This is a genomic window from Acidovorax sp. JHL-9, from assembly GCF_000426205.1.
In the GTDB taxonomy this organism is placed as follows: Bacteria; Pseudomonadota; Gammaproteobacteria; order Burkholderiales; family Burkholderiaceae_C; genus Acidovorax; species Acidovorax soli.
Genome location: NZ_AUEX01000003.1, coordinates 224,744 through 266,232, shown reverse-complemented (window position 1 = coordinate 266,232; position 41,489 = coordinate 224,744). Strand labels below are relative to the sequence as shown.

Sequence of the window (41,489 nt, the reverse complement as noted above, 5' to 3'; positions counted from 1 at the left end):
ACGTGTCCATCCGCTACTCCGAGCGGCTCGCCGAGGCTGGCATCGAGCCGTCGGTGGGCAGCGCCGGCGATGCCTATGACAACGCCTTGGCCGAGACGATCAATGGCTTGTACAAGGCCGAATTGATCCACCGTCGGGCGCCCTGGAGAACCAGGGAATCGGTGGAACTGGCGACGCTCGAATGGGTGTCCTGGTTCAACCATCATCGGTTGCTCGAACCCCTGGGCTACATACCTCCTGCAGAGGCTGAGGCAAACTACTACCGGCAACTCGCCAATCAGGACGCCATCGCGGCCTGACTTAAACCAACCAGCCTCCACGAAACCCGGGGCGGTTCACGAAGTCGAATCCGTTGATGCGCATCCCCAGTCCACCCAGCTTCACGTAGACGTTGGGTAGCTGGGCGAGCCGTCGCATGGAATGCAGCCAGGTCTCGAAGACTTGCTGGCGACGTGCTTCGTAGGCACCGACTCGGACGATGCCGCCGCAGTGATTGACGACAACCGGGGTATCGGGAACCGACTTGGCCAATTCGAAGAGTTCCGGCAACTGATGAAAGAACAGCCACGCGTCGTAGGAGAGCCGCAGCGAAGCCAACTGGGCAACGCCGCGGCCGTAGGCCTTGTCCAGGAGCAGGCCGCGAGGAACTGCAGACAGGGGATTGACCAGCGACGAATCCGCGTCCCAAGTCGTGAGGTGCCTCACGCCCTTGAAACGACCCGCGCCGGCTTGCACGTGCGCCTCCAGCACTTCAAGCACTTCCTCGCCCAGCCGGAGGTCGGCGTGGCCCACGATGCCCTTGGCGATTTGCGGGATGCCCTCGGCCTGTTTCTGTGCCATGGCGTGGACGCACTCTGTTTCTCCAACGGGCTTGAGCGCCGCAGGCCCCTCCTGCTTGTACCGCGTTAGCGCCTGCATGTAGACGGACGCGACCACGTTGTGGCCCGAGCGTGCGTCGGCCAGGTATTCGTCATCGAGGTAGGTCCAACCCGGCCGGTCGTAGAAATGGTGGTGCGCGTCGACGATGGGCAACTCAGGCTCCAGAACCGCCTCCTGGCGCAGCGCGAGCCAGTCGTCACGAACGGGCAGATAGTTGCTGGTGGACATTCTTGCGTTTCCGGAGTGTGCATTAAAGTTCTATTGGATGGAACTTAAAATCGTTAGATAGAACTATACGAGCAAAAATGACCTTTTGAATGCGGGTTAACCCTTCTTTTGGGCACATGCCGGTGCGTCCGCGCCGGCGTGTCACACTTCGACTTGGCTGCCTGAAGACAGCGCGCCATTTCGTCCGTCCTATGCCTCCATGACTGAATCGACCACCGCTCCACCGCCTGCTAACACTGCCGAATCAAGTGGCATTGCTGTCCTGGATAAAGCGTTTTCCCTGCTCGCTGCTTTCGGACCCGACGATGGCCGGCTCACTTTGACCGAGCTGTCGAGGAGGACCGGGCTTTACAAAAGCACGGCGCTGCGTCTGCTCGGTGCGTTGGAGCACGGCGGCTTCATTCGCAAACTGCCGGACGGCCAGTACTCCATGGGCCCGCAGCCACTGCGACTCGCTTCGATTTACCAGCGCTCTTTCCAGGTGGGGCATGTCATTGAGCCCTTGCTCAAACAGTTGAGTGCAGCCACTGGCGAGACGGCTTCCTTCTATGTAAGGCAGGACGACAAGCGCATTGCGCTGTTTCGCGCCGAGCCGGCAAGGTCGGTTCGTGCGTCCGTGCAGATCGGGCAGGAGTACGCCGTTGCCCAAGGTGCGTCGGGCAAGGTTCTGCTCGCGTTCTCCGCATCGCCGCCTCGGGGCTACGAGGGGATTCGCGAGCAGCTGTGGGCCGTGTCGTACGGCGAGCGCGACCCCGAAACTGCTTCGGCAGCAGCACCAGTCTTTGGGGTCAACGGTGAGTTGCAAGGCGCGCTGACGGTGTCCGGCCCACGAGCGCGACTGGAACCGTCGGACGCAATGCTGGCCGCATGCCGCCAGGTCCTTGAAACCGCGCGTGATGCCACGTCCGCGTTGGGCGGCAGCACTGCGCGCTATCAACAAGGGTTGGAGCAACTGACGATGGAGCGATGGAAGGACCGCGTCGCCTAGAAAATTCCTGGGGCAACACGAGAGACCAGGCAGCGATCCAGCCGCATCGTTGGTGACGGCTGCGCGTACAGCGTGTCGCAGGACATAGGAGGGGCCTCGCCTGAAGCAACCACATGCGGCTTCGATTGGATTCGGAACGTCCGCTTCACCAAAGCGGCGACCGGTGGAATCCGCCGTCGATTCCGGTCACCCGACCCGCAGTGCCGCCTGCCGGCGTCACCCACCGGACATGCGATAACCCGATGCGGCTCCCATAATTTCCCGCATGACGACCTCCCTGCGCTCCACCCTCGATTTCCTGCTCTACGACTGGCTCCAGGCCGAATCGCTCAATGCGCGCGAGCGCTTTGCCGACCATTCGCGCGAGACGTTTGATGCCGTGCTCGACACCTGCGAGCGCATCGCGCGCGAGAAGTACGCGCCGTTCAACCGCACGGTGGATGTGCAGGAGCCGCATTTCGACGGCGAGCGCGTCACGTTGCCGCAGGCCACCCAGGATGCCTACGACGCCTATGCCGCCTCGGGCATGCTCAGCGCGGCGCAGGATTACGACATTGGCGGCATGCAATTGCCCTACACGGTGGATGCGGCGGCCAATGCCTTCTTTGCCGTGGCCTCGATCAGCATCAGCTCGAGTCTGCTGAGCGTGGGCAATGCCAACCTGCTCATGGTGCACGGTACGCCGCTGCAGAAGCAGGTGTTTGCGCTCAATGAATTCTCGGGGCGCTTCTCGGGCACCATGTGCCTGAGCGAGCCGCAGGCGGGCTCGTCCTTGAGCGATGTGGCTACGCGCGCCGTGCCGGATGGCGAGGGCTTCGAGGCCGACCCGCTCGGCCCGCGCTACCGCCTCACGGGCCACAAGATGTGGATCTCGTCGGGCGAGCATGAACTGTCGGAGAACATCGTCCACCTCGTGCTGGCCAAGATTCCGGGGCCCGATGGCAAGCTGGTGCCGGGCACGCGCGGCATTTCGCTGTTCATCGTGCCCAAGAAGCTGGTGGATGCCGCGGGCCAGCTGACCGGCGTGCGCAACGACGTGGCGCTGGCGGGCCTGAACCACAAGCTGGGCTGGCGCGGCACCACCAACACGCTGCTCAACTTTGGCGAAGGCAAGTACCCGGTGCAGGGCAGGGCGGGAGCGGTGGGCTATCTCGTGGGCCCGCCTGGAAAGGGCCTGGCGTGCATGTTCCACATGATGAACGAGGCGCGCATCGGCATCGGCATGGCCGCCACCATGCTGGGCCTGGCGGGTTACTATGCCAGCCTGGACTACGCCAAGAACCGCCCGCAGGGTCGCCTGATGGGTGCCAGCGGCAAGGACGCCGCCCAGCCCCAGGTGCGCATCATCGAGCACGCCGACGTGCGCCGCATGCTGCTGGCGCAAAAGAGCTACGGCGAGGGCGCGCTGGCGCTCAACCTGTTCTGCGCCCGTCTGGTGGACGAGCAGCACACCGGCGCTGCCGAGGCCGCCGACGAGGCGCGCCTGCTGCTGGAAGTGCTCACCCCCATCGCCAAGAGCTGGCCCAGCGAGTTCTGCCTGGAGGCCAACTCGCTGGCCATCCAGATCCACGGCGGCTATGGCTACACGCGCGACTTCCCGGTGGAGCAGTATTGGCGCGACAACCGCCTGAACATGATCCACGAGGGCACGCACGGCATCCAGGCGGCCGACCTGCTGGGCCGCAAGGTGCTGATGGAAAACGGCCGGGGCCTGCAGTTGCTGGCCGCGCGCATGCAGGCCACCATGGCGCAGGCCGCCGCCGTGCCCGCGCTGGCGTCCTATGCGGCGCAGCTGGGTGATGCCCTGCAGCAGGTGGAAGCCGCCACGCAGGCCGCCTGGGCCACTGGCAACCCGGCGGAGGCCCTGGCCAACGCCGTGCCCTACATGCAGGCCTTTGGCCACACGGTGCTGGCCTGGACCTGGCTGGACGTGGCACTGGCCACGCTGCGTGCAGATGCTGCGCTTTCAGTGGCTTCTAGCGCAGGGAGATTGGGTGCTGCACGCTATTTCTACCATTACGAACTGCCCAAGATTGGCGCCTGGCTCAACGTGGTGAACCGCCGCGATGCCACCTGCGCCGCGCTCAGCGAAGAAGCGTTTTAGGGCAACGCTCACACCGCAGCCCTGCGCGCACCGCGCGCCGGGCTGCAGGCCGACAGCAGCCAGCCCATGCCAATGGCCAGCAGCACCGAGGTGATTTCGGCCGTGCGGGTGGGCAGGTAGCGCTGCGTCCATTCGCAAACCAAAGCGAGCACCGCCGTGCAGAGGGTCATGCCTGCCAGCAAGGCCCCGTTGCGCACCGTGCTCCAGAGCATGGCGCCAAAGCACAGGCATTCCAAGGCGCGCGCCGTGATGGCAGACTGCACCCAGGTCGAGAGCGACGAGGCAAAAGGCATCCAGGCCATGTCGTCCGGTGGCGTGCGCCACGCCCAGGGCCAGAGGGCGTCGAGCAGGTAGGTGGCCAGGGCCGCCCATGCCGCTGCGGCCCAGCGCCCCCCGGGCGCCCAGGTGTCTATCCAGCGCCATAGCAACCAACCGCCGACTATGCCCAGCACCACGGCCAGGCCGGGTGACTGGCCCGCGACCACGAACTTGCCGGCCAGTAGCGCCATCGCCGCCGCCAGGGCCGATGCCCGCGCGCGGTGCGCCAGGTGGGCGCTGCGGGCCAGGTGTGCCACGGCCGACAAGCCCATCACCGCCATGCCCACATGCAACAGCATGCGCCGTGGCTGCCACATGTCCTGCTGCCACAGGGACTTGATGTTGTGCGCCACCGACGAGACATCCAGTGTGGGAATCAGCGGATACAGCTCGGCCACCCACCACAGGGCGATCAGCACCAGCGTGTACCGGTCTGCATCGGCCCAGCCCTGGTGCCGGCGCAGCAAGTGCCCCACGCGCCATCGCGCGGCAAACCCGGCGACCCAGCCCAGCGTGTAGCCCGCCATGTTGAAGATCACATCTGACAGGGCCGGGGTGCGGGGCAGGTATTTCTGCAGCCATTGCAGCACGCTTGCCAGCACCAGCGCCACCACCCACCAGGTGGCAAAAATGAACAACCTGCGCGGGCGGCCCTGCGCGGCCCAACCCAGCAGCGCACCCAGCGGCAGAAGCAAGACGATGTTCTCGACCAGATCCACCAGGCCGACGCGGCCACGCCAGATAAAGGCCTGCGGGCTGGAGAGGTTCCATTGGAAGGGGTACAGCGAGCCATACACGACAAGCAATACCACCAGGCCCACGGCAACCGCAAGGCTGCGCGGGTGGTCATCGACAGAGTTCATGGGCGCCTCGGGTCACTGAATCCGACCCACACCATACAACACCGTGTGGTTGGCTGTAACGCAGGTTTTGCCGGGTTTTTGGGCTTCGCAATGAAGGGCTTCAGGCGCTTTGCGGTAGCGCCCTGCACGCTCTTTTGCCCTGATGAATGGCCCGGCAACGCATGGCGCGCCGGGCGGTCCATTCAACCGGTCAGCCTTGCCTGTGGCAACGAATCGAGGCGAGCCCCGCCAGCGCTGCACCTCGTAGGGCCCGCGAGCCTGGCACCGGCACATGGTTGGGCTCGGTGGGGTGGTTGCCAATCGCCCAGGCGACAGATTCCCCTGCTTTGCCCACGCACAATGCAGCGCTGTGCATTGCCGGACCGCTTGCTGGCAGAGACCCCTTTCAAAACAGGAGACAAGACATGACCCGCACCATCCAACAATTGTTTGACCTTACCGGCAAGACGGCCCTTGTCACCGGGGGGTCGCGCGGGCTGGGCCTGCAGCTGGCGCACGCGCTGGGGGAAGCCGGTGCCCGGATCATGCTGAGTTCGCGCAAGGCGTCGGACCTGGAAGAGGCCACGGCCGAACTGCAGGCCGCCGGCATCGATGCACGCTGGATCGCCGCAGACTGCGCGCAAGAGGCCGACATCCGCCGCCTGGCCGACGAAACCCTGCAGCGCATGGGCGATGTGGAGATCCTGGTCAACAATGCCGGCGCTGCCTGGGGTGCGCCCGCCGAAGACCACCCGGTCGATGCCTGGGACAAGGTGATGAACCTCAACGTGCGCGGCTACTTCATCCTGAGCCAGCACATTGCCAAGCACAACATGATTGCGCGGCGCAGCGGCAGCATCATCAACGTGGCATCCATCGCGGGCCTGGGTGGCAACCCGAGCGGCATGAACACCATTGCCTACAACACGTCCAAGGGCGCGGTCATCAATTTCACGCGGGCGCTGGCCGCCGAATGGGGCAAGTACAACATCCGCGTCAACGCCATCTGCCCGGGGTTTTTCCCCAGCCGGATGACGGTGGGCACCCTGAAGGCCATGGGCGAAGAGGCGCTGGCTGCCCATGCACCGCTGGGCCGCCTGGGGGACGACGAAGACCTCAAGGGCCTGTGTGCCCTGTATGCCTCGGACGCGGGCAAGCACATCACCGGCCAGTGGCTGGCGGTGGATGGCGGGGTGAGCGTGGTCGCCGGTGGCTGAGCCTGCGGGCGCTGCCTTTTCGAGGGTGGCGTGTTCGGTGCAGACGGCCTTGCTGGCTGGACCGGTGCCGTGCTGCGGTGGACGGCCCCAGGGGCCATGTGCCCATGCTGGCCGCCCATGTTGCCACCGCGGCACAAGGGCTATTCTTTGTGTCTTTTCTTAAACCCTGGAGTTGCTTGTGTTGAATTTTGGTGCCGATATCCCCTTTGTCAGCCATCTCGGTTTCAGACTGCACCGCATGGCGGGGGGCGAGTCCGAGTTGCATTACGAAGCGCTCCCCGAGCACCTGAACTCATTTGGCGTGACCCACGGCGGCGCGACGATGGCCTTGCTGGATGTGGCCCTGGCCACGGCGGCGCGCAGTGATACGCCCGACTTTGGCGTGGTCACCATCGAGATGAAGACCAGCTTCATGCAACCCGCGCGCGGGCCGCTGGTGGCCAAGGGGCGGCTGATCCACCGTACCGCCAGCATCGCTTTTGTCGAAGGCACGGTGTTCGACGCCGAAGGCCGTGTCTGCAGCCAGGCCACGGGCACGTTCAAGTATGTGCGGCGCCAGTCCGCCCAAGCCGATGGGCAGCGGGTGATTTCGACGGATTGATGGGGGCTCCGGCCGCTGGATGCGCCGAACTATTTTTGAATCAAATCGGGCTATTGCGCGCAATTTATAAGCGCAATTGGCTATTAAAACAGTAGCAACAAGGAGCCATTCATGCCACGCAATCAACAAATCGTGCTCGACAACCGCCCCCAGGGCGAGGCCGTGGCCAGCAATTTCAAGCTGGTGGCCACTGACACCCCCGCGCTCCAGGAGGGCGAAGTGCTGGTGCGCCACCATTACCTGAGCCTCGATCCCTACATGCGTGGCCGCATGAACGACAGCAAGAGCTACGCGGCCTCGCAGCCGCTGGGCGAGGTGATGATCGGCGGCACCGTGGGCGAAGTGGCCGAGAGCCAAAACCCCAAGTTCGCCGTGGGTGACAAGGTGGTGGGCATGGGCGGCTGGCAGGAATACAGCGTGGTCGATGGCAATGCCGTGGGCGCGCTGCGCAAGGTGGACACTGCCCATGTGCCGCTGTCGCACTACCTGGGCGCCGTGGGCATGCCGGGCGTGACGGCCTGGTATGGCCTGGTGAAGATCATTGCGCCCAAGGCGGGCGCCACCGTGGTGGTGAGCGCCGCCACGGGTGCCGTGGGCAGCGCCTTTGCCGCGCTGGCCAAGGCGCGCGGCTGCCGCGCCGTGGGCATTGCGGGCGGCGCCGAGAAGTGCCGTTATGCGGTGGAAGAGCTGGGCTTTGACGTGTGCATTGACTACAAGGTGTACAGCGACGTGAAGGCCATGTCCAAGGCCCTCAAGGATGCCTGCCCGAACGGCATCGACGGCTACTTTGAAAACGTGGGTGGATGGATCATGGACGCCGTGATGCTGCGCATGAACGCCTTCAGCCGCATCGCCCTGTGCGGCATGATCGCCGGTTACGACGGCCAGCCCTTGCCCATGGCCAACCCCGCGCTCATGCTGATCAACCGCATGAAGGTCGAAGGCTTCATCGTGAGTGAGCACATGGAGGTGTGGCCCGAGGCACTGCAAGAGCTGGGCACCCTGGTGGGCACCGGAAAGCTGCGCCCGCGCGAGACCATTGCGCAAGGCATTGCGGCGGCACCCGAGGCTTTTCTGGGCCTGCTCAAGGGCAGGAACTTCGGCAAGCAGCTCGTCAAGCTGGTCTGAACATGGCTGCCTTGCCGCCCGTGCTGCGCTGGACCTGGGCCCGCTTCGACGACCTGGGCGTGCATGCCCTGCATGATGCGCTGGCCCTGCGCTGCAAGGTGTTCATCCTGGAGCAGGGGCCCTACCAGGACCCGGACAGTGCGGACAAGCAATCCTGGCACCTGCTGGGGTATGACGATGCCGGGGCCTTGCAGGCCTGCCTGCGCGTGGTGGACCCGGGCGTGAACTACCCCGAGCCCTCCATCGGGCGCGTGGTCACGGCCCGCGCGGCGCGTGGCGGCGGCATGGGGCGCGCGCTCATGGTGCAGGGGCTGGACCGCTGCCGACAGGTCTGGCCGGGCAGGGCGGTGCGCATCAGCGCGCAGGCGCATCTGCAGCGTTTTTATGGCAGCCTGGGGTTTGTGGCGGTGTCTGACGTTTACCTCGAAGATGGGATTCCCCACATCGAGATGCTGTGGAGCCCGCCCTGAGCAGTGCCGGCGCTGATGCCTGCACGGCCATCTGTTTCAATGCTTGCGCTGGAGATTGCCCATGACCGCCCTGATCCTGCACCACTACCCCTCATCGCCTTTCTCGGAAAAGATCCGGCTGGTGCTGGGCTTCAAGCAGTTGCCCTGGAAGTCGGTGATCATTCCCAGCATCGCGCCCAAGCCCAATGTGATGGCCCTCACGGGCGGCTACCGCAAGACGCCGTTTCTGCAGATCGGCGCCGACATCTACTGCGACTCGGCGCTGATCTGCGAGGTGCTCGAACATGAGCACCCCGAGCCGGTGCTGTTTCCACCCCATCTCAAGGGCGTGGCGCGCGTGTTTGCACAGTGGGCCGACAGCACCCTGTTCCAGAGCGCCATGGCCTACAACCTGCAACCGCGCGGTGCCCAGGCGCTTTTTGCCCATGTGGCACCCCAGGCGGCCCAGGCCTTTGGCGAAGACCGCCGCCAGATGAGCGCCGGCATGCTGCGTCTGCGCCCGCAGGACGCCACGGCGGCCTACCGATCGTATCTGCGGCGCCTGGCGCACATGGTGGAAGAACATGATTTCACCTTTGGCGCCGAGCCCTGCGTGGCCGACTTTGCCGCTTACCACCCGCTGTGGTTCACGCGCCAGTGCGTGCCGGTGATGGCCGACATCTTCCAGGCCACGCCCGCCGTGCTGGAGTGGATGGACCGGGTGGCGGCCCTGGGGCACGGCCGCATGGAGAAATTCAGCGCCGCCGACGCCATCACGGTGGCAGCCGGTGCCGAACCCTTGCCGGTGGTGAACGACGTCTTTCAGGACGAGCACGGCATTGCGCTGGGGGACGAGGTCACGGTGGCGGCCGAGAGCTTTGGCACCGAGCCCACCGCCGGCACCCTCATCGCCGCCACACGCACGCGCTACAGCCTGCGCCGCACCGATCCGCGTGCCGGCACGGTGCATGTGCACTTTCCCCGCATCGGCTATGTGTTGAGGGCATCCCCCTGAGCGGCTGCCCCGCTTCCCCCTTCTCTCGGCTTCGCCGGGGAGGGGGACGATGCCTTCGCAGCGGGGCGGCCCTTGCTCGGCGTCCCGCGCGACGGGCAGCGCCAGTTTCCGCCGTACCCACCCATTCGCAAGCAGACAAATGAAGGAGCGCACATGATTGAAAACTTTCAGGGCAAGACGGTGGTATTGACGGGTGCAGGCTCGGGCTTTGGCCTGGAATGCGCGCGCATTGGTACCCGCCTGGGCATGAACCTGGTGCTCGTGGATGTGCAGCAGGACGCACTCGATGCCGCTGCTGCCGAGATGCAGGCGGCAGGCGCCCAGGTGCTGGCCCGCAAGGTGGATGTTTCGAGCGCCCCCCAGATGGAGCAGTTGGCTGTGGATGTGGCGCAGCGCTTTGGCGCACCGCACCTCGTGTTCAACAACGCCGGCGTGGGTGCGGGCGGCCTGGTGTGGGAAAACTCGGTGAAAGACTGGGAATGGGTGTTGGGCGTGAACCTCATGGGCGTGGTGCACGGCGTGCGGCTGTTCACGCCCATGATGCTGGAGGCGGCCAGGAAGGACCCGCAGTGGCGCGGCCACATTGTCAATACCGCCAGCATGGCGGGCCTGCTGGCCCCGCCCAACATGGGCATCTACAACGTGAGCAAGCACGCCGTGGTCAGCCTGTCGGAAACGCTGTACCAGGATCTTTCACTGGTGACGGACCAGGTGGGCGCCAGCGTGTTGTGCCCGTATTTCGTGGCCACGGGCATCAACGAAAGCCAGCGCAACCGCCCCGATGGGCTGGCGGGTGACCAGCCCACCCAGAGCCAGCTGATCGGCCAGGCCATGATCAACAAGGCCGTCAGCGCCGGCAAGGTGACGGCCGCCGAAGTGGCACAGAAGGTGTTCGATGCCGTGGCGGCCAACCAGTTCTATATCTACAGCCATCCCAAGGCGATAGGCGCAGTGCAGACCCGCATGGAAGACATACTGCAGGCCCGCAACCCCACCGATCCCTTTGCCGACAAGCCCGCGCTGGGAGCGCAGCTGCGCGCAGCATTGCGTGCCGACTGAGCCTGCGAGCCCTCCGTGGCGCCAAGCAGTGGCGTCTGAACCGATGAATCCAGCCAACCAAGCCAACCAGGCCAGCCAGGCCGACAACGGGCCAACCGACGGCCTGCCCCTGCCAGCGCGCAACCGCGCCATGCTGGTCATCATTCTGGGTATTGCGATGGCAGTGCTCGATGGCAGCGTCGTCAACCTGGCCCTGCCGGGCATTGCTCGCGAGCTCAATGCCAGCGCGGCCCACGCGATCTGGGTGGTCAATGCCTACCAGATCGCCACGCTCGTCATGCTGCTGCCACTGGCATCGCTGGGCGAGCGACTGGGGTATCGGCGCGTGTACCTCGTCGGCATGGCGCTGTTTGCGCTGTCGTCGGTAGGAGCCATGCTGGCCGATTCGCTGGCCACGCTGATTGTGGCCCGGGCTGTGCAGGGGCTGGGTGCGGCCGGCATCATGAGCGTGAATGCCGCCCTGGTGCGGCTGACCTATCCGCGCGCGCAACTGGGGCGCGGCCTGGCGATCAATTCCATGGTGGTGGCGCTGGCCTCGGTGGCTGGCCCCTCGGTGGCTGCCGGCATCCTGTCCGTGGCGCCGTGGCCCTGGCTTTTTGCGCTCAACCTGCCCCTGGGGGCCTTGACGCTGTGGCTGGGATGGCGGGCGCTGCCCTTCAATCCACCCAGCGCGGTGGTGCAACCCCGCCCTGCGGCCCTGGATGTCGTGCTCAACGTGCTGATGTTCACGCTGATCTTCGTGGGGGGAGAGCGGCTGGGCGCTGCCCACAGCGCGGGGCGGGCCGGCGCCTCGTCCGAGGCCTGGGGCTTGCTGGCTGCCGGTGTGGTGGTGGGCTGGGTGTACCTGCGCCGCCAGTGGCGCCTGGCTGCACCCCTGTTTCCGGTGGATCTGCTGCGCATTCCGGTGTTTGCGTTGTCCATGGGGTCGTCGGTGGGCGCGTTTTGTGCGCAAACCCTGGCCTATCTGGTGCTGCCCTTCTTGCTGCTGGAGGGCTTGGGCCGCACTCCCTTGCAGGCGGGGTTGCTGATCACGGCCTGGCCCGTGGCCATCGTGGTGACAGCGCCGATCGCGGGGCGCCTGATCGGCCGCTGCGCGGATGGCCTGCTGGGGGCCATCGGCATGGGCGTGTTCGCCTGCGGCCTGCTCTTGCTGGCGGCCTTGCCGGCCGACCCGTCTGCCTTCGATATGGTCTGGCGCATGGCACTGTGCGGCGCGGGTTTTGCGCTGTTCCAGTCGCCCAATAACCACACCATCGTCACCTCGGCCCCGCTGCACCGCAGCGGCGCGGCCAGCGGCATGCTGGGCACGGCCCGGTTGACGGGGCAGACCATGGGGGCGGTTTTGCTGGCCACTATCTTTACCTTGTGGCCCTCGCACGATGGCACAGGCGAATGGGTGGCCTTGCTGCTTGCCGCGGCCTTTGCGGTGGTGGCGGGTGTGTGCAGTTCGCTGCGTCTGCGCGCCACGCAGTGACGAAAGAACGCCGGACGGGGGGACGTGGGGCGTGGTCAACGCATCTGCACCGTGCGCCCGACGGGCCTACTGCCTGCGCCAGACACCACGGGCAACAGCCTTTCTCGCAAGCGCTCGGTGCAGACCAGGCGCGACGCACAACGCCTCTGTGACGGCAGGGCGCGGTTGCATGCGACCCAGGTAGTTCCTATTTGTAACTTGTGAAACGTATGTAAATTGGTATTTGTGGGTGTAGATGTTTGTTGCTGTTTCTTTTAGTGTCGGCATCAGGATGTTGCGCGTGAGAGTGAGTGCCCCGTGCAGGGGTTTTGCACCCATTTGGAGGTTGTATGACCATCGTTTCCACTGAGCACAGCATGGCCGGGCTTTCCTCCGGGTCGCACGACAGTGGTTCCGGTGAGGGGCACCTGGTCGGGCATGGCAGCTTGGCGTCCGTATGGCCTGATTTCCTGGTGGGGCAGACAGATCACCCGGTGCGGGTATTGCTGGTGGATGACGATGCGCATATCCGCCTGGTGATTGCACAAGAGCTCATGGCGGACCCCCGCACCCTGGTGGTGGCGCAGGCGTCCAGCCTGCGCGAGGGGCGCAAGGCCATCAAGCAGCACGAGTTCGATGTGCTGCTGGTGGATTTGCACCTGGGTGACGGCGAGGGCTTCGAGCTGCTGGATTACCTCAAGACCGTGCGCCCCTCGGCCGAGGCGGTGGTGATCTCCGTCATGGAGAACGAAGACGAAGTGCTGCGCGCCTTCGAGCTGGGTGCCACCGGGTACCTCGGCAAGAACTCGTGGTTTGGCAACTATGCGCAGGCAGTGCTGCAGGTGGTCAATGGCGGTGCGTCCATCACGCCCACCCTGGCGCGCCGCCTGCTGCAGCGGTTTGACAAGACCCATGCCGATCCGCCCAAGCGCCAGGAGCCCGCCGAAGCCGAGCTCTTGTCCGACCGCGAGAAGGATGTCCTGCGCATGGTGGCCGGCGGTTACACCACCGCAGAAATTGCCACCAACCTGCGCATCAGCACCATGACGGTGAACACGCACATTCGTAACATCTACCGCAAGTTGCAGGTGCGTACCCGCGCCCAGGCTGTGCGGTTTGCGTCGCTGCGGGGGCTGTTCTAGGCGCCGCGGTTGCCGCGAATGTGCCGACATGTTTCGTACCAGCCCGCCCCGTTTTGCCCTGGCCTGCCTGGCACTCTGGCTGGTGCAATGGATCTTGGGTCTTCTGCTGGTGGGGCATTTCTGGGCCTTGAACTCCCCCGCCGTGCAGTGGCTTGTGGCCGTCCAGCTCATTGGCCAGACTCTGCTGGGGCTGCTCATCCTGGTCCAGCTTCCGCGCGCCCTGCAGTGGCGGCCACGGCGCAATCCCCGCCCCAGTGCCGAAGTGCAGGCCGAGCGCCAGCGCATCGCCCGGGAGCTGCATGACAACGTTGGCTCGCAACTGGTCAACACCATGGGGCTGCTGGACCCCCAAGTGCCAGCCCATTCGCAGGCGCTGCGGGCGCTGGAGCAGTGTCTGCTGGACCTGCGCCTGGTGGTGGATTCGATGGACAGCGGTGCCGACATGCTCGCCGATCGCCTGGCGCGCCTGCGCCACCGCATGCAGCCGGTGCTGGACCGGCGTGGCATCCGCATGGCGTGGCAGGTCCAGGCCGCAGATGGCATTGCAACGCCCTGTGGTGCGCGCGCCCAGCACATGGTCTCCATCGCGCAGGAAGCCTTGAGCAACGTGCTGCAGCACGCGCAGGCCACGCAGGTGGCGGTGCGACTGCACTATGTCGGGGAACCGGGCGCATGGTGCCTGGAGGTCTGCGACAACGGGCGGGGCCTGCCCGAGGCATCCACGGCTTCTGGCACCCGGCCGCCGGGCTTTGGCCTGGAGGGCATGCGCCGCCGGGCGGTGCAGATGGGCGGGGCTCTGGAACTGGTCCGGCCCGAGGAGGGCGGCACCTGCATTCGCGTGGTGCTGCCAATCGATGGTGCGCCCCAGCCGCTGCGCCAGGGGGCGCACGGCGCATAGCTCGGCTCGGATAGCGGTGGTGTGGCCTGCTGGGCGCCCCGGGTGCTGCCAATCCTGGTGTGATTCACCCTGAAAAATGCCGCAAACGCTTTTCTGGATATATCTTGCAGCTATCAAAAGAGGAGCTATTGCGCGCAAGACGCCCGGCTCCGCTGGCGCGGCCAGGTTCGTCGCATGTGGCACACTCGCCCGCTTTTCCCGTTGATGTGTCCGCAGAATAGAACGCCATGCAAAAGATCGTCCGGCAGATTGCCGAAGAAATCCGGATCACCGAGCAACAGGTCAAGGCCGCTGTGGAGCTGCTCGATGGCGGCGCCACGGTGCCCTTCATCGCGCGCTACCGCAAGGAAGTGACCAACGGGCTCGACGATATCCAGCTGCGTGAGCTGGAAGCACGCCTGTCCTACCTGCGCGAACTGGAAGACCGCCGTGCCGCCGTGCTCAAGAGCATCGACGAGCAGGGCAAGCTGACCGACGCGCTGCGTGCTTCCATAGCCGCCGCGCCGACCAAGCAGGAGCTGGAAGACATCTACCTGCCCTTCAAGCAAAAGCGCCGCACCAAGGGCCAGATTGCGCGCGAGTTCGGCATCGAGCCGCTGGCCGACAAGCTGTTTGCCGACCCCATGCTCGACCCCGCGAGGGAAGCCGCGGCATTTACCAGGCCGCCCGAAGTGTTGGACGATGGCAAGCCGGGTGCCGATTTCTCTACCGTGCCCGCCGTGCTCGACGGTGTGCGCGACATTCTGAGCGAGCGCTGGGCCGAGGACGCCGTGCTGGTGCAATCCCTGCGCGAATGGCTGTGGGCCGAGGGCCTGCTGCGCAGCAAAAAGGTCGAAGGCAAGAACGAGAACGACCCCGAGGTCTCCAAGTTCCGCGATTACTTCGACTACGACGAGCCCATCGGCCGCGTGCCCTCGCACCGTGCGCTGGCCGTGTTCCGCGGCCGGGGCCTAGAAATCCTCGAAGCCAAGCTGGTCTTGCCGGTGGAGCCAGAACCCGGCAAGCCCAGCATTGCCGAAGGCAAGATCGCCCTGCACCTGGGCTGGAGCCATGCAGGCCGCCCCGCCGACGACCTGTTGCGTAAATGCGTGGCCTGGACCTGGCGCGTGAAGCTGAGCCTCTCCACTGAGCGCGACCTGTTCGCCCGCCTGCGCGACGATGCCGAGAAGGTCGCCATCAAGGTGTTTGCCGACAACCTGCGCGACCTGCTGCTGGCGGCACCTGCCGGCCCGCGCGTGGTGATGGGGCTGGACCCCGGCATCCGCACCGGCGTGAAGGTGGCCGTGGTGGACGCCACCGGCAAGCTCGTGGAAACCGCCACCGTGTACCCGCACGAGCCGCGCCGCGACTGGGATGGCGCGCTGCACACGCTGGCCAGGCTGTGTGAGAAGCATGGCGTGAACCTGATCGCGATTGGCAACGGCACGGCCAGCCGCGAGACCGACAAGCTGGCGGCCGAGCTCATCAAATTGATGTCAAAAGTGCCTGTAGCGCAGACGGATCAAGCGCGAGCAGCTATCGAGAAGGTGGTTGTGAGCGAGGCCGGTGCCTCGGTGTACAGCGCCAGCGAATACGCCTCGCAAGAGATGCCTGACGTGGACGTGAGCCTGCGCGGCGCCGCTTCCATTGCGCGCCGCCTGCAGGACCCGCTGGCCGAGCTGGTCAAGATCGATCCCAAGAGCATCGGCGTGGGCCAGTACCAGCATGACGTGAACCAGAGCGAGCTGGCGCGCACCCTGGGCACGGTGGTGGAAGACTGCGTGAACTCCGTGGGTGTGGACTTGAACACGGCCAGCGTGCCGCTGCTCTCCCGCGTGTCGGGCCTGTCGGGCAGCGTCGCCAAGGCCGTGGTGCGCTGGCGCGAGGCCAATGGTGCGTTCAAGAGCCGCAAGCAGCTGATGGACGTGGCGGGTCTCGGTGCCAAGACCTTCGAGCAGAGTGCGGGCTTCCTGCGCATCCGTGGCGGTGAGAACCCGCTGGACATGACCGGCGTGCACCCTGAGACTTACCCCGTGGTCGAGCAGATCATGGAAAAGACGGGCAAACCCGTGGCCGAGCTCATGGGCCGTGCCGACATGCTCAAGACCCTGAAGCCCGAGCTGTTTGCCAACGACAAGTTCGGCGTGATCACTGTCAAGGACATCCTGGCCGAACTGGAAAAACCCGGCCGCGATCCGCGCCCGGACTTCAAGGTGGCGCGCTTCAACGATGGTGTGGAAGACATCAAGGACCTCAGGGAAGGCATGATCCTGGAAGGCACCGTGAGCAACGTGGCCCAGTTTGGTGCCTTCATCGACCTCGGGGTGCACCAGGACGGCCTGGTGCATGTGAGCCAGCTGGCGCACAAGTTCGTCAACGACGCCCGCGAGGTGGTCAAGACCGGCGACATCGTCAAGGTCAAGGTCATGGAAGTGGACGTGGAGCGCAAACGCATCGGCCTGTCGATGAAGCTGGGCGATGCGCCACCGCGTCCATCTGGCGACCGGGGCGCACCACGCGACAACCGCTTTGAAGGGGCAGGGCGCGGCTACCAGCAGCCACAGGCCCAGCGCCGTGCGCCCGAGCCGGCACAGCAGTCCGCCATGGCCTCGGCCTTCGCCAAGTTGCAGGCCAAAAATCGGTAACAACCGGGTACATAATCGCCAGCATCTCAACCGGAGGCGCTGTACCCCATGGAGCTGAACGCACTGCTGGCACACCCTGTGGCTCTGCCCAGTCTTCCGCGCGCCGTGGCGCTGCTGATGACCGAACTGGGCCATGAGGAGCCCAGCCTGCGTCGGGCCAACCAGCTCATTGGCACCGATCCGGCACTGGCCGCGCGGCTGCTGGAGGTGGCCAATGCGCCGGCGTTCCAGATGCAGCGCCAGATTGTCGGCATCCCCGAGGCGCTGGCGCTGTTGGGTGTGGCGCAGTTGCGGACCCTGGTCTCGTCCGCGCCGCTGGGTACCACTTCGCGTTCGGTGCCGGGCATCAACATGCAGCAGTTCTGGCGCTACAGCCTCAATACGGCCAAGCTGGCCCGTTCCCTGGCGGGCATCGGCCACCACAACCAGATTGCCGCCTACACCGCAGGCTTGCTGCATGCGCTGGGCGAGCTGCTGATGCACCTGGCCGCACCGGACATCATCTTGCCGATCAACGCGCTGATGTCGCCGTTCGATATGCGGCGGGCCAAGATCGAGCAGCGCGTTCTGGGCTATTGCTATGGCAGCGTGAGCGCCGGGCTGGCGCAGCGCTGGCAGTTTCCTGAAGTGGTGGTGGACGCCCTGCAGCACCAGAGCGCTCCGCTCGACAACAACGCCTACGAGCCGCTGGCGGGGGTGATCCACCTGGCATCGTGGCGCGCCCGCGTCCGCGAGGCCGACATGGGCGAAAAGGAAATGGCTGTGTCCTTCCCGGGCGAGGTGGGGTTGATGCTGGGCTATGACATCGACATGGTGCTCCAGCAAGACCCGATCGACTGGACCGTACGGCCCGAGGCTTCCGACTACATGGTCTGAGAGCCTGTTTACGATCTCGCAGGGGACCCCTGGGAGATCGTAAACAGGCTCTGAGGCCGGCAGGGCTGCCGTGGCCCGCGATGTGCGCGGCGTACTGCTTTTGGCGTGCGCCGCCGGCTCCCTGCCCAGGCTCAGAGCGACTGCGCCAGTATGTCCCGGTATTCCTCGGGCGTGGCGATGCGCGGATTGGTCTTGTGGCAGTGGTCGGCCATCGCGCCTTGGATGATGTCGTCGAACATGCCTTCGGTCACGCCCATGGCCGCCAGGCCGGTGGGCAGGCCCAGGCGGGCGTTCATGCCGCGGATGGCTTCAGGGATGTCGCCCGCTGCGGCCAGGCCCATGGCATGGGCCATGCGCTCCAGGCGTTTGTCCTTTTGCACCGACTCGGCCTGCGCGTTGAAGCGCACCACGGCGGGCAGGAACATGGCGTTGAGCGTGCCGTGGTGCAGGCGCGGGTTCACGCCGCCCAGGCTGTGGCTGAGCGAGTGCACGGCGCCCAGGCCTTTCTGGAAGGCCATGGCACCCTGCATGCTGGCGCTCATCATGTGCAGGCGCGCGTCGCGGTCGCTGCCGTTTTTGGTGGCCTGCTCGATGTGGGCCCAGCCGCGCGTGAGGCCGTCGAGCGCGATGCCGTCGGCCGGGGGATTGAACGCGGCCGACATGAAGGTCTCCATGCAGTGCGCAATCGCATCCATGCCGGTGGCGGCCGTGAGCATGGGGGGCAGGCCCAGCGTGAGTTCGGGGTCGCAGATGGCGGTCTTGGGCACCAGGTTCCACGAGTGAAAGCCGAGCTTGCGGTGGTCATCCACGATGATGATGGCGCCGCGCGCCACCTCGCTGCCCGTGCCGCTGGTGGTCGGCACGGCAATCAGTGGCGCGGTGCGCTCGGTGATGCGGGGCGAGCCGCCTTCGATGGTGGCGTAGTGGGTGAGTGGTCCCTCGTGCGTGGCGGCAATCGCAATGCCCTTGGCGCAGTCGATGGCCGAGCCACCACCCACGGCGATCAGGCCGTCGCAGCCCTGGGCCTTGTACATCTGCACGGCGGCACGCACGGCGGCTTCGGTGGGGTTCGACGGGGTCTGGTCGAACACCGCGACGGTCATGCCGGGCAGGGCGTCCAGCGCCTTTTGCAGAATGCCTGCGGCTTTCACGCCGGGGTCCGTCACGATCAGCGGGCGCGTGATGCCCACGCGCTCGCATTCCTGCTGGAGCAGCTGGACGGCGCCGAATTCAAACTGGACCTGGGTGACGTAGTAGATGAAAGCCATGGCAGTGGGTGGAGTTGCGTTTACGATGCTTGCAAACACTTTACAACCCCGAGACACGCATGACCATGAAGCAAACCCTCACCGCCCTGGCCTGTGCCGTCGCTTGTGCGACAGCCGCCCAGGCCCAGTGCCTGACCGATGCCCAGACCGCTGACCTGGTGGCCCACTATGTCGCCAGGACTCCGGCCGCCAACCCTGAAAACCTGTCCGAAGCCGATGGCGCCTGCACGCGCGGCAAGCTCAACCAGCTGCTGGCGCAGCGCCTGGGCAAGGTGATTGGCTACAAGGCGGGGCTGACCAACCCGGCGGTGCAAAAGCGCTTCCACACCGACAAGCCCGTATGGGGCAAGCTCTACGAAGGCATGGTGCTGCAGAGCGGCGCCACGGTGGATGCGGCGTTTGGTGCCCGTCCGCTGTACGAGGCCGACATGCTGGTGCGCGTGAAGAGCGCCGCCATCAACCAGGCCCGCACGCCCATGGAAGTGCTGGATGCGGTGGACCAGGTCATCCCGTTCATCGAACTGCCCGACCTCATGGTGCAGGCCCCGACCAAGCTCAACGGCGCGGGCGTGAGTGCCATCAACGTGGGTGCACGCCTGGGCGTGGCCGGTGCGCCGTTGGCCGTGCCCGCCTACCGTGCCGAGCGCTATGCCATGCTCAGGGCGCTGGCCGACATGAACGTGTCGCTGACCGATGGCGCGGGCACGCGCCTGGGCGGTGGCAAGGGTAGCGACATCCTGGACCATCCTCTCAACGCCGTGGTGTGGCTGGCCGGTGCGCTGGCGCAGGAGGGGCTGGCCATGCAGCCGGGTGACCTGATCAGCCTGGGCTCGTTCTCGCCGCTGCTGCCGCCGAGGGCCGGGTTGTCGGTGACCACCACTTATGACGGCCTGCCGGGTGCAACGCCTGTGCGGCTGAGCTTCAGGTAGATCCATCCCCTTGTTGATCCGGCCCGCGCTGCGCGGGCTTTTGTTCGAGACCCTGACCGTTGACCGATCTGCACATTCACCATACCCGCCTGACCTCCCAGATGCGCAGCGTGCTGGAACGCATGGCCCGAGCGGGCCATGCGCCGCTGCATACGCGCTCCCCACAGGATGCCCGCATCGCCTACCAGGCCGGCGCCGATGTGCTGGAGGTACCCAAGGCCACCCTGGCGCGCGTGGAGGATTTCCAGCTTCCGGCCCGCGACGGCCATGCGTTGCCTGCCAGGCTATATGCGCCGTCCACCGACACGGGCCTGCCGCTGCTGCTGTATCTGCATGGGGGCGGCTTCACCATCGGCAACATCGCCACGCACGACATCCTGTGCCGCGAGCTGGCGCGCCTGGCCGGTTGCATGGTGGTGTCGCTCGATTACCGGCTGGCGCCGGAGCACCGCTTTCCCACGGCCAGCAACGATGCCTGGGATGCATTGCAGTGGCTCGCGGCCAACGCCCGGAACTTGGGTGCAGACCCCGCGCGCCTGGCGGTGGGCGGCGACAGCGCTGGCGGCACATTGGCTGCCGTCAACGCCATCCTGGCACGCGATGCGGGCCTGCCGCTGGCGCTGCAACTGCTGATCTATCCTGGCTGCGCGGCGCACCAGGACACACCTTCGCACGCGACCTTTGCGCGCGGCCTGGTGCTGGAGGAACCCGCCATCAGCTGGTTCTTTGGCCACTATGTGCAAAGCCGCGAGCAGCGCGAGGACTGGCGTTTTGCCCCGCTGCATGCGCCCGATGTGGAGGGCGTGGCTCCCGCCTGGATTGGCCTGGCCGAATGCGACCCGCTGGTGGACGAAGGCATAGCCTACGCCGACAAGCTGCGCCTGGCCGGTGTGGCGGTGGACCTGGACATCTACCGGGGCGTGACCCACGAATTCATCAAGATGGGCCGCGCCATCCCTGAGGCCCGCAAGGCCCATGCCGATGCGGCCCGCGCGCTGCGCCTGGCTTTTCACCTGGAGTAGACGAACCCATGCAACGCAGTGATTTCCGTTGTTTCCACCGCCTGCGCGTGCGCTGGGCCGAGGTGGACATGCAAAAGATCGTGTTCAACGCACACTACCTCATGTACATCGACACCGCCATGAGCGACTACTGGCGCGCGCTGGCGATGCCCTACGAGGCGAGCATGCTGGCCCTGGGCGGCGAGATGTATGTGAAGAAGGCCACGCTCGAATACCACGCCTCGGCGCGGCTGGATGACACGCTGGATGTGGGCCTGCGCTGTGCGCGGGTGGGCAATTCGTCGAGCCTTTTCGAGGCGGGCATCTTCAGCGGCGACCGGCTGCTGGTGTCGGGCGAGCTGGTCTATGTGTTTGCCGACCCCGCGACGCAGACCTCGCGCCCGGTGCCACCCGCGCTGCGCGCCATCTTCGAGGATTTTGAGGCGGGTGCCGACATGGCCGAGGTGCGCACCGGCGACTGGAACACCCTGGGCCGCGACGCGGGCCGTGTGCGCACCGCGGTGTTCGTGCATGAGCAGGGCATCCCCGCCGAGATCGAGGCCGATGTGCAGGACATCTCGGCCCGCCATGCCGTGCTCTACAACCGGCTGGGCATGCCCATTGCCGCCGGCCGCCTGCTGCAGCAGGCGCCGGGCGTGGGCCGCATCGGCCGCATGGCGGTGGACCGCTCGGTGCGCGGCATGCAGTGGGGGCGGCAGTTGCTGGATGCGCTGGTCAAGGCCGCGCGCGCCCGGGGCGACAGCGAGGTGCAGCTGCACGCCCAGCGCAGTGCCGAAGGCTTTTACCGCCGCGCCGGCTTCTCCGTGGTGGGTGAGCCGTATGAGGAAGCGGGCATTGCGCACATCGCCATGCTGCGGCAATGGTAGGGATTTGCTATTGAATAAAGAGCTTCCAGCGCTTGATGCATAAGCGCTGAAGCCCATTTGAATTCAAATATCTTCAAGCAGCGCGTAGGGCAGGGGCAGCAGCGACAGCGCCACGCCGCCCGCTGCGCCCACCTGCAGGCCGCCCTCTTGCGCGGCCGTGATCTGCAGTGACACGATGACATCGAAGCCGCCGCCGGGGGCGGGTGCCACCTGCACCACGGTACCGCAGGGCTGCTCCAGGTCCGCCGTGCTGAACACTTCGGATCCCACTGCCACTTCGGCCGTCGCATGCGCCACATAGGCGCGCCGCTTGAGCGTGCCCCGGAACTGGCTGCGTGCCACCACCTCCTGCCCGGGGTAACAGCCCTTCTTGAAGTTCACGCCGCCCACCGATTCGTAGTTGAGCATCTGGGGCACAAAGGCTTCCACCACCGGTGTGGTCAGCGTGGCCACGCCGCTGCGCACCTCGCTCCACAACCATAGCGCGGGGTCGAGGGCGGGACCTGCGGGGGCTGCATCGGAGGCCGGTGCCACCCACAATGCACGGGGGGCGCCGTCTGCGGGGTACAGGTGCACCACGGTTGCAGAGCCAATGCCGGTTTTGCACCAGGCAGGTTGTGCGCCAAAAGCTACTGAATGGATAGATTCCCCGGCCACGCCATACAGCGCGAAGTCGGCGGTGGCATCGGTCAATTTGGCCTTGGCGCGCAGCACGAACATCGACAGGCGCTTGAGCGTGGCGGGCAGCAGGTCGCGGCTGCAGACCAGCAGCACCTCGGTGGCACTGCGCTTGAAGCCGATAAAGCTGGCCTGCATGCGGCCCTTGGCCGACAAAAAGGCGGCCAGGCGGGCCTGGTCCATGCCGAGCAGGGCGAAATCCTGGGTGAGCTGGCCGTGGAGAAATTTGGCAGCGTCTTCGCCTTCCACGCGAATCACGCCGAGGTGGGACAGGGGGGCAATGCCGTTCAACGAGTAGGTCATCGCTGAATTATGATGCCCGCTCCCATTCATACAGGCAGCAGGGTTGTGCGACGTTTACTGGTTTTGATCGCGTTGGTTCTGATCGTATCGGGGGGGGCTGCCTACTGGTGGCTGCACCAGCCCATCGTTGCAGCCGGCGAGACGCTGGAGCTGGCCATCGAGCCTGGCACGACACCAAGGGGCGTGGCCCGCGATGTGGTGGCTACCGGGGCGCGCGTGGATGCCCGCCTGCTGTACGCCTGGTTCCGCGTGTCGGGGCAGGACCGCGCCATCAAGGCCGGTAACTACGAAATTCCGCCGGGCACCACCCCCATCGGCCTGCTGCAAAAACTGGCCCGCGGCGAAGAGGCACTGCGCGCACTCACGCTGGTGGAGGGCTGGAACTGGCGCCAGGTACGCCAGGCTCTGGCCCGGGAAGACCAGCTCAGGCCCGACTCTGCCACCCTGACCGACGAGGCGCTGATGGCGCAGCTGGGCCGCCCGGGCGTGCATCCCGAGGGGCGCTTCTTTCCCGATACCTACACCTATGCCAAGGGGTCGAGCGACCTCGCCCTGCTGCGCCGGGCGCTGCACGCCATGGACCGCCGCCTCGAAGCCGCCTGGGCGCAGCGCGCGGCCGACACGCCCCTGCAGTCGGCAGACCAGGCGCTGATCCTGGCCAGCATCGTGGAAAAGGAAACCGGTCGGGCCAGCGACCGGGGCCAGATCGCCGGCGTGTTCGCCAACCGCCTGCGGGCAGGCATGCTGCTGCAGACCGACCCCACCGTGATCTACGGGCTGGGCGAGAAGTTTGACGGCAACCTGCGCAAGCGGGACCTGCAGGCCGACACGCCCTGGAACACCTACACCCGCGCGGGCCTGCCGCCCACGCCGATCGCCATGCCGGGCAAGGCCTCGCTGCTGGCCGCCGTGCAGCCCGACGCCACGCGCGCCCTGTACTTTGTGGCCAAGGGCGATGGCAGCAGCCACTTCAGCGCCTCGCTGGAGGAGCACAACCGTGCCGTCAACCGCTACCAGCGGGGGCAGTGAACGGCCTCTGCACTGCTGTTTTTGCCCGCCAGCCTGTCCCGATTCAACCAAGGTTCCCATGTCACGACCCGGTCTGTTCATCACGTTTGAAGGCATCGACGGCGCAGGCAAGTCCTCGCACATCGAGGGCCTGGCCGCCGCGTTCCGCTCCCAGGGCCGCACGGTCACCGTGAGCCGCGAGCCGGGCGGCACCCCGCTGGCCGAAAAGCTGCGCGAGATGGTGCTGAACGACTCCATGGATGCGCTCACCGAGTCCCTGCTGATCTTCGCCGCCCGGCGCGACCACCTGCGCAACGTCATCGAGCCCGCGCTGGCGCGGGGCGAGGTGGTGCTGTGCGACCGGTTCACCGACGCCACCTTTGCCTACCAGGGCGCGGGGCGCGGCTTTGACCTGGGGGTGCTGTCCACATTGGAGCGCCTTGCGCAGACCGGGCTTGCGCCAGACGCCGATTTGATGCGCGAACCTGACCTGACGGTGTGGTTCGACCTGGCCCCCGAGGTGGCGGCCCAGCGGCTGGCCGGTGCGCGTGTGCCCGACCGTTTCGAGGCCCAGCCCGTGGAATTCTTCCGCCGCGTGGCCCAGGGGTATGCCGACCGCGCTGCCGCCGCGCCCCAGCGCTTTGCGCATCTGGATGCGGCACAGGAGCGCCACCGCGTGTGGCAGCAGCTCACCAGCGTGTTCGTGCGCAAGGGCTGGCTGGCGATCATGGTGGCCAGCCAGGGAGGGCCGCAATGAGCGAGCCGGCCGTGGCATTGGCGCCCTGGATCGCTGCGCAACGCACCAGGCTGTTGTCCCAGCGCGGCCATGCCTGGTTGCTGCAGGGGCCATCCGGATTGGGGCAGTTCGCTCTCGGGATGGAACTGGTTCGCGCCTGGCTCTGCGATGCGCCGACTGCCCAGGGGGCCTGCGGCCACTGTGGCAGCTGCCACGCCATCGATGTGCGCACCCATGCCGATCTGTGCGTGCTGATGCCCGAGGCGCAGATGATGGCGCTGGGCTGGCCCCTGTCGGAAAAGGCCCAGGCCGACATCGACGACAAAAAGCGCAAGCCCAGCCGCGAGATCCGCGTCGAGGCCATGCGCGATGCAGTGGAGTTTGCGCAGCGCACCTCGGCCCGTGGGCGCGGCAAGGCGGTGCTGGTGTATCCGGCCGAGCAGATGAACCACATCACGGCCAACGCGCTGCTCAAGACGCTGGAAGAGCCACCCGGCGATGTGCGCTTTGTGCTGGCCAGCGAAGCCGCGCACCAGCTGCTGCCCACGATCCGCAGCCGCTGCCTGGGGCACACCATGGTCTGGCCCGCCGAGGCCGACATGCTGCAGTGGCTTGCAGGGCAGGGGGTGGAGCCAGCGGCCGCAGCAGCGCATTTGCGTGCGGCCGGTGGCCGCCCTGATGACGCCCTGGCGCTGGCCCGCTCTGGCCGTAGCCCGCAGGCCTGGGCGGCGCTGCCCCAGGGCATTGCGCGGGGCGATGTGGCGGTGCTGGGCGACTGGACACCCGCCCAGGCGATTGACGCCCTCCAGAAACTGTGCCATGACCTGCTGGTCGCCAGCATGGGTGCGTCACCGCGCTATTTCGCGCCGGGCGATCTGCCCAAGCCGCCCCCGCTGGGAGCCCTCACGCGCTGGTCCCGCGCCCTTGCCGAGGAAGCGCGCACGGCGGACCATCCGTTCAACGCCGGCCTCATGCTGGAGGCGCTTGTGGCCCAGGCGCGAAACACCCTACACTCAAGGCACTGAAGTCGCACCCATCACCATGACCAGTCCATCCACCGCGCCCCGTCCCAGTGTCATGCAGCTGGCCATCAAGGAAAAGGCGGCTTTGTACGCGGCCTATATTCCCTTTTTTGTGGAAGGGGGCATTTTTGTTCCCACACCGCGCGACTACAAGCTGGGTGACGATGTCTATGTGCTGCTGACGCTGCCTGAAGATACCCAGCGCTATCCCGTGGCCGGCCGCGTGGCGTGGGTCACCCCGCCGCGCGCAGCGGGCAACCGCACACAGGGGATTGGCATCCAGTTCCCCAAGGACGAGAAATCGCGCCAGCTCAAGGCCAAGATCGAGGGGCTGCTGGGCACAGCCCTGGGTTCTGAGCGCCCTACGCAGACCATCTGATTGCGTTGGTGATCCTGTGCCGACCCGCGCTGGCAGGTCGGCTTTGTTGTTTCAAGACCGCATGTTTACCGATTCGCACTGTCACCTCACTTTTACGGAACTGCTCAGCCAGTTGCCCGCCATTCGCCAGGCCATGGCCGATGCCCAGGTGGATCGGGCCTTGTGCATCTGCACCACCATGGAAGAGTTCGATGGTGTGCATGCGCTGGCGCTGGCGCATGACAATTTCTGGAGCACCGTGGGCGTGCACCCCGACAACGAGGGCGTGACCGAGCCCTCGGTGCAAGACCTGCTCCGCTGCGCCGCGCTGCCCCGCGTGGTGGCCATTGGCGAGACGGGCCTGGACTATTACGGCATGGAAGACCGCAAGGGCGGCCGCAGCATTGCCGACCTGGAATGGCAGCGCGAGCGCTTTCGCACCCATATCCGCGCCGCGCGGGCCTGCGGCAAGCCCCTGGTGATCCACACCCGCAGCGCCTCGGGTGACACCCTGGCGATATTGCGCGAAGAGGGTGAGGACGGTGCGGGCAATCTGGCGGGTGGCGTGTTCCACTGCTTCACCGAGTCGATGCAGGTGGCGCGTGCCGCGCTGGATCTGGGCTACTACATCTCGTTCTCGGGCATCGTCACGTTCAAGAGCGCGCAGGACCTGCGCGACGTGGCGGCCTATGTTCCGCTCGATCGCATGCTGATCGAGACCGACAGCCCCTACCTGGCGCCCGTGCCGTACCGGGGCAAGACCAACAATCCCTCGTATGTGCCCCTGGTGGCCCAGCAGATCGCCCAGACGCGGGGCATTGCGCTGGAGGCGGTGGCGCAGGCCACCAGCCGCAATTTCGAGGCATTGTTCAAAGGAGTCGTGGCATGAGCCTGCAACGCCGTTCCGTGCTGGCCCTGGCGCTGGTGGCTGCGAGTGCGATGGCGCATGCCGGTTCGTACGACGATTTCTTCACGGCCATTTTGCGCGACGATGGCGCCACTATTTCAGCGCTGCTGCGCAGGGGCTTTGACCCGAACACGCGCGACCCCAAGGGGCAGGCGGGTTTGTCGATGGCATTGCAGCTGGATTCCCGCAATGCCTTTGCGGCGCTGATGGGCGCACGGCAGTTGAATGTGGAAGCACGCAACGCGCAGGACGAAAGCCCGCTGATGCTGGCAGCCATCAAGGGCAACATCGATGCGGTCAAGGCACTGATTGCGCGGGATGCCGACGTGAACAAGCCGGGCTGGACAGCCCTGCACTATGCAGCGTCGGGCACCACGCCCGAGCACACGGCCATCATCGCCTTGCTGCTGGAGCACCATGCCTACATCGATGCCGCGTCGCCCAATGGTTCCACGCCCCTGATGATGGCCGCGCAGTACGGCACGAGGGAAGCGCTGCAACTGTTGCTGGACGAGGGCGCAGACCCTGCACTGAAGAACCAGCTGGGGCTGACTGCCAGTGACTTTGCCCTGCGGGTCGATCGCAGGGACGCGGCCGAGGCCATTGCCGCTGCCACTCGACGCCGCCAGCCGAACCGCGGCAAGTGGTAACGGACGGCCGAGTGCGCCGGCGCTAACCGGCGGCCGGGCGATTCTGCAGTCGGGAATAGAGCCCGCCGCTGGCCATCAAGGCGCTGTGCGTACCTTGCTCTGCAATGCGGCCCCGCTCCATCACCACCACGCGGTCTGCATGTTCGATGGTGGACAGGCGGTGGGCAATGACCAGTGTGGTGCGCCCGTGCATGAGCCGTTGCAAGGCCTCCTGCACCAGTCGCTCTGACTCGGTATCCAGCGCGGAGGTGGCCTCGTCCAGGATGAGGATGGGGGCATCCTTGTACAAGGCCCGCGCGATGGCCAGGCGCTGGCGCTGACCGCCGGAGAGCTGGGTGGCATTGTGGCCCACCACGGTGTGGATGCCCTGGGGAAGCGCGGCCACATGCTCTGTCAGGTTCGCAGCCGCAAGGCATTCGTGTACCCGTTGTTCATCCACGGAGCTGCCCAAGGCCACGTTGGTGGCAATGGTGTCGTTGAACATCACCACATCCTGGCTGACCATGGCGAATTGCGCACGCAGTGCATCCAGGCGCCATTCGGCCAAGGGGTGGCCGTCCAGCAGTATCTGCCCGGCAGAAGGGCTCACGAATCGGGGCAGAAGGTTCACCAGGGTGGTCTTGCCGGCACCCGAGGGGCCGACCAGGGCCACGATTTCCCCCGGTTGCACGGACAGGTTTACGCGGTCCAGGGCGAGGGCATGCTCCGGGCCAAAAGACACGGTCACGTCCTGCAGGGTCAGGGCGCCTTTTGCGCGCTCGGCGGTGTAATGGCCGCCGGTTTCCGCCACCGCATCGCTGAGCAGCGCAAGGCCGCGTTCCAGCGCCGCCAGGCCGCGGGTGATCGGGTTGGCCACATCGGCCAGCCGGCGGATGGGCGCAATCAGCATGAGCATGGCGGTGATGAACGAGACAAAGCCGCCCACCGTCACCTCGCGGGTGTCTGCCGCGCCCCGGCTTTGCCACAGGGCGATGCAGATCACCGTCGAGAGCGCGGCGGCGGCCAGCAACTGGGTCAGCGGTGTCATGGAGGACGACGCAATGGTCGATTTGATGGCCAGCCGGCGCAGGCTCCGGCTCAGGTGGCCAAAGCGCTCTGCCTGGCCCGCTTGCGCGCCGTGCAGGCGCACCATCCGATGCGCCAGGACGTTTTCTTCCACCACATAGGCCAGCTCGTCTGTTGCCTGCTGGCTGCTTTTGGTCAGGCTGTACAGGCGTCGCGACAGGGTCTTCATGATCCAGGCGACACCGGGAACCACCACGGCCACAATCAGCGTGAGTTGCCAGTTCAGGTAAAGCAGGTAACCCAGCAGGGCGATGAGCGTGAAGCCGTCGCGCGACAGGCCCATCAATGCCTGCACCAGCAGGGTGGAGCCTGACTGCACCTCGTACACCACGGTGTTGGAGAGCGCGCTGGCCGACTGGCGGCTGAAAAGGGCCATCTCTGCTGCCAGTACACGATCGAACAGCGCCTGGCGCAGCGCCAGCATGCCTTCGTTGGCAATGCGCGCCAGCGCATACTGGGCCACGAACTGTGCCAGCCCCCGCACCAGAAAAACACCCATGATTGCAAGCGGCACCATCCACAGTTGCAGCGTGCCCTGGGTGAAGCCACGGTCGAGCAGCGGTTGCAGCAAGGCGGGAATGAGCGGTTCGGTCGCGGCGCCCACCAGGGTGGCCACAATGGCAACGATCCAGGCGAGGCGATGGTGCCCGAAATAGGTCGAGAGCCGCGCCAGTCGGGCGCGCAGGCTGGGTGGGGGTGAAGGCGCGGCGGGATCCGCCTGGGCATTCGTATCGGTGGCTTGCATGTGGGGCGGATTCTACGTTTCGCCGCGTACCCATTGCACAGTTTGTCACAGGGGGGCGTCGATGGTGTGTAACATTGGCGCCTGTCCACCGGCTTTCGTTCGGTTTCCGCTGGCTGCCAATGACCACTGATCGCACACCTCATTCCATGCTCTCCGCGGCCTTGCCGCAACCCCTGCGCCGCCACCTGATGGCCGCGTTGATTTCCACCCCCGCCTTGCCCGCACTGGCGCAATTTCGTGTCGAGGTCACGGGCGTTGGCCTGACCCAGCTGCCAGTGGCCATCGCCCCGTTTCGTGGCGAGGCGCAATCCCCGCAGAAGATCGCAGCCATTGTTCAGGCCGACCTGGAGCGCAGCGGGCAATTTCGCGCGGTGGATGCATCCGGCGTTGCGCTGGATGAGACCTCGCGCCCCGATGTGGCCCTGTGGCGGCAAAAGAGTGCTGACTCCCTCGCCACCGGAAGCGTGACACGGCTTGCAGACGGGCGTTTCGACGTGCGCTTTCGCCTGTGGGATGTGGTGCGCGGCCAAGACCTCGGGGGCCAGAGTTTTGTGGTCAGCCAAGGCGATCTGCGCCTGGTGGCGCATCGCATTGCCGACTTCATCTATGAAAAACTGACCGGCGAGCGCGGTGTTTTCTCGACACGCATCGTGTATGTCACCAAGGCGGGCACGCGCTACAGCCTCTGGGTGGCCGATGCTGACGGCGAGAATGCGCAGTCCGCCTTGTCCAGCCCCGAGCCGATCATTTCCCCGGCCTGGGCGCCCAATGGCGGGCAGATTGCCTATGTGTCGTTCGAGTCGCGCAAACCCGTGGTGTATGTGCACGACGTGGCAACGGGCCGGCGCCGGCTCATTGCCAATTTTCGCGGCTCCAACAGCGCGCCTGCCTGGGCACCGGATGGTCGCACCCTGGCTGTCACCCTGAGCCGGGACGGGGCCTCCCAGCTCTACACCATCGATTCCAATGGTGGTGAGCCTCGCCGATTGATGCAAAGTGCCGGCATTGATACGGAGCCCGTGTTTTCCAGCGACGGCCGCAGCATTTATTTTGTGAGTGACCGCGGCGGTGCCCCCCAGATCTACAAAGTGCCCACCACTGGCGGCAACGCCCAGCGCGTGACCTTTACAGGCACCTACAACATTTCGCCCAGCATCAGCCCGGACGGCCGCTGGCTTGCTTACATCTCCCGCATCAATGGGGCGTTCAAGCTGCATGTGATGGATCTGTCATCGGGTGCTGTTTCGGCCATTACCGATACCAGTGCCGATGAAAACCCCAGCTTTGCCCCGAACAGCCGCCTGATCGTTTACGCAACGCAGCATCAAGGCCGGGAAGCCCTCATGACCAGTACCCTCGATGGAAAGATCAAGGCACGGCTCGCAGGGCAGGGCGGCGACATTCGCGAACCCGATTGGGGTCCGTTTCAGAAGCAGTGAACCTTTTGGCACATTTTTATACCAAGCTTGCAGGAGAATTTTGGATGATCAAACGCATTTCCCTCGCCATTACCGTTGCCGCCCTCATGGCGGGTTGTAGTTCGGGTGTCAAGCTCGACGACGTTCCCGTTGAAGACAAGACGGCAGTCCCCACCACAGGTGGCAGTGGCGGGGCCAATGCCGGACAGGCCGGTGTGGCAGGTGTCAATCTGGGGCAATCCGCACGCGACGCGGCTGGCCCGGTAGGCGTCAGCCGCCTGGTGTACTTTGACTACGACAGCTATGTCATCAAGCCAGAATTCCAGTCACTGATCGAGGCCCACGCCCGTTTCATCAAGTCCAGTGGCAACCGCAAGGTCATGGTGGAGGGCCACACCGACGAGCGCGGTGGTCGCGAGTACAACCTGGCCCTGGGCCAAAAGCGTGCAGAGGCTGTGCGCCGCTCGCTCGGTTTGCTGGGCGTTTCCGACAACCAGGTGGAAGCCGTGAGTTTTGGCAAGGAAAAGCCGGCGGCGCACGGTAACAGTGAAGATGTGCACGCGCAAAATCGCCGCGCCGAACTGTCCTACCGTTGATGCGCGCAGCAACGTTTCCCATGCCGGCAGCGCTGCTGGCGCTGGTGCTGTCGTGTGCCTTTGCTTCCACCAGCCACGCTGCGCTGTTTGAGGATGACGAGGCACGGCGTGCCATCCTTGAATTGCGGCAGCGGGTGGATGCGCTGCAGCTGGCCAACCAGCGGTCCGCAGACGATCTTCGCAAATCGGGTGATGACAACTCCCAACAGAGGCGCAGCTTGCTGGATCTGCAGACGCAGATTGAAACGTTGCGCGTGGAGCAGGCCACGTTGCGTGGACAGAACGAGCAGCTGTTGCGCGATGTGGGGGAACTGCAGCGTCGCCAGAAAGACATGGCGCAAGGTGTCGATGAGCGCTTGCGCCAGTTTGAGCCCGTGAAAGTGACGGTGGATGGACTGGAGTTCCAGGCCGATGCCGCCGAAAAACGTGATTTCGAGGCCGCGCTGGCAATCTTCCGAACGGGCAAATTCGCAGAAGCCAATACGGCTTTTGCTGGCTTTGTCCGCCAGTACCCGCGCAGCGGTTACGTGCCTTCGGCGCGGTTTTGGCTGGGCAATGCGCAGTATGCAGCGCGTGAGTACAAGGAGGCCATCGGCAACTTCAGGTTGTTGATGTCCGGCTCGCCAGGTCACGCGCGTGCCCCCGAAGCGGCCTTGTCGATTGCCAACTGCCAGATCGAATTGAAGGAAACCCGCGCGGCCCGCAAGACCCTGGAAGATCTGCTGCGGGCCTATCCCCAATCCGAAGCCGCCGTGGCCGCGAAAGAGCGGTTGTCGCGCCTCAAATGACGGCAGTGAGCGTGCCCGCCGTCGTCGCTTCCGTGGCGGACGACGCGGGCTCCGATGTGGACCAGCAGCGCCGTTTTGGCGGGCTCGAGCGCCTCTACGGCGTTGCCGGCGCTGCACGTATCGCGCAGTCCCATGTGGTCGTGGTGGGTATCGGCGGCGTTGGTTCGTGGGCAGCCGAAGCCCTGGCACGCAGCGGCGTGGGGCGCATCACCCTGGTTGATCTCGACCATGTCGCCGAATCCAACATCAATCGGCAGATTCATGCGCTGACCACGACGGTGGGCCAGGCCAAGGTGCTGGCTATGCAGGAGCGCATTGCGCTCATCAATCCCCATTGCGAGGTGTTGTGCGTCGATGATTTCGTCACGCCGGAGAACTGGCCGAACTTGCTGGCAGGGCCGATCGACGCAGTGATTGACGCCTGCGACCAGATCAAGGCCAAAACAGCGATGGCAGCCTGGGCACGCGATACGGGAACGCTTTTTGTGAGCGTGGGTGCCGCGGGAGGCAAGCGGCATGCGCACAAGATCGATATTGAAGATCTCAGTGCCACAACGCACGACCCGTTGCTGGCGCAATTGCGCTACCGGTTGCGCAAACACCACCAGGCCCCGCGTGAAGCACGCAAGATGGGTATCACCTGTGTATTCAGCCGCGAGGCCGTGGCCGCGCCCGATGCGTCCTGCGCGGTGGAGGGGGATGGCAGCCTGAATTGCCATGGTTACGGTTCTGTCGTGGCCGTGACGGCAACCTTTGGCCAGTGCGCTGCAGGATGGGTGCTTGACAAACTGGCCACCGATTCCAGGTAGGTCAAAAAAATCACGCTATAATTCAAGGCTTTGCAGCAGTCGATAAAACTATTGCTGCAATTGGGACGTTAGCTCAGTTGGTAGAGCAGCGGACTTTTAATCCGTTTGTCGTGGGTTCGACCCCCGCACGTCCCACCAAATTCAATAGGCCCCTGTAGCAATACAGGGGCCTATTTTGTTATTCAGTTTCTTGCAAAAACGGTGGGGACCCGTCCGTCCCGCCTGTGTCGTGGCGAATGGCATGGTGATGCTGCCCTTGCCGTCGCTGCGGTGCAGGTTTGTCATGCCTGAGGGCCGATCAACTGTCGCCCAAGTCCCGTGATGCAGAGCACCTCGACTGCCGCTCTTGAGGACGCTGCCATCGCAGAAATCTTGGCCTCGATGTAGCCTCGGGACCACAGCCACTGGACCAGGGCGAGCTGGTAGGGGTGGGTGACTCGCACGGCGTTTTTCCTGCGTTCCAGCGCCAAGGCGAGTTGTCTGAGATATGCGACTGGCATGGCAAGTCCTTGGTCCTGGGATTTCGCTGACGGTCTGATTGCACACCACTCCAGTGGTCCAAAGGTTACTTCCTGTCAATTTTTCAAGCACGCGTATCTGCACACGAATGATGGCGCTGGGTGTGAGGGATCTTTGCCTGTTTTGGCCATTGGCGCTGATGCATCAAGCGCAGGGAGCTATTGTTTTGATAGTTTCTGCAACGGGCGATGAGGGTTCGGATCAGCTCAGGGTGCAGGGAATCCGGCGGTGCGATAGCAGCTTGCGGCCTGCCACTCGACAATGGGCGACATGACCCCTTCTCCCATGATGCTGCGCCTGATGGGCTTGGCGGCCTTTTCCAGCATGGCGTCGATGCGCGTGTGTGACCCCATGCTGATTGCGCTGTCGCACGAGTTTCAGGCGACAACCGGCGATGCATCCGCCGTGATCGCGGCATTCGCCGTGGCCTATGGCGTCCTGCAACTGGTGTATGGCCCGCTGGGTGATCGGCTGGGCAAGGTGCAGGTGATCATGGGCGCCACGGCGGCCTGTGCGCTGTTCAGTGCCGTCACGGCGCTGGCGCCCAGCCTGGCGGTACTGGTGGTTTCCCGCGCTGCCATGGGGGCAGCGGCGGCGGGCATCATTCCGTTGTCGATGGCCTGGATAGGCGACCAGGTGCCCTATGCGCAGCGGCAGGAAACCCTGGCGCGGCTCATGGGCGCCACCGTTACCGGGATGATGACCGGCCAGTGGTTTGGGGGCTTTGCCACCGAGAACTTCGGCTGGCGGACCGCGTTTGCCGTGCTGGCCATGCTGTTTCTGACGGCTGCGGTGCTGCTGTTTCGCCATGCCCGCGCGGGGCTTGCGGCGGCCTCTGCGGTGAATGCGGACGCCCCCGCGTTTTCACTGCTCGCCTACCTGGCAGGGGTGGTCCAGCTGCTGCGCATGCCGCGCGTGCGCTGGGTGCTGACCGTGGTGGCCATCGAAGGCGCCCTGGCCTTCGGCACGCTGGCCTTTGTGCCCGCCCGCCTGACGGGAGGTTTTGGCTTGTCAGCCTCGACCGCAGGGGGCGTGATGGTGCTGTATGGGGTGGGTGGCCTGCTGTACAGCGTGTTTGCGCGGCGCTGGCTGGCCTGGCTGGGTGAGACGGGACTGGCGCTGGCGGGATCAGCGCTCATTGCCAGCGGCCTGCTGTTGCTGGCGTGGGCACCCGTGGTGGCCTGGGCCGTGCTGGGTTGCTTCCTGGCGGGGCTGGGCTTTTACATGCTGCACAACACTTTGCAGACGCAAGCAACGCAGATGGCGCCGCAGGCGCGGGGCACTGCCGTCACGCTGTTTGCCTGCCTGCTGTTTCTGGGGCAATCCACGGGCGTGGTGGTGGCGGCGACCAGCGTGGACCGGGGTTGGCTGGCAGCGGTGTTCACCGGTGCCGCGTTGGGGGTGCTGGCCCTCGGCGCGTTGGTTGCGCGCGGACTGCAGGCCCACCACCGGCCGGCGTGAGGGCTCCCACCCCTGCCGGGATCTTCCGGGACATGTGCCAATGACGGTGCCGCGTGGCCAAATAACCAGATGGTCTTATTACTTTATTTTTTGATATTTTGATGGTTTATATTTTTTGATTACAGTTCAGCCTCCCTCCAACTTCTTGCGCTGCGGTGGCCCCAGGCCCTCGCGGCGCAATGTCATTTCATGATCGATTTACGGGGTATCACCCAGATTTATCCGGGCCCACAAGGCCCGGTCGAGGCCCTGCGCGGCATCGACCTGCACATCACGCCGGGCGAAGTGTTCGGCATCATCGGCCGCAGCGGTGCGGGCAAAAGCTCTCTGGTGCGGGTGATCAACCTGCTCAACCGGCCCACCCGGGGTGAGGTGATCGTGGCAGGCCGCGACCTCACGCAACTCAATGACGCCGATCTGCGCGCCGCGCGCCGCGACATCGGCATGGTGTTCCAGCACTTCAACCTGCTGTCGTCGCGCACGGTGTTCGACAACGCCGCGCTGCCCTTGGAACTGGCGGGCATGGACAAGGCGGCCATCCGTGCGCGGGTGAACCCGCTGCTCGATCTCGTGGGCTTGTCGGCACTGGCCGACCGCTACCCCGCGCAGATTTCGGGCGGACAAAAACAGCGCGTGGGCATTGCGCGTGCGCTCGCCAGCCGCCCCAAGGTGCTGCTGAGCGACGAGGCCACGTCCGCGCTTGATCCTGAAACCACGCGTTCCATCCTGGCGCTGCTGCGCCAGGTGAACAAGGAGCTGGGCCTCACGGTGGTGCTGATCACGCACCAGATGCAGGTCATCAAGCAGGTGGCCGACCGCGTGGCGGTGATCGATGCCGGGCGCATCGTGGAGCAGGGCCCCGTGCTCGACGTGTTCACGCGCCCGCAACAGCCCATCACCAAGAGCCTGATCGATGAGATCGTGCCGCAGGAGCTGCCCGCCAGCGTGCTCGACCATGTGCGCCATCTGTCGGGCCAGCTGCAGGGCGGCGTAGGCCAGCTGCTGCGCCTGTCGTACTCGGGCGAGCGGGCCTACCAGCCCATTCTGTCGCGCCTGATCCGCGAGCACGGGCTGGACCTGTCCATCCTGCACGGCCAGATCGACGAGATCCAGGACCAGACCTTCGGCTCGCTGGCTGTGTACGCCAGCGGCGACGGCGCCCGGCTGCAGACCGCCATTGCGCAGCTGCGCGGCGAAGGCGTGGTGGTGCAAGAAGTGACAACGGAAGGCTGAGCGATGTTCGAGAATTTTTCAGAAATGATGCTGGAGCTGTTTGCCACCTCGCTGTGGGAAACCATCGTGATGGTGGGCATCTCGGGCGTGGTGGGTGGCCTGATCGGCATTCCGCTGGGGGTGTTCCTGCGTCTCACGGACCGGGGCGGTGTGCTCGAAAACAGCCCGCTCAACAAGACCGTGGGCTGGATCGTGAACGCCGTGCGCTCCACGCCGTTCATCATCTTGCTGGTGGCCATCATCCCGTTCACGCGGCTGATCACGGGCTCGTCCATCGGCACGGCGGCTGCCGTGGTGCCGCTCACGCTGGCGGCTGCACCGTTCATCGCCCGCCTGGTGGAAACCGCGCTGCGCGAAGTGGACAACGGCCTGGTCGAGGCCGCCCAGTCGATGGGGGCGACCACCGGCCAGATCGTCTGGAAGGTGCTGCTGCCCGAGGCCCTGCCGGGCATCGTGGCCGGCCTGACCATCAGTTTTGTGAGCCTGACCGGCTACTCGGCCATGGCCGGTGCCATTGGCGGCGGCGGCCTGGGCGACCTGGGCATCCGCTATGGCTACCAGCGCTTTTTGCCCGACATCATGCTGGCCGTGGTGGTGGTGCTGATCTTCTTCGTGCAGGCCATTCAAAGCCTGGGTGACTGGGCGGTGAGGCGCCTGAGCCATCGCTGATTGCTATAAATACAATAGCTTGTGAGGCTGCTGTATAGGCGCCAGAGGCTTATACGTTAAAGGCGGACCTGGTCGCATCGACAGGCCTGCTTGGGAAGGCAGCGATGGGCGGGGCCGGATGCGTGCCGTATGCTTGTGGCCATGCATTTTTTTCGCCCTTTGCTGCTTGCCGGCGTCCTGCTGTTTGCCGCCTCGGCCCATGCCGGGAAAATCACCGTGGCGGCTGCGGCCGATCTGAAGTTCGCCATGGACGAGATCGTCACCACCTTCCAGCAGGCCCACAGCGCCGGCCAGGTGGAGGTCATCTACGGCTCGTCAGGCAAGTTCCACACCCAGATCCAGCAGGGCGCGCCCTACGACCTGTACTTTTCTGCCGACATTGCCTTTCCGCGCGCGCTGGCCAAGGCCGGATTGGCCGCCTCCGAGGTCAAGCCCTATGCCCTGGGGCGCATCGTGCTGTGGAGTGCCGGCATGGACGCCCGCCAGATGACGCTGGCCAGCCTGGCCGACGCCAAAATCGCCCGCGTCGCCATCGCCAACCCCCGGCATGCGCCCTATGGCAAGCGCGCCGAAGAAGCGCTGCGGGCTTCGGGCCTGTGGGGCAAGGTCGAACCCAAACTGGTCTATGGCGAGAACATCGCCCACACCGCACAGTTCGTGCAGACCGGCAATGCGCAGGTGGGCATCATCGCCCTGGCCCTGGCGGCCAGTCCCGAACTGGCCAGAAAGGGCGGTTACTGGCTCATACCAGACGACCTGCATGCGCCGCTGGAGCAGGGTTTCATCATCACCCGGCGGGCAGAAAACAACGCGCTTGCCCGGCAGTTCGCCGATTACATGGGCAGCAAGGCCGCCCGTGCCGTGATGACCCGGTATGGTTTCGTCCTCCCCGGCGATGCGGCCAGCAAGTAGGGCGCTGGCGTGCGTGCAGGCATGGGCCACGGCTTGGGCTGCGTCGGCGGGGCGTCCTGTGATTCGTGGGAGGCAAGGCCATGCTGACGGACGGTGACCTGCAGGCTCTCTGGCTGACCGTGCGCCTGGCGGGCCTGGTCACCCTGATCCTGCTGCTGGTGGGGACACCCATTGCCTGGTGGCTGGCGCGCACCGCGTCGCGCTGGAAGGGGCCGATTGGCGCCGTGGTGGCCTTGCCGCTGGTCTTGCCGCCCTCGGTGCTGGGCTTTTACCTGTTGCTGGCCATGGGGCCCAGCGGCCCGGTGGGGCAACTCACCCAGGCACTGAACCTGGGGCCACTGCCTTTCACTTTTGGTGGACTGGTCATCGCCTCGGTGTTCTATTCGCTGCCTTTCATGGTGCAGCCGCTGCAAACGGCTTTCGAGGCGGTGGGCGACCGGCCGCTCGAAGTGGCCGCCACGCTGCGCGCCTCGCCGCTCGATGCCTTCTTTACCGTGGCCGTGCCGTTGGCGGCGCCGGGTTTTCTGACGGCCTCGGTGCTGACTTTCGCCCACACCGTGGGCGAGTTCGGGGTGGTGCTGATGATGGGCGGCAACCTGCCCGGCGTGACCCGCGTGGCCTCGGTGCAAATCTACGACCATGTGGAAGCGCTGGAATATGTGCAGGCGCACCGGCTGTCGGCGGTGATGCTGGTGTTCTCGTTTGTGGTGCTGCTGGCCCTGTATGCCTGGCGCCCGCAACCCAAGAGGGGTGGCTGACATGGCGGGCATCCAGGCGCGTTTTCGGCGCGAGTGGCCGGGCTTTTCCCTTGACGTGGACCTGGGTTTGCCGGGGCGCGGCGTGACTGCGCTGTTCGGTCCGTCCGGCTCGGGCAAGACGAGTGTGCTGCGCTGCATCGCCGGGCTGGAGCGCGCCCCGCAAGGGCGCCTGGTGGTGGGCGGTGACGTGTGGCAAGACGCTGGCCGCTGGGTTCCGGCGCACCAGCGCCCCATTGGCTATGTGTTCCAGGAGGCCAGCCTGTTTGCCCATCTGACGGTGATGGGCAACCTGCGCTATGGCATGAAGCGCAGCCGGGGCATGCAGCAGGCGGGCTTCGATCAGGCCATTGCCCTGCTGGGTATCGGCCACCTGCTCGATCGCAAGCCCGACACCTTGTCGGGGGGGGAGCGCCAGCGGGCCGGGATTGCGCGGGCATTGGCCGTCAACCCCCGCCTGCTGCTGATGGACGAGCCGCTGGCCGCGCTCGACCCGCAGCGCAAGCAGGAAATCCTGCCCTTCCTGGAGCGCCTGCGCGATGAACTGGACATCCCCGTGCTGTATGTCAGCCACGCACCCCATGAAGTGGCGCGGCTGGCCGATACCCTGGTGGTGATGGATGGCGGCCGGGTCGTGGCCAGCGGGCCGCTGGCGCAAACGCTGACCCGCATCGATCTGCCCATCACGCTGGGGGAAGACGCTGGCGCTGTGCTCGATGCCACGGTGGGCGAGCGCGATCATGCATGGCATCTGGCGCGCGTGGATTTTTCGGGGGGCAGCCTGTGGGTGCGCGACCAGGGCCTGCCCGTGGGCCGCAGCGTTCGGGTGCGGGTTCTGGCGCGGGATGTGAGCCTGGCGCAAGAGCCGGGCAGCAGCAGCATCCAGAACGTGTTGCGCGGCTGCGTCGACGCCGTGGGAGACGACCAGCACCCCGGCCTTGCGCTGGTGCGCGTGCGCGTGGGTGACGCCATGCTGCTGGCCCGGTTGACCAAACGATCGGCCGCGTCGCTGGGTGTCGCGCCGGGGCGCATGCTGTGGGTGCAGATGAAATCGGTGGCCTTGATGGAGTGATGCCAGCAGGCCAGCAGGCAGCCCGGGCTCACTCGGTCGATATCTTGTTTTCTGCGACCAGCTTGGCAAAACGTGCGGTGTCGGCCGCTATCTGCTCGGCCATTTGCGCTGCTGTGTTGCCGATGGGCTCGGCGCCGATGTCTTGCATGCGCTTCTTGAAGTCGGGCGACTGGATCACCTTGACCATCTCGGTGTTCAGTTTGGCCACGATGTCGGCAGGCGTGCGTGCGGGGGCCAGCACACCGAACCAGGTGCCGATGTCAAAGCCCGCAAAGCCGCTCTCCTGCAGCGTCGGCACGTCGGGCAGCGAAGACGACCGCTTGGCCGTGGTCACGGCCAGGGCGCGCAGCTTGCCGGCCTTGATGTGCGGCAGCACGGGCGTCACGGTGTCGAACGACATCGACACCTGCCCGCCGAGCAGGTCGGTGGTCAGCGGGCCGCTGCCCTTGTAGGGCACATGCAGCAGCGGCTGGCCAATGGCGGTGGAGAACTGCGTGCCGATCAGGTGCTGCGCGGTGCCTGCGCCGTTGGAGCCGTACGAGAACCTGTCGGGCGTGGCCTTGATCAGCGCCACCAGCTCCTTCACATCCTTGGCGGGCGTGGCGGCGCTCACCGCCAGCACGTTGGGCACCAGGGCCACGGTGGTGATGGGCGCAAAGCTCTTTTGAAAGTCGTAGCCGAGTTTTTTGTACACGCTGGTGGCAATGGTGTGGTGCACCGCGCCCATCAGCAGCGTGTAGCCGTCGGCGGGGGCCTTGGCCACGTAGTCGGCCCCAATGGTGGCGCCCGCGCCGCCCCGGTTTTCCACGATCACGGGCTGGCCCAGCGCCGTGCTGAGTTTTTCGCCCAGCGCACGCGCCAGCACATCGGTGGTGCCACCCGCCGCAAACGGCACGACGATGGTGACGGGTTTGCTGGGCCAGGCCTGCGCGTGGGCGGCCGTGCCGGGCAGTAGGCAGGCGGCTGCGGCCACCGCTGCCAGGGCCATCAGGTGCTGGCGGCGCAGCGAGTGGGTGATGGGGGTGGGACCGGGGGTAGGGCGGTGCATGGTTTGTCTCCTAAAGGGTGGTGGTGCGGCGGGTGCGTGGCCTTCGCGGCCTTGTGGTTCTGTTCACCGGGCGGCGCCCCGGCCCGTCTGTGCGGGCCGTGGGCATGCGCGGTCAGGCAGCTTTGCGCGCGGCCGATGCGCTGCCGATCAGCGCGCACACTGCATCGGTCACCTGCGCCGTGGTGGCCGTGCCGCCCAGGTCGCGGGTGTGCAGGGCCGGGTTGGCGGTGACCTGCTCGATGGCCTGCATCACGGCGCGGGCCGCGCCGGCCTCGCCCAGGTGTTCCAGCAGCATCACCACTGACCAGAAGGTGCCGATGGGGTTGGCCAGGCCCTTGCCCATGATGTCGAAGGCCGAGCCGTGGATGGGCTCGAACATGCTGGGGTAGCGGCGCTCGGGGTCGATGTTGCCGGTGGGCGCAATGCCCAGGCTGCCCGCCAGCGCGGCAGCCAGGTCGCTGAGGATGTCGGCATGCAGGTTGGTGGCGACGATGGTGTCCAGCGTGGCGGGGCGGTTGACCATGCGGGCCGTGGCGGCGTCCACCAGTTCCTTGTCCCATTGCACATCGGGGAACTCGGCAGACACCTGCGCGGCAATCTCGTCCCACATCACCATGGCATGGCGTTGCGCGTTGCTCTTGGTGATGACGGTGAGCAGCTTGCGGGGGCGCGACTGCGCCAGGCGGAAGGCGTAGCGCAGGATGCGCTCCACGCCCACGCGGGTCATGATGGACACATCGGTGGCCGCCTCGATGGGGTGGCCCTGGTGCACGCGGCCGCCCACACCGGAGTACTCGCCCTCGGAGTTTTCGCGCACGATGACCCAGTCCA

39 protein-coding genes, 1 tRNA gene and 1 pseudogene (1 of these 41 cut by a window edge) are annotated in these 41,489 nt (G+C 65.8%); 34 read left to right on the top strand and 7 right to left on the bottom strand.

Features of this window, described 5'->3' with window-relative positions; translation table 11 throughout:
* On the top strand, nucleotides 1-299 hold a 299-nt coding region (locus tag K225_RS0104140), incomplete at its 5' end, for an integrase core domain-containing protein (protein ID WP_026435237.1).
* A 40-nt stretch (nucleotides 300-339) separates the two neighbouring features.
* Here K225_RS0104140 and K225_RS20325 read toward each other — a convergent pair.
* A pseudogene (locus K225_RS20325) lies at nucleotides 340-1,107 on the bottom strand (amidohydrolase); the annotation flags it as partial.
* A 199-nt stretch (nucleotides 1,108-1,306) separates the two neighbouring features.
* Here K225_RS20325 and K225_RS0104130 point away from each other — a divergent pair.
* Both K225_RS0104130 and K225_RS0104125 read left to right on the top strand, forming a co-directional pair.
* Nucleotides 1,307-2,095, top strand: coding sequence for an IclR family transcriptional regulator (locus K225_RS0104130; RefSeq protein ID WP_026435236.1), 789 nt, complete (start codon nucleotides 1,307-1,309; stop codon nucleotides 2,093-2,095).
* A gap of 265 nt (nucleotides 2,096-2,360) precedes the next feature.
* Nucleotides 2,361-4,199, top strand: coding sequence for an acyl-CoA dehydrogenase (locus tag K225_RS0104125; RefSeq protein ID WP_026435235.1), 1,839 nt, complete (start codon nucleotides 2,361-2,363; stop codon nucleotides 4,197-4,199).
* Between the two features lie 8 nt (nucleotides 4,200-4,207).
* On the opposite strand, the gene K225_RS0104120 is transcribed toward K225_RS0104125, so the two are convergent.
* Nucleotides 4,208-5,380: a VanZ family protein gene (locus K225_RS0104120; protein ID WP_026435234.1), complete on the bottom strand. Its 1,173-nt coding sequence runs from the start codon at nucleotides 5,378-5,380 to the stop codon at nucleotides 4,208-4,210.
* Nucleotides 5,381-5,784: 404 nt separating this feature from the next.
* Here K225_RS0104120 and K225_RS0104115 point away from each other — a divergent pair, with 404 nt between their 5' ends.
* The 11 genes from K225_RS0104115 (at nucleotide 5,785) to K225_RS0104065 (ending at nucleotide 17,821) form a co-directional block, all read left to right on the top strand.
* Nucleotides 5,785-6,576: an SDR family oxidoreductase gene (locus K225_RS0104115; protein ID WP_026435233.1), complete on the top strand. Its 792-nt coding sequence runs from the start codon at nucleotides 5,785-5,787 to the stop codon at nucleotides 6,574-6,576.
* Nucleotides 6,577-6,754: 178 nt separating this feature from the next.
* Nucleotides 6,755-7,177 carry a PaaI family thioesterase gene (locus K225_RS0104110; RefSeq protein ID WP_026435232.1) on the top strand — a complete coding sequence of 141 codons (423 nt, stop codon included), beginning with the start codon at nucleotides 6,755-6,757 and terminating at the stop codon, nucleotides 7,175-7,177.
* 111 nt (nucleotides 7,178-7,288) lie between these two features.
* Entirely contained in the window at nucleotides 7,289-8,305 is a 1,017-nt protein-coding gene (locus K225_RS0104105; protein ID WP_026435231.1) for an NADP-dependent oxidoreductase, read from the top strand.
* A gap of 2 nt (nucleotides 8,306-8,307) precedes the next feature.
* Nucleotides 8,308-8,775 carry a GNAT family N-acetyltransferase gene (locus K225_RS0104100; RefSeq protein ID WP_034711725.1) on the top strand — a complete coding sequence of 156 codons (468 nt, stop codon included), beginning with the start codon at nucleotides 8,308-8,310 and terminating at the stop codon, nucleotides 8,773-8,775.
* Nucleotides 8,776-8,836: 61 nt separating this feature from the next.
* Nucleotides 8,837-9,769, top strand: a complete 933-nt coding sequence (locus tag K225_RS0104095; RefSeq protein ID WP_026435229.1) for a glutathione S-transferase family protein — start codon at nucleotides 8,837-8,839, stop codon at nucleotides 9,767-9,769.
* 153 nt (nucleotides 9,770-9,922) lie between these two features.
* Nucleotides 9,923-10,828: an SDR family oxidoreductase gene (locus K225_RS0104090; protein ID WP_026435228.1), complete on the top strand. Its 906-nt coding sequence runs from the start codon at nucleotides 9,923-9,925 to the stop codon at nucleotides 10,826-10,828.
* A gap of 43 nt (nucleotides 10,829-10,871) precedes the next feature.
* Nucleotides 10,872-12,302, top strand: coding sequence for an MFS transporter (locus K225_RS0104085; RefSeq protein ID WP_026435227.1), 1,431 nt, complete (start codon nucleotides 10,872-10,874; stop codon nucleotides 12,300-12,302).
* A gap of 329 nt (nucleotides 12,303-12,631) precedes the next feature.
* Nucleotides 12,632-13,423, top strand: a complete 792-nt coding sequence (locus K225_RS0104080) for a LuxR C-terminal-related transcriptional regulator (protein WP_369794831.1) — start codon at nucleotides 12,632-12,634, stop codon at nucleotides 13,421-13,423.
* Nucleotides 13,424-13,451: 28 nt separating this feature from the next.
* Complete coding sequence (locus K225_RS20320) at nucleotides 13,452-14,321, top strand: sensor histidine kinase (protein WP_051248657.1); 870 nt, start codon at nucleotides 13,452-13,454, stop codon at nucleotides 14,319-14,321.
* A gap of 227 nt (nucleotides 14,322-14,548) precedes the next feature.
* Complete coding sequence (locus K225_RS0104070) at nucleotides 14,549-16,945, top strand: Tex family protein (protein WP_026435225.1); 2,397 nt, start codon at nucleotides 14,549-14,551, stop codon at nucleotides 16,943-16,945.
* Between the two features lie 48 nt (nucleotides 16,946-16,993).
* Entirely contained in the window at nucleotides 16,994-17,821 is an 828-nt protein-coding gene (locus K225_RS0104065; RefSeq protein WP_026435224.1) for an HDOD domain-containing protein, read from the top strand.
* Between the two features lie 131 nt (nucleotides 17,822-17,952).
* Here the strand turns inward: K225_RS0104065 and K225_RS0104060 are convergent, their stop codons facing one another.
* A complete protein-coding gene (locus tag K225_RS0104060) occupies nucleotides 17,953-19,089 on the bottom strand; it encodes an iron-containing alcohol dehydrogenase (protein WP_026435223.1) in 1,137 nt (378 codons plus the stop codon).
* A 59-nt stretch (nucleotides 19,090-19,148) separates the two neighbouring features.
* On the opposite strand from K225_RS0104060, the gene K225_RS0104055 reads away from it, so the two are divergent.
* The 3 genes from K225_RS0104055 to K225_RS0104045 all read left to right on the top strand — a co-directional run bounded on the left by K225_RS0104055 (nucleotide 19,149) and on the right by K225_RS0104045 (nucleotide 21,906).
* The gene (locus K225_RS0104055) at nucleotides 19,149-20,018 is read left to right on the top strand and encodes a 2-keto-4-pentenoate hydratase (protein WP_026435222.1); all 870 of its coding nucleotides are present in this window, start codon (nucleotides 19,149-19,151) and stop codon (nucleotides 20,016-20,018) included.
* A 101-nt stretch (nucleotides 20,019-20,119) separates the two neighbouring features.
* On the top strand, nucleotides 20,120-21,040 hold the full coding sequence (locus K225_RS0104050; RefSeq protein ID WP_238323183.1) for an alpha/beta hydrolase: 921 nt from the start codon (nucleotides 20,120-20,122) through the stop codon (nucleotides 21,038-21,040).
* An 8-nt stretch (nucleotides 21,041-21,048) separates the two neighbouring features.
* Nucleotides 21,049-21,906 carry a YbgC/FadM family acyl-CoA thioesterase gene (locus K225_RS0104045; protein WP_026435220.1) on the top strand — a complete coding sequence of 286 codons (858 nt, stop codon included), beginning with the start codon at nucleotides 21,049-21,051 and terminating at the stop codon, nucleotides 21,904-21,906.
* Between the two features lie 63 nt (nucleotides 21,907-21,969).
* Here the strand turns inward: K225_RS0104045 and K225_RS0104040 are convergent, their stop codons facing one another.
* Nucleotides 21,970-22,887, bottom strand: coding sequence for a folate-binding protein YgfZ (locus K225_RS0104040; protein WP_026435219.1), 918 nt, complete (start codon nucleotides 22,885-22,887; stop codon nucleotides 21,970-21,972).
* A 45-nt stretch (nucleotides 22,888-22,932) separates the two neighbouring features.
* Here K225_RS0104040 and mltG point away from each other — a divergent pair, with 45 nt between their 5' ends.
* The 6 genes from mltG to K225_RS0104010 all read left to right on the top strand — a co-directional run bounded on the left by mltG (nucleotide 22,933) and on the right by K225_RS0104010 (nucleotide 27,568).
* Complete coding sequence (mltG, locus tag K225_RS0104035) at nucleotides 22,933-23,916, top strand: endolytic transglycosylase MltG (RefSeq protein WP_026435218.1); 984 nt, start codon at nucleotides 22,933-22,935, stop codon at nucleotides 23,914-23,916.
* Nucleotides 23,917-23,974: 58 nt separating this feature from the next.
* A complete protein-coding gene (gene tmk / locus K225_RS0104030) occupies nucleotides 23,975-24,652 on the top strand; it encodes a dTMP kinase (RefSeq protein WP_026435217.1) in 678 nt (225 codons plus the stop codon).
* Complete coding sequence (locus K225_RS0104025) at nucleotides 24,649-25,656, top strand: DNA polymerase (RefSeq protein ID WP_026435216.1); 1,008 nt, start codon at nucleotides 24,649-24,651, stop codon at nucleotides 25,654-25,656. The genes tmk and K225_RS0104025 overlap by 4 nt, the downstream gene beginning before the upstream one ends.
* 16 nt (nucleotides 25,657-25,672) lie before the next feature.
* A complete protein-coding gene (locus tag K225_RS0104020; RefSeq protein ID WP_026435215.1) occupies nucleotides 25,673-26,032 on the top strand; it encodes a PilZ domain-containing protein in 360 nt (119 codons plus the stop codon).
* A gap of 61 nt (nucleotides 26,033-26,093) precedes the next feature.
* On the top strand, nucleotides 26,094-26,900 hold the full coding sequence (locus K225_RS0104015) for a TatD family hydrolase (protein WP_026435214.1): 807 nt from the start codon (nucleotides 26,094-26,096) through the stop codon (nucleotides 26,898-26,900).
* Nucleotides 26,897-27,568: an ankyrin repeat domain-containing protein gene (locus K225_RS0104010; RefSeq protein ID WP_026435213.1), complete on the top strand. Its 672-nt coding sequence runs from the start codon at nucleotides 26,897-26,899 to the stop codon at nucleotides 27,566-27,568. The genes K225_RS0104015 and K225_RS0104010 overlap by 4 nt, the downstream gene beginning before the upstream one ends.
* A 22-nt stretch (nucleotides 27,569-27,590) precedes the next feature.
* Here K225_RS0104010 and msbA read toward each other — a convergent pair whose 3' ends face one another.
* Nucleotides 27,591-29,378 carry a lipid A export permease/ATP-binding protein MsbA gene (gene msbA, locus K225_RS0104005; protein WP_026435212.1) on the bottom strand — a complete coding sequence of 596 codons (1,788 nt, stop codon included), beginning with the start codon at nucleotides 29,376-29,378 and terminating at the stop codon, nucleotides 27,591-27,593.
* A 119-nt stretch (nucleotides 29,379-29,497) separates the two neighbouring features.
* Between msbA and tolB the strand changes: the two genes are divergently transcribed.
* The 11 genes from tolB (at nucleotide 29,498) to modC (ending at nucleotide 39,610) form a co-directional block, all read left to right on the top strand.
* A complete protein-coding gene (tolB, locus tag K225_RS0104000; RefSeq protein WP_026435211.1) occupies nucleotides 29,498-30,817 on the top strand; it encodes a Tol-Pal system beta propeller repeat protein TolB in 1,320 nt (439 codons plus the stop codon).
* Between the two features lie 44 nt (nucleotides 30,818-30,861).
* Nucleotides 30,862-31,392, top strand: coding sequence for a peptidoglycan-associated lipoprotein Pal (pal, locus tag K225_RS0103995; RefSeq protein ID WP_026435210.1), 531 nt, complete (start codon nucleotides 30,862-30,864; stop codon nucleotides 31,390-31,392).
* Nucleotides 31,392-32,180 (top strand): tol-pal system protein YbgF, encoded by a 789-nt coding sequence (gene ybgF, locus K225_RS0103990; RefSeq protein ID WP_026435209.1) that lies wholly within the window; start codon nucleotides 31,392-31,394, stop codon nucleotides 32,178-32,180. Before pal ends, ybgF begins: the two co-directional genes overlap by 1 nt.
* On the top strand, nucleotides 32,177-32,989 hold the full coding sequence (locus K225_RS0103985) for a ThiF family adenylyltransferase (RefSeq protein WP_051248655.1): 813 nt from the start codon (nucleotides 32,177-32,179) through the stop codon (nucleotides 32,987-32,989). The genes ybgF and K225_RS0103985 overlap by 4 nt, the downstream gene beginning before the upstream one ends.
* 62 nt (nucleotides 32,990-33,051) lie before the next feature.
* Nucleotides 33,052-33,127: transfer RNA gene (locus tag K225_RS0103980), tRNA-Lys, on the top strand.
* A 651-nt stretch (nucleotides 33,128-33,778) separates the two neighbouring features.
* Nucleotides 33,779-34,969 carry an MFS transporter gene (locus K225_RS0103970; protein ID WP_034711756.1) on the top strand — a complete coding sequence of 397 codons (1,191 nt, stop codon included), beginning with the start codon at nucleotides 33,779-33,781 and terminating at the stop codon, nucleotides 34,967-34,969.
* A 189-nt stretch (nucleotides 34,970-35,158) separates the two neighbouring features.
* Nucleotides 35,159-36,202 carry a methionine ABC transporter ATP-binding protein gene (locus tag K225_RS0103965; RefSeq protein ID WP_026435205.1) on the top strand — a complete coding sequence of 348 codons (1,044 nt, stop codon included), beginning with the start codon at nucleotides 35,159-35,161 and terminating at the stop codon, nucleotides 36,200-36,202.
* Nucleotides 36,203-36,205: 3 nt separating this feature from the next.
* Nucleotides 36,206-36,871, top strand: coding sequence for a methionine ABC transporter permease (locus K225_RS0103960; protein WP_026435204.1), 666 nt, complete (start codon nucleotides 36,206-36,208; stop codon nucleotides 36,869-36,871).
* 141 nt (nucleotides 36,872-37,012) lie between these two features.
* On the top strand, nucleotides 37,013-37,783 hold the full coding sequence (gene modA / locus K225_RS0103955) for a molybdate ABC transporter substrate-binding protein (protein ID WP_026435203.1): 771 nt from the start codon (nucleotides 37,013-37,015) through the stop codon (nucleotides 37,781-37,783).
* Between the two features lie 80 nt (nucleotides 37,784-37,863).
* Complete coding sequence (modB, locus tag K225_RS0103950) at nucleotides 37,864-38,541, top strand: molybdate ABC transporter permease subunit (RefSeq protein WP_026435202.1); 678 nt, start codon at nucleotides 37,864-37,866, stop codon at nucleotides 38,539-38,541.
* 1 nt (nucleotide 38,542) lies between these two features.
* Entirely contained in the window at nucleotides 38,543-39,610 is a 1,068-nt protein-coding gene (gene modC, locus K225_RS0103945; protein WP_026435201.1) for a molybdenum ABC transporter ATP-binding protein, read from the top strand.
* 28 nt (nucleotides 39,611-39,638) lie between these two features.
* On the opposite strand, the gene K225_RS0103940 is transcribed toward modC, so the two are convergent.
* Together K225_RS0103940 and K225_RS0103935 are read right to left on the bottom strand one after the other, a co-directional pair.
* Entirely contained in the window at nucleotides 39,639-40,598 is a 960-nt protein-coding gene (locus K225_RS0103940; protein WP_034711754.1) for a tripartite tricarboxylate transporter substrate binding protein, read from the bottom strand.
* Nucleotides 40,599-40,770: 172 nt separating this feature from the next.
* Nucleotides 40,771-41,489: the 3' portion of a tartrate dehydrogenase gene (locus tag K225_RS0103935; protein ID WP_026435199.1), read on the bottom strand. The gene runs 373 nt beyond the window's last position; 719 of the gene's 1,092 nt are visible here — the last part of the coding sequence; its start codon lies beyond the right edge, outside the window; its stop codon occupies nucleotides 40,771-40,773.

What these genes read in the sequence shown, in the direction of transcription:
- ybgF (WP_026435209.1), top strand. Translation starts at nt 31,392, where the DNA reads ATGCGCGCAGCAACGTTTCCCATGCCGGCAGCGCTGCTGGCGCTGGTG.
- K225_RS0103970 (WP_034711756.1), top strand. Translation starts at nt 33,779, where the DNA reads ATGACCCCTTCTCCCATGATGCTGCGCCTGATGGGCTTGGCGGCCTTT.
- K225_RS0103940 (WP_034711754.1), bottom strand. Translation starts at nt 40,598, where the DNA reads ATGGCCCTGGCAGCGGTGGCCGCAGCCGCCTGCCTACTGCCCGGCACG.
- K225_RS0104050 (WP_238323183.1), top strand. Translation starts at nt 20,120, where the DNA reads ATGCGCAGCGTGCTGGAACGCATGGCCCGAGCGGGCCATGCGCCGCTG.
- K225_RS0104120 (WP_026435234.1), bottom strand. Translation starts at nt 5,380, where the DNA reads ATGAACTCTGTCGATGACCACCCGCGCAGCCTTGCGGTTGCCGTGGGC.
- modA (WP_026435203.1), top strand. Translation starts at nt 37,013, where the DNA reads ATGCATTTTTTTCGCCCTTTGCTGCTTGCCGGCGTCCTGCTGTTTGCC.
- K225_RS20320 (WP_051248657.1), top strand. Translation starts at nt 13,452, where the DNA reads ATGTTTCGTACCAGCCCGCCCCGTTTTGCCCTGGCCTGCCTGGCACTC.
- K225_RS0104060 (WP_026435223.1), bottom strand. Translation starts at nt 19,089, where the DNA reads ATGGCTTTCATCTACTACGTCACCCAGGTCCAGTTTGAATTCGGCGCC.
- K225_RS0104065 (WP_026435224.1), top strand. Translation starts at nt 16,994, where the DNA reads ATGGAGCTGAACGCACTGCTGGCACACCCTGTGGCTCTGCCCAGTCTT.
- K225_RS0103960 (WP_026435204.1), top strand. Translation starts at nt 36,206, where the DNA reads ATGTTCGAGAATTTTTCAGAAATGATGCTGGAGCTGTTTGCCACCTCG.
- K225_RS0104115 (WP_026435233.1), top strand. Translation starts at nt 5,785, where the DNA reads ATGACCCGCACCATCCAACAATTGTTTGACCTTACCGGCAAGACGGCC.
- K225_RS0104130 (WP_026435236.1), top strand. Translation starts at nt 1,307, where the DNA reads ATGACTGAATCGACCACCGCTCCACCGCCTGCTAACACTGCCGAATCA.
- K225_RS0104045 (WP_026435220.1), top strand. Translation starts at nt 21,049, where the DNA reads ATGCAACGCAGTGATTTCCGTTGTTTCCACCGCCTGCGCGTGCGCTGG.
- K225_RS0104055 (WP_026435222.1), top strand. Translation starts at nt 19,149, where the DNA reads ATGACCATGAAGCAAACCCTCACCGCCCTGGCCTGTGCCGTCGCTTGT.
- K225_RS0104100 (WP_034711725.1), top strand. Translation starts at nt 8,308, where the DNA reads ATGGCTGCCTTGCCGCCCGTGCTGCGCTGGACCTGGGCCCGCTTCGAC.
- K225_RS0104105 (WP_026435231.1), top strand. Translation starts at nt 7,289, where the DNA reads ATGCCACGCAATCAACAAATCGTGCTCGACAACCGCCCCCAGGGCGAG.
- K225_RS0104095 (WP_026435229.1), top strand. Translation starts at nt 8,837, where the DNA reads ATGACCGCCCTGATCCTGCACCACTACCCCTCATCGCCTTTCTCGGAA.
- K225_RS0104010 (WP_026435213.1), top strand. Translation starts at nt 26,897, where the DNA reads ATGAGCCTGCAACGCCGTTCCGTGCTGGCCCTGGCGCTGGTGGCTGCG.
- K225_RS0104090 (WP_026435228.1), top strand. Translation starts at nt 9,923, where the DNA reads ATGATTGAAAACTTTCAGGGCAAGACGGTGGTATTGACGGGTGCAGGC.
- pal (WP_026435210.1), top strand. Translation starts at nt 30,862, where the DNA reads ATGATCAAACGCATTTCCCTCGCCATTACCGTTGCCGCCCTCATGGCG.
- K225_RS0103965 (WP_026435205.1), top strand. Translation starts at nt 35,159, where the DNA reads ATGATCGATTTACGGGGTATCACCCAGATTTATCCGGGCCCACAAGGC.
- tolB (WP_026435211.1), top strand. Translation starts at nt 29,498, where the DNA reads ATGACCACTGATCGCACACCTCATTCCATGCTCTCCGCGGCCTTGCCG.
- K225_RS0104015 (WP_026435214.1), top strand. Translation starts at nt 26,094, where the DNA reads ATGTTTACCGATTCGCACTGTCACCTCACTTTTACGGAACTGCTCAGC.
- K225_RS0104020 (WP_026435215.1), top strand. Translation starts at nt 25,673, where the DNA reads ATGACCAGTCCATCCACCGCGCCCCGTCCCAGTGTCATGCAGCTGGCC.
- K225_RS0104040 (WP_026435219.1), bottom strand. Translation starts at nt 22,887, where the DNA reads ATGACCTACTCGTTGAACGGCATTGCCCCCCTGTCCCACCTCGGCGTG.
- K225_RS0104080 (WP_369794831.1), top strand. Translation starts at nt 12,632, where the DNA reads ATGACCATCGTTTCCACTGAGCACAGCATGGCCGGGCTTTCCTCCGGG.
- tmk (WP_026435217.1), top strand. Translation starts at nt 23,975, where the DNA reads ATGTCACGACCCGGTCTGTTCATCACGTTTGAAGGCATCGACGGCGCA.
- msbA (WP_026435212.1), bottom strand. Translation starts at nt 29,378, where the DNA reads ATGCAAGCCACCGATACGAATGCCCAGGCGGATCCCGCCGCGCCTTCA.
- K225_RS0104125 (WP_026435235.1), top strand. Translation starts at nt 2,361, where the DNA reads ATGACGACCTCCCTGCGCTCCACCCTCGATTTCCTGCTCTACGACTGG.
- modC (WP_026435201.1), top strand. Translation starts at nt 38,543, where the DNA reads ATGGCGGGCATCCAGGCGCGTTTTCGGCGCGAGTGGCCGGGCTTTTCC.
- K225_RS0104070 (WP_026435225.1), top strand. Translation starts at nt 14,549, where the DNA reads ATGCAAAAGATCGTCCGGCAGATTGCCGAAGAAATCCGGATCACCGAG.
- K225_RS0104085 (WP_026435227.1), top strand. Translation starts at nt 10,872, where the DNA reads ATGAATCCAGCCAACCAAGCCAACCAGGCCAGCCAGGCCGACAACGGG.
- K225_RS0104025 (WP_026435216.1), top strand. Translation starts at nt 24,649, where the DNA reads ATGAGCGAGCCGGCCGTGGCATTGGCGCCCTGGATCGCTGCGCAACGC.
- K225_RS0103985 (WP_051248655.1), top strand. Translation starts at nt 32,177, where the DNA reads ATGACGGCAGTGAGCGTGCCCGCCGTCGTCGCTTCCGTGGCGGACGAC.
- modB (WP_026435202.1), top strand. Translation starts at nt 37,864, where the DNA reads ATGCTGACGGACGGTGACCTGCAGGCTCTCTGGCTGACCGTGCGCCTG.